This is a genomic window from Lysinibacillus parviboronicapiens (assembly GCF_003049575.1).
Lineage (GTDB): Bacteria > Bacillota > Bacilli > Bacillales_A > Planococcaceae > Lysinibacillus > Lysinibacillus parviboronicapiens.
In genome coordinates this window covers 57,672-115,342 of the sequence record NZ_PYWI01000013.1, presented here as the reverse complement: position 1 = coordinate 115,342, position 57,671 = coordinate 57,672, and the positions used below count along the sequence as shown (strand labels likewise).

General features: G+C 39.2%; 50 protein-coding genes, 1 other RNA gene, 1 pseudogene and 2 other annotated features (2 of these 54 cut by a window edge). Of the genes and pseudogenes, 43 read left to right on the top strand and 9 right to left on the bottom strand.

The features are described 5' to 3' along the window. The 5 genes from C9J35_RS12940 to C9J35_RS12920 form a co-directional block, all read left to right on the top strand. A protein-coding gene (locus tag C9J35_RS12940) for a sensor histidine kinase (protein WP_107924825.1) crosses the window boundary here: on the top strand, positions 1 to 407 show its end. It extends 961 nt beyond the left edge of the window; 407 of the gene's 1,368 nt are visible here — the last part of the coding sequence; the start codon falls outside the window, past its left edge; it ends in the stop codon at positions 405 to 407. A gap of 303 nt (positions 408 to 710) precedes the next feature. Further along, positions 711 to 1,652 (top strand): alpha/beta fold hydrolase, encoded by a 942-nt coding sequence (locus tag C9J35_RS12935; protein ID WP_107924824.1) that lies wholly within the window; start codon positions 711 to 713, stop codon positions 1,650 to 1,652. Positions 1,653 to 1,965: 313 nt separating this feature from the next. After that, positions 1,966 to 2,904, top strand: coding sequence for an alpha/beta hydrolase (locus tag C9J35_RS12930; RefSeq protein ID WP_107924823.1), 939 nt, complete (start codon positions 1,966 to 1,968; stop codon positions 2,902 to 2,904). Positions 2,905 to 3,109: 205 nt separating this feature from the next. Continuing rightward, positions 3,110 to 4,111: an alpha/beta fold hydrolase gene (locus C9J35_RS12925; RefSeq protein ID WP_107924834.1), complete on the top strand. Its 1,002-nt coding sequence runs from the start codon at positions 3,110 to 3,112 to the stop codon at positions 4,109 to 4,111. Between the two features lie 255 nt (positions 4,112 to 4,366). Beyond that, positions 4,367 to 6,526 (top strand): serine hydrolase domain-containing protein, encoded by a 2,160-nt coding sequence (locus C9J35_RS12920; protein ID WP_107924822.1) that lies wholly within the window; start codon positions 4,367 to 4,369, stop codon positions 6,524 to 6,526. A gap of 239 nt (positions 6,527 to 6,765) precedes the next feature. Here the strand turns inward: C9J35_RS12920 and C9J35_RS24735 are convergent. Together C9J35_RS24735 and C9J35_RS24180 are read right to left on the bottom strand one after the other, a co-directional pair. After that, positions 6,766 to 7,859, bottom strand: a pseudogene (locus C9J35_RS24735) (methyl-accepting chemotaxis protein). Positions 7,860 to 8,129: 270 nt separating this feature from the next. Continuing rightward, on the bottom strand, positions 8,130 to 8,453 hold the full coding sequence (locus C9J35_RS24180) for an MCP four helix bundle domain-containing protein (RefSeq protein ID WP_235616295.1): 324 nt from the start codon (positions 8,451 to 8,453) through the stop codon (positions 8,130 to 8,132). 319 nt (positions 8,454 to 8,772) lie between these two features. After that, positions 8,773 to 9,132: a binding site (T-box leader), on the top strand. A 236-nt stretch (positions 9,133 to 9,368) separates the two neighbouring features. Here C9J35_RS24180 and C9J35_RS12910 point away from each other — a divergent pair. The 8 genes from C9J35_RS12910 to C9J35_RS12875 all read left to right on the top strand — a co-directional run bounded on the left by C9J35_RS12910 (position 9,369) and on the right by C9J35_RS12875 (position 18,139). Then, positions 9,369 to 10,742, top strand: a complete 1,374-nt coding sequence (locus C9J35_RS12910) for a chorismate-binding protein (RefSeq protein ID WP_107924821.1) — start codon at positions 9,369 to 9,371, stop codon at positions 10,740 to 10,742. Then, complete coding sequence (trpD, locus tag C9J35_RS12905; protein ID WP_054767794.1) at positions 10,742 to 11,773, top strand: anthranilate phosphoribosyltransferase; 1,032 nt, start codon at positions 10,742 to 10,744, stop codon at positions 11,771 to 11,773. Before C9J35_RS12910 ends, trpD begins: the two co-directional genes overlap by 1 nt. Continuing rightward, the gene (gene trpC, locus C9J35_RS12900) at positions 11,770 to 12,561 is read left to right on the top strand and encodes an indole-3-glycerol phosphate synthase TrpC (RefSeq protein ID WP_107924820.1); all 792 of its coding nucleotides are present in this window, start codon (positions 11,770 to 11,772) and stop codon (positions 12,559 to 12,561) included. Before trpD ends, trpC begins: the two co-directional genes overlap by 4 nt. After that, complete coding sequence (locus C9J35_RS12895; protein WP_054767793.1) at positions 12,558 to 13,175, top strand: phosphoribosylanthranilate isomerase; 618 nt, start codon at positions 12,558 to 12,560, stop codon at positions 13,173 to 13,175. Before trpC ends, C9J35_RS12895 begins: the two co-directional genes overlap by 4 nt. Then, positions 13,172 to 14,383 (top strand): tryptophan synthase subunit beta, encoded by a 1,212-nt coding sequence (trpB, locus tag C9J35_RS12890; protein WP_107924819.1) that lies wholly within the window; start codon positions 13,172 to 13,174, stop codon positions 14,381 to 14,383. Before C9J35_RS12895 ends, trpB begins: the two co-directional genes overlap by 4 nt. Next, the gene (gene trpA / locus C9J35_RS12885; protein WP_054767792.1) at positions 14,380 to 15,171 is read left to right on the top strand and encodes a tryptophan synthase subunit alpha; all 792 of its coding nucleotides are present in this window, start codon (positions 14,380 to 14,382) and stop codon (positions 15,169 to 15,171) included. The genes trpB and trpA overlap by 4 nt, the downstream gene beginning before the upstream one ends. Positions 15,172 to 15,274: 103 nt before the next feature. Continuing rightward, entirely contained in the window at positions 15,275 to 17,593 is a 2,319-nt protein-coding gene (gene recJ / locus C9J35_RS12880) for a single-stranded-DNA-specific exonuclease RecJ (protein ID WP_107924818.1), read from the top strand. 33 nt (positions 17,594 to 17,626) lie between these two features. Beyond that, entirely contained in the window at positions 17,627 to 18,139 is a 513-nt protein-coding gene (locus tag C9J35_RS12875) for an adenine phosphoribosyltransferase (RefSeq protein ID WP_054767791.1), read from the top strand. 67 nt (positions 18,140 to 18,206) lie between these two features. Here the strand turns inward: C9J35_RS12875 and C9J35_RS12870 are convergent, their stop codons facing one another. After that, complete coding sequence (locus tag C9J35_RS12870; RefSeq protein WP_107924817.1) at positions 18,207 to 18,665, bottom strand: MarR family winged helix-turn-helix transcriptional regulator; 459 nt, start codon at positions 18,663 to 18,665, stop codon at positions 18,207 to 18,209. A 294-nt stretch (positions 18,666 to 18,959) separates the two neighbouring features. On the opposite strand from C9J35_RS12870, the gene C9J35_RS12865 reads away from it, so the two are divergent. From C9J35_RS12865 to C9J35_RS12835, 7 genes are all read left to right on the top strand, one after another. Beyond that, a complete protein-coding gene (locus C9J35_RS12865) occupies positions 18,960 to 20,216 on the top strand; it encodes an MFS transporter (protein WP_107924833.1) in 1,257 nt (418 codons plus the stop codon). A 217-nt stretch (positions 20,217 to 20,433) separates the two neighbouring features. Next, positions 20,434 to 21,525 carry a carbohydrate kinase gene (locus C9J35_RS12860; protein ID WP_107924816.1) on the top strand — a complete coding sequence of 364 codons (1,092 nt, stop codon included), beginning with the start codon at positions 20,434 to 20,436 and terminating at the stop codon, positions 21,523 to 21,525. 4 nt (positions 21,526 to 21,529) lie between these two features. Then, positions 21,530 to 22,444 carry a pseudouridine-5'-phosphate glycosidase gene (locus tag C9J35_RS12855; RefSeq protein ID WP_107924815.1) on the top strand — a complete coding sequence of 305 codons (915 nt, stop codon included), beginning with the start codon at positions 21,530 to 21,532 and terminating at the stop codon, positions 22,442 to 22,444. Between the two features lie 207 nt (positions 22,445 to 22,651). Then, positions 22,652 to 24,847: a RelA/SpoT family protein gene (locus C9J35_RS12850; protein WP_107924814.1), complete on the top strand. Its 2,196-nt coding sequence runs from the start codon at positions 22,652 to 22,654 to the stop codon at positions 24,845 to 24,847. A 157-nt stretch (positions 24,848 to 25,004) separates the two neighbouring features. Further along, a complete protein-coding gene (gene dtd, locus C9J35_RS12845) occupies positions 25,005 to 25,445 on the top strand; it encodes a D-aminoacyl-tRNA deacylase (protein WP_107924813.1) in 441 nt (146 codons plus the stop codon). Between the two features lie 71 nt (positions 25,446 to 25,516). Further along, complete coding sequence (locus tag C9J35_RS12840; RefSeq protein ID WP_054767790.1) at positions 25,517 to 25,732, top strand: DUF2642 domain-containing protein; 216 nt, start codon at positions 25,517 to 25,519, stop codon at positions 25,730 to 25,732. 48 nt (positions 25,733 to 25,780) lie between these two features. Continuing rightward, on the top strand, positions 25,781 to 26,674 hold the full coding sequence (locus tag C9J35_RS12835; protein ID WP_107924812.1) for a manganese catalase family protein: 894 nt from the start codon (positions 25,781 to 25,783) through the stop codon (positions 26,672 to 26,674). A gap of 38 nt (positions 26,675 to 26,712) precedes the next feature. Here C9J35_RS12835 and C9J35_RS12830 read toward each other — a convergent pair whose 3' ends face one another. After that, complete coding sequence (locus C9J35_RS12830; RefSeq protein WP_107924811.1) at positions 26,713 to 28,275, bottom strand: N-acetylmuramoyl-L-alanine amidase family protein; 1,563 nt, start codon at positions 28,273 to 28,275, stop codon at positions 26,713 to 26,715. A gap of 163 nt (positions 28,276 to 28,438) precedes the next feature. Continuing rightward, positions 28,439 to 28,680, top strand: a binding site (T-box leader). Between the two features lie 132 nt (positions 28,681 to 28,812). Here C9J35_RS12830 and hisS point away from each other — a divergent pair. From hisS to C9J35_RS12745, 17 genes are all read left to right on the top strand, one after another. Beyond that, entirely contained in the window at positions 28,813 to 30,078 is a 1,266-nt protein-coding gene (gene hisS / locus C9J35_RS12825) for a histidine--tRNA ligase (protein ID WP_107924810.1), read from the top strand. 18 nt (positions 30,079 to 30,096) lie between these two features. After that, positions 30,097 to 31,866, top strand: a complete 1,770-nt coding sequence (gene aspS / locus C9J35_RS12820) for an aspartate--tRNA ligase (protein WP_107924809.1) — start codon at positions 30,097 to 30,099, stop codon at positions 31,864 to 31,866. A 273-nt stretch (positions 31,867 to 32,139) separates the two neighbouring features. Continuing rightward, positions 32,140 to 32,339: non-coding RNA, 6S RNA (ssrS, locus tag C9J35_RS12815), on the top strand. Positions 32,340 to 33,226: 887 nt separating this feature from the next. Beyond that, positions 33,227 to 34,390: an N-acetylglucosamine-6-phosphate deacetylase gene (gene nagA / locus C9J35_RS12810; protein WP_107924808.1), complete on the top strand. Its 1,164-nt coding sequence runs from the start codon at positions 33,227 to 33,229 to the stop codon at positions 34,388 to 34,390. 27 nt (positions 34,391 to 34,417) lie between these two features. Further along, a complete protein-coding gene (locus C9J35_RS12805; protein WP_107924807.1) occupies positions 34,418 to 35,140 on the top strand; it encodes a GntR family transcriptional regulator in 723 nt (240 codons plus the stop codon). Positions 35,141 to 35,144: 4 nt separating this feature from the next. After that, positions 35,145 to 35,864: a sugar isomerase domain-containing protein gene (locus tag C9J35_RS12800; RefSeq protein WP_107924806.1), complete on the top strand. Its 720-nt coding sequence runs from the start codon at positions 35,145 to 35,147 to the stop codon at positions 35,862 to 35,864. A gap of 17 nt (positions 35,865 to 35,881) precedes the next feature. Continuing rightward, the gene (locus C9J35_RS12795) at positions 35,882 to 36,151 is read left to right on the top strand and encodes an HPr family phosphocarrier protein (RefSeq protein WP_107924805.1); all 270 of its coding nucleotides are present in this window, start codon (positions 35,882 to 35,884) and stop codon (positions 36,149 to 36,151) included. Next, positions 36,145 to 37,863, top strand: coding sequence for a phosphoenolpyruvate--protein phosphotransferase (ptsP, locus tag C9J35_RS12790; RefSeq protein ID WP_107924804.1), 1,719 nt, complete (start codon positions 36,145 to 36,147; stop codon positions 37,861 to 37,863). Before C9J35_RS12795 ends, ptsP begins: the two co-directional genes overlap by 7 nt. A 40-nt stretch (positions 37,864 to 37,903) precedes the next feature. Then, complete coding sequence (locus C9J35_RS12785) at positions 37,904 to 39,079, top strand: GNAT family N-acetyltransferase (RefSeq protein WP_107924803.1); 1,176 nt, start codon at positions 37,904 to 37,906, stop codon at positions 39,077 to 39,079. 250 nt (positions 39,080 to 39,329) lie between these two features. After that, positions 39,330 to 39,641 carry a PTS sugar transporter subunit IIB gene (locus C9J35_RS12780; RefSeq protein ID WP_054767789.1) on the top strand — a complete coding sequence of 104 codons (312 nt, stop codon included), beginning with the start codon at positions 39,330 to 39,332 and terminating at the stop codon, positions 39,639 to 39,641. Positions 39,642 to 39,654: 13 nt separating this feature from the next. Beyond that, positions 39,655 to 39,975, top strand: a complete 321-nt coding sequence (locus tag C9J35_RS12775) for a PTS sugar transporter subunit IIA (protein WP_107924802.1) — start codon at positions 39,655 to 39,657, stop codon at positions 39,973 to 39,975. Between the two features lie 37 nt (positions 39,976 to 40,012). Then, positions 40,013 to 41,317 (top strand): PTS sugar transporter subunit IIC, encoded by a 1,305-nt coding sequence (locus tag C9J35_RS12770; RefSeq protein ID WP_438941209.1) that lies wholly within the window; start codon positions 40,013 to 40,015, stop codon positions 41,315 to 41,317. A gap of 25 nt (positions 41,318 to 41,342) precedes the next feature. Next, the gene (locus tag C9J35_RS12765) at positions 41,343 to 42,425 is read left to right on the top strand and encodes a DUF871 domain-containing protein (protein ID WP_107924800.1); all 1,083 of its coding nucleotides are present in this window, start codon (positions 41,343 to 41,345) and stop codon (positions 42,423 to 42,425) included. A gap of 67 nt (positions 42,426 to 42,492) precedes the next feature. After that, positions 42,493 to 43,473, top strand: a complete 981-nt coding sequence (locus tag C9J35_RS12760; protein WP_054767788.1) for an N-acetylglucosamine kinase — start codon at positions 42,493 to 42,495, stop codon at positions 43,471 to 43,473. A gap of 155 nt (positions 43,474 to 43,628) precedes the next feature. Then, complete coding sequence (locus C9J35_RS12755; protein ID WP_107924799.1) at positions 43,629 to 44,390, top strand: tRNA threonylcarbamoyladenosine dehydratase; 762 nt, start codon at positions 43,629 to 43,631, stop codon at positions 44,388 to 44,390. Positions 44,391 to 44,601: 211 nt separating this feature from the next. Continuing rightward, positions 44,602 to 44,988: a hypothetical protein gene (locus C9J35_RS12750; RefSeq protein WP_107924798.1), complete on the top strand. Its 387-nt coding sequence runs from the start codon at positions 44,602 to 44,604 to the stop codon at positions 44,986 to 44,988. Positions 44,989 to 45,209: 221 nt separating this feature from the next. After that, positions 45,210 to 45,728, top strand: coding sequence for a hypothetical protein (locus C9J35_RS12745; protein ID WP_107924797.1), 519 nt, complete (start codon positions 45,210 to 45,212; stop codon positions 45,726 to 45,728). Positions 45,729 to 46,089: 361 nt separating this feature from the next. On the opposite strand, the gene C9J35_RS12740 is transcribed toward C9J35_RS12745, so the two are convergent. Continuing rightward, positions 46,090 to 47,379 (bottom strand): replication-associated recombination protein A, encoded by a 1,290-nt coding sequence (locus C9J35_RS12740; RefSeq protein WP_107924796.1) that lies wholly within the window; start codon positions 47,377 to 47,379, stop codon positions 46,090 to 46,092. A gap of 135 nt (positions 47,380 to 47,514) precedes the next feature. On the opposite strand from C9J35_RS12740, the gene cymR reads away from it, so the two are divergent. The 4 genes from cymR (at position 47,515) to C9J35_RS12720 (ending at position 51,302) form a co-directional block, all read left to right on the top strand. After that, on the top strand, positions 47,515 to 47,934 hold the full coding sequence (gene cymR / locus C9J35_RS12735) for a cysteine metabolism transcriptional regulator CymR (protein WP_107924795.1): 420 nt from the start codon (positions 47,515 to 47,517) through the stop codon (positions 47,932 to 47,934). 131 nt (positions 47,935 to 48,065) lie between these two features. Then, positions 48,066 to 49,211 carry a cysteine desulfurase family protein gene (locus tag C9J35_RS12730; protein WP_107924794.1) on the top strand — a complete coding sequence of 382 codons (1,146 nt, stop codon included), beginning with the start codon at positions 48,066 to 48,068 and terminating at the stop codon, positions 49,209 to 49,211. 150 nt (positions 49,212 to 49,361) lie between these two features. Beyond that, the gene (mnmA, locus tag C9J35_RS12725) at positions 49,362 to 50,486 is read left to right on the top strand and encodes a tRNA 2-thiouridine(34) synthase MnmA (protein WP_107924793.1); all 1,125 of its coding nucleotides are present in this window, start codon (positions 49,362 to 49,364) and stop codon (positions 50,484 to 50,486) included. 156 nt (positions 50,487 to 50,642) lie between these two features. Then, on the top strand, positions 50,643 to 51,302 hold the full coding sequence (locus C9J35_RS12720) for a tetratricopeptide repeat protein (protein ID WP_107924792.1): 660 nt from the start codon (positions 50,643 to 50,645) through the stop codon (positions 51,300 to 51,302). 20 nt (positions 51,303 to 51,322) lie between these two features. Here C9J35_RS12720 and C9J35_RS12715 read toward each other — a convergent pair whose 3' ends face one another. The 4 genes from C9J35_RS12715 to hisA form a co-directional block, all read right to left on the bottom strand. Next, on the bottom strand, positions 51,323 to 51,988 hold the full coding sequence (locus tag C9J35_RS12715) for a DedA family protein (protein WP_107924791.1): 666 nt from the start codon (positions 51,986 to 51,988) through the stop codon (positions 51,323 to 51,325). A gap of 21 nt (positions 51,989 to 52,009) precedes the next feature. Beyond that, entirely contained in the window at positions 52,010 to 52,744 is a 735-nt protein-coding gene (locus C9J35_RS12710) for a GTP pyrophosphokinase (protein WP_054767785.1), read from the bottom strand. Between the two features lie 213 nt (positions 52,745 to 52,957). Then, the gene (locus C9J35_RS12705; RefSeq protein ID WP_054767800.1) at positions 52,958 to 53,245 is read right to left on the bottom strand and encodes a hypothetical protein; all 288 of its coding nucleotides are present in this window, start codon (positions 53,243 to 53,245) and stop codon (positions 52,958 to 52,960) included. Next, the gene (gene hisA, locus C9J35_RS12700; RefSeq protein WP_107924832.1) at positions 53,242 to 54,009 is read right to left on the bottom strand and encodes a phosphoribosylformimino-5-aminoimidazole carboxamide ribotide isomerase; all 768 of its coding nucleotides are present in this window, start codon (positions 54,007 to 54,009) and stop codon (positions 53,242 to 53,244) included. Before hisA ends, C9J35_RS12705 begins: the two co-directional genes overlap by 4 nt. 193 nt (positions 54,010 to 54,202) lie before the next feature. On the opposite strand from hisA, the gene recD2 reads away from it, so the two are divergent. Together recD2 and C9J35_RS12690 are read left to right on the top strand one after the other, a co-directional pair. Further along, a complete protein-coding gene (recD2, locus tag C9J35_RS12695) occupies positions 54,203 to 56,647 on the top strand; it encodes an SF1B family DNA helicase RecD2 (protein WP_107924790.1) in 2,445 nt (814 codons plus the stop codon). A gap of 25 nt (positions 56,648 to 56,672) precedes the next feature. Next, a protein-coding gene (locus C9J35_RS12690; RefSeq protein ID WP_107924789.1) for a polysaccharide deacetylase family protein crosses the window boundary here: on the top strand, positions 56,673 to 57,671 show its 5' portion. Its footprint extends 693 nt past the window's final position; only the first 999 of its 1,692 coding nucleotides appear in the window; it begins with the start codon at positions 56,673 to 56,675; its stop codon lies off the right edge, out of view.

Sequence of the window (57,671 nt, the reverse complement as noted above, 5' to 3'; positions counted from 1 at the left end):
AATGGATGGCTCGCAACATCCGTTTTGAGCTTAATTTGGAAGCCGTTCGACTAGAATCTGATTATGATCAATTAAACCAGGTATGGACAAACATTCTTGTGAATAGTATCAAATTTTCCAAGGATGACAGCGTGATTAACGTCAGCATTAAACAAGATACCAAAAACGTGACAGTACGAATATCCGATAAAGGCATTGGAATTTCCTACGAGGACCAGAAGCGTATATTCGAGCGGTTTTTTAAGGCCGATCGTTCTCATAGTCGTAAGTATACTGGTAGCGGTATGGGGCTTGCCATTGTTAAACAGATCGTTTCGCTTCATCAAGGGAACATCCGCGTAGAAAGCGAACCCGGCAACGGAACGACTTTCATTGTCACCTTGCCCATTGCAACACCGAACAAGTAACTACAAATTGTACGTTCAAATTATGGTGACAACCTCGTATTCTCGCTGTTATGACGTCATGTGTAAACTTTGTTGCATATGACGCCGTAACATTTTTTTATTTGTTCATACTCCGTTCATATTGTGGTCATAGGGAGTACACCTTCATTGTATAAGCTGTCCTTAACGGTTTGTAAAAGTAACCGAAATATACGGATGTGGATAGAAGATACGAATAGAGAATGAAAGAGAGGAGAGGCACGAGACTAAAGGAGAAAACGGCCTTCCATTGCCGCGCTACACCCTCGTGCTCGTGCAAACATCATGCAAAAAACGATAACCATTATAGGTAAATTAATAGCGGCTCTAGCTATAGCCATAATACTTTTTCTAGCTATTGTTTTTCTCGTTAATATTGTCTGCAATAAAATGGAGCAAGGAAAAAAAGAATCTTATGGTCAGTTTGTAACCGTAGATGGGAAAAATATGAATGTCTTCATTCAAGGGCAAGGAGAAGAAACGGTTGTGCTCCTACCAGGTTATGGAACAGCAGCACCAGCACTCGATTTTAAGCCACTTATCGATGAGTTATCTCCATTTTACAAAGTCGTTGTAATTGAGCCTTTTGGTTATGGATTAAGTGAACTGACCGAAAAGGAACGAAGCACAGAGAATATTGTCAGTGAAATACATGAAGCGTTACAGCAGCTAAACATTGAGCGTTATATTCTAATGGGCCACTCCATTTCTGGCATTTACGGACTGGATTATGTGAACAAATATCCAAACGAAGTGAGTGCATTTGTCGGGCTCGATAGCAGTGTGCCAACGATAAGCGAGAAAAAGATTGGATCTCCAATAATAGGCACTTTAAAACTACTCAAAAAATCAGGTTTAGCCAGATTGCAAATCAAGCTAGGCGATGACCCATACGCTACACTACCATATGATGATAAAACAAAAGAACAATTGAGTATTCTTATACACAAAAACAGGTTTAATCCCAACCAATTAAATGAAGCTGAAAATATGTATGCTAATTTTAGAGCAGCTGAAAATTTATCATTCCCAAAAAATCTACCCGTTATTTTCTTTATACAAGCAGATCATAAAGTAACTGAAAGATGGATACCAGAGTATAAAAAACAAATAAAAGATTTAGTACACGGGAAAGTGATGACATTTGAAGGGGATCATTATTTATATCGTACCAAAGCAAAAGAAATTGTTGAAAATTTCAGGGCGTATATGGATGAAATAAAATAAGTGTAGTGAAAAAATTCCTGTCACAATTATTGTAATAGTTTTGTATCAATTACATTGTCTAAGCCACATTCTCCAAGCTACCATTAGAGTTTTCTAGCATGTGACGCTGTAACATTATTTTATGTGTCATACTCCGTACATATTGTTGTCATCGTGAGTACACTTTCGTTGTATAAACTGTATTTATCGGTTTGTAAAAGTAGCCGGAATATACGGGATGTGGATAGCATACGAATAGAGAATGAAAGGGAGGGTAGGCACGAGTACAAGGTAGAGAACGAGCATACCGCTCTACACCACTCGTGCAAACATCATGAAAAAAACGTTAACCATCATAGGTAAAATAATAGCAGTTTTAGCTATAGTCTTAGTGCTTTTTCTAGCTATTGTTTTTCTAGTTAATATTATCTGCAATAAGATGGAGCAAGGAAAAATAGAATCTTATGGTCAGTTTGTAACAGTAGACGGAAAAAATATGAATGTCTTCATTCAAGGTGAAGGAGAAGAAACCGTCGTGCTCCTACCTGGCTATGGAACAGCTACACCAGCGCTTGATTTTAAGCTGCTTATCGATGAGTTATCTCCATTTTACAAAGTCGTTGCGATTGAGCCTTTCGGATATGGATTAAGTGATGAGACCGATAAAGAACGAAGCACTGAGAATATTGTCAGTGAGATGCATGAAGCTTTACAACAGCTTGATATTGACAAATTTACGCTAATGGGCCACTCCATTGCAGGTATCTATGGACTTGATTATGTCAACAAATATCCAGACGAGGTGAGTGCATTTGTCGGAATCGATAGCAGTGTTCCAACACAACCGGGTATGGATGTCGAATTGCCAGTAAAAACGTTTGCATTTGTTGAAAAATCAGGTCTCTTAAGATTGATCATGAAAGTAAGTGGTGACCCTTATGCTGGACTAGCGTTTGATGCTCAAACCGTCGAGCAAATGAAAATGATTTCGAATAAAAACATGTATAATGCCACTACCTTGAATGAAATGGAACATATATCTTCTAATTTTAAAGGGGCTCAGGACTTGACATTTCCTAAAGACCTTCCTCTTCTTCTCTTTGTACAAGCGAATAATGCAGGCGTAGAAGGATGGATTCCACTACATGAAGAGCAAGTAAAAGATTCTGTATATGGAAAAATGATCCCAATGGAGGGATCACATTATTTACACCATACCCAATTCAAAGAAATCGCTGACAACTTTAGACAATTTATGAAAGAAGCAAAGTAAGTGTGCATAAGTGATATGAAAACCGTCCTTTGGGGCGGTTTTTCACTGTGTACATGATGATAGCATTTTTTTCACTTGTTCATACTCTGTTCATACTGCCGTCACTGTGAGTATATCTTCGTCGTTTAGGCTTTCCTTAGGGCTCTTAAAAGGTAGCCCAAAACGATAGGAGAAGATGTGAGTGAAAATACAAAAGGTGAAGAAAATGGACTTGGACACAACAACAGGCAAAAAACCAGCTAATAAGAGGAAAAAATTGCTTATCATTTTACTTAAAATATTAGCAGCATTAGTTATAGCACTCGTCGTTTTTATAGCCATTGTTTTTGTCGTTGATAAGATCAGTAGCAAAGTAGAGGAAGGAAAAATAAAACCTTATGGTCAGTCTGTAACAGTAGATGGGAAAAATATGAATGTTTTGATTCAAGGACAAGGCGAAGAAACCGTCGTGCTACTACCAGGTTTGGGAACAGGAACACCAGCACTTGATTTTAAGCCGCTAGTAGAAGAGTTATCGCCATTTTATAGAGTCGTAGTGATTGAGCCATTTGGTTATGGATTAAGTGATATAACCGAAAAAGAACGAAGCACAGAAAATATTGTCAGTGAAATTCATGAAGCTTTACAGATTCTTAAAATTGACCGCTATATTCTAATGGGTCACTCCATTGCGGGCATTTACGGACTAGATTATGTGAACAAATATGAACACGAAGTGAGTGCATTTGTCGGGATCGATAGCAGCGCTCCAAGGCAATATGGTGATAAGGTTGTTGAATCTCCAATACCTAATTCAGTAATTACACTACTCAAAGAATCAGGTTTAGGCAGATTGGTAATGAAACTAAGTGCTGACCCATATGCTGCACTACCAGTTGATGATGAAACAAAAGAACAAATGAGAATTCTTTCTTACAAAAACTTTAGAAATCCCACCATTGTGAATGAAATAGAAAATAGGTTTCCTAATTTTAAAGCAGCTGAAAACTTAACATTCCCAAAAAACTTGCCTGTTATTTTCTTTTTACAACCGAATAGTACTGGAATTGAAGGATGGTCAACACTACATGAAGAGCAAGTAAAAGATTCTGTATATGGAAAAGTGATGACATTTGAAGGAACACATTATTTACACCATACCAAATCAAAAGAAATCGCTGAAAACTTCAGGGCATTTATGGAAGAAGTAAAGCAAGACAGTAGATAATTTTAAAAATGAAAGTTTGTTTGTAACTAGTTGATGTAAACAACATGCGCTCATTCGCATTATCTAAACGAAACGGTCCTCGTACTACCCATGCTACGGCATCGTGTGCGAGCTTCTTGCATGTGCGCTGTAGCATTTTTTCATTTGTTCATACTCCGTTCATACTGACGTCACTGGGAGTATATATTCGTCGTATAGGTTTCCTTAGGGCCCGTTAGTTGCCCAATAAACAGATAATGAGAGGAGAAGATACGAATGAAAATAAGAGAGGTAATGAAAATGAAGATGGGCACGAAAACAGGTAGAAAACGAACTCCAATCGTCGCTTTAACCCTTATGCTAACAATGCTTGCTCCAATGTCTGCATCAATGTTAGTTCCAATGTCTGCAAAGGCCACAACAACCACCGATAGCAGTGTTGTAACATTTGATGCGACTAAGAAAATAGCTACTGAGAAAGCCAAGCTGATAACAGAAACTTACGGCATCTCAAGTGCGCAATATGCGATTATTGATGATGGAGAAATTGTCATCTCAGGGCATGCAGGCAAAAACGACATAAAGGACAATATTCCTCTTACTTCAAATACAATGTATGGTATAGGTTCTACAAGCAAAATGGTACTCACAACTGCCATTATGAAGCTTGTAGACGAAGGTAAGGTAGATTTGGATTTACCCGTTGTAAAATATATACCTGATTTTGAGATGAAAGACGATCGTTATAAACAGATTACAACACGTATGCTGCTGAATCATTCCTCTGGTCTTCTTGGAACCTCTTACCGTAATACAGGTTTGTATGGGGATAATGATACTTATGCACACGATAATTTGTTAGAGCAATTGGCGACTCAAAACTTAAAGGCAGAGCCAGGAGCGTACTCGGTATATTGCAACGATGGTTTTACATTAGCTGAGATTTTGGTAGAGAGAGTAAGTGGCATGTCTTTTACAGCTTTTATTCACAAGTATTTGACAGAGCCTCTGAAAATGAATCACACGAAAACACCGCTGGATCAAGTGGATTCAAAGACAATGGCCGGGATCTATTCCCCAGCTTTTAATGGCCAACTCCCAAGTGAGAATTACAATATCATTGCAACAGGTGGCATGTACTCCACAGCTGAAGATCTCGTTAAATTCTCACAAATTTTCACTGGACATGTAGATAATATTCTTTCTAAGAAGTCGGTGGAAGCTATGGCACAAGAAGAGTATAAAAGAGGCATGTGGCCAGAGCAAACTGATCCTTCCTCCATCGCGTACGGGCTAGGCTGGGATAGTGTGAATTTATTCCCATTCAATGAATACGGCATCAAGGCACTTACGAAAGGTGGAGATACGATGAATTATCACTCTTCGTTAGTCGTGCTTCCAGAACACAATATGGCTGCGGCTGTTATTTCTTCAGGTGGTTCCAGCGTAGTAAATCAATTGTTAGCGAATGAACTGCTGCTTAGTGCACTTCAGGAGAAGGGGGTTATTCATGAACGGATGCCAGCCAATTTGCATGGTTTGCCTATAAAGGCGAGTATGCCGCAGGAATTTTCTCAGTATGCAGGTATTTACGGGGGTGGTTCTGGTAATTTAATGAAGGTAGAAATTAATCCTGTGGGTGAATTGTCAATTTCCACGGTAACGGCTCCGGACAATCCAGTTAAACAGTATATGTATACAGCTGATGGTTCTTTTGTGAACGCTGAAGGCACAGAAAAATTAAAATTCGTTGTTGAGAAAAATGGGCGCACTTACTTATGGTCCAGCTTGTATATAACCTTCCCGGGGCTAGGACAAACAGCTGTCTCAGGGTATAATGCTGAAAAGCTCGAAGCCAATGTATTACCCAGCGGCGTAGCTGCCGCGTGGGAGAAACGTGAAGGTGAAAAATATTACTTGGTGAGTGAGAAATATACATCGATGCTTTACTTCAATTCTGGATCAATGATAACTATTGATACGGTTAAAGAAGTTCCAGGATATTTTTTAAGTAATAAGATTATTGGAGAAAACAATGCAGCGAACCAACTGCAAATCCCTAGCATGGCTGGGAGAGATACTTTGGAAATCAATTTCTTTAAGAAGAACGGATTAGAGTATGTTACAGCAGGAGGTAACTTATACGCAAGTGAGGAACTTGTAAAACCGCTCTACACTGGTAAAGAATTTATATCTTCGACAACGATTCAAGCGGACGGCTATGCGAACTGGTTTTCAGTGCCTGAGGCTGCAAAAGGAAAGGTTATGACGGTTAAGATGCCTACGAAGGGCTCTTTTGCTGTATATGATCAAGCGGGTGTTTGCATTAACTACACTGTGGTCAGCGGTAACAATGAAGTTCTGTTACCAGAGAACGGTAGAATTGTCTTTGCAGGAGAAGCTGGCTCCAAATTTGAGATTTCATTGAAAAAATAAATATAGGTTTGTCTATAAGACTGTCTTATAAGGTCATTGCTACTTTAAGACATACTATTTTATTTGGCCATAAAGGGGATGCAAAGTGCGTGAGCGTTAGGACTCGATTAATGCTTGAATAACAACATATACCTAAAAAGGTTGTTAATGTTCACAAGGACTAACAAAAATTTTCACCTTTCCACAAATTAAAACAAAAAGGCGACCACAGACAATACTTCGTATGTGGTCGGCTTTTGCTATATTTTAAATTGTTGCACAAGGGATTGTAAGTGCTGTGCATTGTTACTTAATTCCTCAGCCACTGCATTGACCTGTTGCATCGTTACTGCTTGTTCATCTACAGCCTCGACTATCACTTGTGAATTATTTGCAGAAATACCAGCGCCACTAGCAATCTCTGTGACAGAAGCTGCTACCTCTTGAGCACTTGCGGAAATTTGCTCGGAGGTGGCAGAAATATCTTCTATTTGCTCTGTAAATGACTGTACCGAACAGGCAATGGAGTGGAAGGCATCTCCAGCATTGTGAATCATTGTTACACCATCTTGTACAGATGATAAGCCTTCATTAACAGCAGCTGTTACATTGCGTGTATCTGCTTGTATTTCAGCCGTAAGGGCGACAATCTGACCAGCGGACTGATTGGATTCCTCGGCAAGCTTACGTACTTCATCTGCTACGACAGCAAGCCCTTACCATGCTCACCTGCACGTGCAGCTTCAATTGCTGCATTCAGTGCTAGTAAATTTGTTTGATCTGTAATCGCTGTTATGACCTTTGTTATTTGACCAATCTCCTCAGATTGTGTGCTTAACTTTTGTGTTAATTTGGCAATACGAATAGTTGAATCTGAAATGGTGTCCATTTGCTCTTTTGCTGTTGTAATCGTTTTGCCGCCATCATTGGCAATTTGCGTCATGTTCATTGCACTATGATGTAAATTTTGCGTAGCCTCAGCAATTCGTTGCACACCACCAGCTGTCTCTTCCATAGCCACAGCACTTTCTTGGGAAGCACTCGCAGAAGAAGTTAGGTGTGTCGTAGTGTCTTGCACACGCTGTGCAATATCAGTTGAAGTTGCTGTCACTTCTTCAGTACTTGCTGATAGTTCTTCAGAGGCGGCCGATAAATGGGCAGCGTTCACTTGCACATTTATAAGTAACTCAGATAAATTTTGCTTTAGCGTATTTACCTCGGATGCAAGGGTACCAATCTCGTCATCTGAACGATGCTCAAGCTGGGCAATTGTTAAATCACCTTGTGCTAATATTTGTGCTGCGTCAATCACTTTACGCAACGGTTGAACGATTGCATTTTTCACAAAATGCATAAAATAGTAACCAACAATGGCACTTAAAATCAGTAATGCAATAGAAATAATAATTGCACGTGTCACTGTTTGTTTAGCTGTATGTTTTACTTGTTGCAGCTGTTCATCATGATAGTTGAGTAAATCATTTGTCAGCGTGTAAATTTCTTTGTTAAATTTTGTGACGTCATTATTTATGTAAGATAAGGCTAATTCTGAATCACCATTGTTAAAGGCTTGTACAGCCTTAGAAGAACTTGTTAATAGCTTGTTGTTTAGCGTATTTATTTGCTACATGATATTTGTAGTGTAATCAGAACGTACAATGTCTGAGAGTTGCTGAATAGTCTCTGGTAAAAGCGTTTCATAGCGCTGTAAGTTTTTTTGAGTTGTAGCATCTTCACTATTCAATACATATGAACGTAAAAATAATCCGTGAGAGGCAAGTGCTTGTTGAATTTCTTCCGTTAATTGTATTTGTACAATACGATGGTCGAGTACCTCTACAAGATCATCCTCAACTGCTTTAAATTGAATAAATGAAACGATACTAGAGATTAATAATAATAATGTAAGAAAAATAAAACCTATATTTAACTTTTTGCGAACGGACATTTACGTTCCTACTTTCTCTGGTTATTAAAGAATCTATGTTCTGAAATTACTATAACTTGATATTTTTATAAGTTCAATACATGGAAATTATTCAAGAATAGGATATTTATCTGGCTTTCTTAGGGAATTTTAGAGGTAATTCTACCTTCTCCATATCATTTGCTACTTTTACATATAATCACTTATTTTAATCAGAATTAATTGACAATTATGATGGATTGGCATAGAATAAGTCTAACTTTTCGTTCGATACAGGTAGAAGGTTTCGGGAGCGAGATCAGCCTTAGAACAGATGAGCAGAGTATAGTCGAGAATAGCTGAGAAATTGTTGAATAAGAGTAGTAGCATAGGTGTGCAATGTAAGAGAGTCAGTGGGTGGTGTAAACTGATTTGTAGCTTATGTGAATGGACTTATGAGAGTCGCTATTTATAATAGCGAACGGATTCCCCACGTTATCGGGGGTGCTTCAACCTTATTTTAGCGATTTTTAAACACTCGTTGATAAGGTTATAGCCTCAAATGGAATTTTTGTTTTAGCAAGTAAACAGCAGGTATAGCTGAGCTGTTTTATGCTCCAAAGCAACGTGCCCATTTAGCTGAGGCCATATAGATGAAGCACACAAGTGAGAGCACATAGCTCTAATATGAGGTGGCAACGCGGTCATGATCGTCCTCTGCAATTAGGAAAATCCTTTTTGCAGAGGGCTTTTTTGTGTTTTCCTGCATTAACGGTCAGTAAGCCGCCCACCCCAATGTGAATAATGAGATAGGTGGTCGACCAACTGACCGTAATAGCCCGATTGGTTCAATTAAAGGAGGGGTGAAGAAAACCCCGCTGATTGAAGCTTCACTTATTGGGGATTTCCCAAGCCAGTTAGTATGAAATTATTTTTGAGTAAAGGAGACTAGTCTATATGCAAACAACGAGTTCAAGAACAAAGATGAAAACGATTAACGGTGATTCACTTACACCTCTATTAATTTTTAGACGTTTACAAGGTACGCACAAATTTTTGCTCGAAAGTTCCTCACAGCATGAGAGTACGGGACGTTTCTCGTTCATTGGAGCCAACCCGCGGAAGACGTATAGAGGCATAGGCAATGAAATCCAAGAATTTTCCTATAAAACACAGAAAACCTATACACATAAGGGTGACCTCTTCGTACTATTAAAGCGCTTAATGCCCCGCATTTCCAACACAACACAATTTCCATTTTCAGGTGGGGCAGTTGGTTATGTTGGCCAGGGTGCAACGGCAATATTATCAACCAATCAAGAAGAAATGCAGCTCCCGGATGTACATTTCCATGTCTATGAAACAATTATTGTCTTTGACCACGTTACAGACGAAGTGACATTGATTCATACAAATATTGATGCTGAGAATAAAGAGCCAAATTTAGAAGTATTAGCTGAGCAGCTGTTAAAAGGTAGAGAGAGTGAGGATTCGATTTGTAGTTATCAAACAAGCAATACAACAACTAATGACCACTTTGAAATGTCTTTAACAAAAATAAAAGATTCTTTAGATGATGAAAATGCACGTGTCGTACTATCGAAACAGTTTTTAGCCAATTTACAAGGGGACGCTTTCGCACTCTATCGTCAACTACGTAAAAAAAATCCAGCCCCTTATATGTACTATGTAACGTTTGATGACCATATTGTCTTGGGGACCTCACCAGAAAGCCTAATTCGAGTAAAGGGTGAACGTGTCATTGCGACCCCTACTGAAGGAATCTCTTCACGTGGACTCACAAAAGTAGAGGACTTAGCAAATGAACGAAAATTATATGAAAACGTGGAAGTGAGGAAATCACATGCTGTATTAGTTACTGCTATGCAACAAGAACTTCAAGCTGTATGCTTTCGCGATTCTATTCGAGTCATAGATGCCATGAGAATTGAGCGTTCAAAGCAAGCTCTGCATATGACTTCACGTGTAGAGGGGCAAATTTTACCGATGCTACATGCTTTGGATGTATTAGCTGCAACTTTACCACCATTCGCTGCTACAGGTATCCCGAAGGAACATGCAAAAAATCAGTTGAAGAAAATGTCTCAAAGTGCTGGTATTTTTGGTGGTGCTCTAGGATTTATCGGCTTTAATGGACATCTAGATTTTGCGCTAACAGGGAAATCTATCATCGTAGAAAACGAAACCATGCATATGCAAACAACTGTAACGATTACGAAATATAGTAATTTCCAAGAAATTCTCAAAAAAGTGGAAGAGGAAGAGCGCTTGTTTTTACAATTACTCGGAAAAGAAGGAGGTGCAAATTAATGGACGTGATACGAGGGAAAGTACGGCAACGTGAACATTTAATGTACGAAGAAATGTTAGAGGTTGCAAAATGGATGTTTCAGGACGACACTCCAAAGGGTGAAATAGCTAGTTTTTTAACGGACTTGTCTTTAAAAGGTGAAACAGCATATGAAGTGGCGGCATTAGCAACAGTTATGCGGTCGTTTGCACTGGATGTTCCCGCAAAATCGGATATTTATATGGATAATTGCGGTACCGGTGGAGATGGTTTAAATACATTTAATATTAGTACTGCATCCGCGTTTGTATTAGCAGGTGCAGGTGTCAAAATGGCAAAGCACGGGAATCGTAAAATTTCTTCTGCTTCGGGTAGCTCTGATGTTTTGGAGGCACTTGGCATTCACACAAATATTTCCATAGAACAGACGATTGAGCTTTTGGAAAAAGAGGGCATTGCCTTTTTATATGCGCCAAATGTTCATCCAAAATTAAAACGTATCGGTGAGGTGCGTCGTGCCCTTGGCAAGCCAACCATTTTTAATCTTGTTGGTCCGTTAACAAATCCAGTTTCTTTATCAACACAATTTACAGGCATTAATCGACCGAATTTTGTCATGGAGTATGCTTCTGTTTTACAAATGCTAGGCCGTGAGCGGGCAATGGTTGTTTCTGGTCCGCAAGGGTTAGATGAGGCATCATTGGCTGGGCAGAACACCTTCGTTTTTGTAGATAAAGGAGATTTAATTCCGTTTGCATTAACGGCGGAGGATGCGGGACTTAACTATGCGCCGTTAGAAGCAATTCGCGGTGGCAATGCACAAGAAAATGCGAGGATTATGCGTACATTACTAGCTGGTAAAGAAAGTGCTTACTTTGATACAGTTTTGCTAAACGTTGGTATCGGATTGTTTTGCTATGGTAGCGCCCAAACCGTTAAAGAAGGTGTCGACATGGCGAAGGATAGTATATTGAGCGGTCGAGCATTACAGAAATTAGAGGCAGTTGTTGCCTTTAGTGAGCAAATTAAAGAAGTGGAGGTAGGGCAATGAATATCTTAAACAAAATTATTGAACAAAAAAAATTAGAAGTTGGAGCTTTACTTGAACAGCCTGACCCATTAGCAAACTTCATAGAAAAAAAGCGGATGTCTTTGTTTGAAACATTACGAAAATCACAGACATTGCAAGTTATTGCTGAGATGAAGCGTGCATCGCCTTCGAAGGGCGTAATTGCCGAAGGGGTAGATCCGGTCAAACAGGCAAAAATTTATGCAGAGGCTGGGGCAGCAGCAATTTCTGTGTTAACAGATAAGGCGTTTTTCAAAGGCTCGTTTAATGATTTAGCAGCCGTAGCGCATGCAGTTAATACACCAATTCTTTGTAAAGACTTCATGATTGACCGTGTACAAATTCGATTTGCCAAAGCATCAGGTGCATCAATTATTTTACTGATTGTGGCAGCCTTAGAAGACGAGCTTTTCCGTGACTTATATAGCTATGCCACAAGTTTAGGGCTAGAAATATTAGTAGAGGTGCATGATATCCGGGAGCTTGAACGAGCTATTGCTGTCGGTGCTAGATTAATTGGTGTCAATAATCGCGATTTACGGTCATTTGAAGTGAGTCTAGAGCGTACACGTGAAATTGCCGAAGCCTTTCCATTTGATGAAGAGCGCGTGCTCATTAGTGAAAGTGGTATTTGGACAACAGACGATGCCCAGACAGTGGCGGCGATAGGGGCTAGTGGTGTTCTTGTAGGTGAGTCGTTAATGCGTAGTGGCGATGCAGGAGCAGCCTTAAGGAGCTTACAAGTAAGTAAAGCCGGTGCATCTGTATGACAAAGGTGAAAATTTGTGGTTTGAAGGAAGTGCAACATGTGCAAGCGGCGGTGCAGGCCGGCGCGGATGCAATAGGTTTTGTTTTTGCACCGAGCAAGCGTCTAGTGTCGATTGAACAGGCTCGTGAATTAGCAAAGTATGTGCCTGAAGGGGTCTTGAAAATTGGTGTTTTTGTCAATCCCACATCTGAAGAACTTCAGGCCGCAGTGAATGAAGTGCCATTAGATTATGTGCAATATCATGGGGAGGAAACACCTGATTTTATTCGAGAACAAGGGTATCCCGCTATTAAAGTCCTATCAGTTCATTGTGCGGAGGATGTACAAAAAGCTGCATGTTATGATGTCGATTATTATTTATTTGATGCACCTGGCACGGATTATAAAGGAGGTAGTGGCCATACATTTGACTGGACGCTCCTTAAAGCAGCGGGCATTCCTCATGAAAAACTAATTCTTGCAGGTGGCTTGAAGGTAGAAAATATCGAGGAAGCACTGTCACTTGTGTCGCCGTCTATGGTAGATGTTTCAAGTGGTGTCGAGACAGAAGGTGTCAAAGATATAGCAAAAATAGTCGCATTTTTGCAGCTAGTAAAAAAGGAGAGAGTAACATGACGAAAACGATTGCAAATAGCGTGCCGACAAAGGAAGGGCGCTACGGAAAATTTGGTGGACAGTTTGTTCCAGAAACGTTAATGACAGCACTGTTGGAATTAGAATTGGCTTATGACGAAGCGATGGCCGACAAAGTGTTTTCAGATGAGCTGGCCTATTATTTAAAAGAATATGTAGGTCGTGAAACACCACTTTATTTTGCAGAAAACTTAACGAAAGTACTTGGCGGTGCAAAAATATACTTAAAGCGCGAAGATTTAAACCATACAGGTGCTCATAAAATTAACAATGCCATCGGGCAAGCGTTACTCGCAAAACGAATGGGGAAAAAGAAAATTGTAGCTGAAACAGGAGCGGGTCAGCATGGTGTAGCGACTGCGACGGCTTGTGCGTTATTAAATCTTGAGTGTGTGGTCTTTATGGGGGCCGAGGATATTAAACGTCAGCAGTTAAATGTTTTCCGGATGGAGTTACTCGGCACAAAAGTCGAATCTGTTGAAACTGGTTCAAAAACTTTGAAAGACGCAGTTAATGCAGCCTTACGCTATTGGGTGACAAATGTCGAGGATACCCATTATATTTTGGGCTCGGCTTTAGGGCCACATCCGTTTCCGAAAATTGTGCGAGATTTCCAGCGCGTTATTGGTAATGAAACACGCGCACAAATTTTAGATAAAGAAGGGCGTTTACCTGATGCTGTTGTTGCTTGTATTGGGGGAGGGAGTAACGCCATTGGGATGTTCCATCCATTTGTAGATGATGACAAGGTTGCCTTGTATGGTGTCGAGGCAGCAGGTAATGGCATTGAAACAGGCGAGCATGCAGCCGCCATTGCAGGGGGACAGCTAGGTGTCTTACATGGTGCTTACATGTATTTATTGCAGGATGAAGATGGCTTTATTCAGGAAGCGCATTCAATTTCAGCGGGCCTTGATTATCCAGGAAAGGGACCAGAACATTGTTATTTACACGATATTGGTCGTGCGAAATTCGATTCAATTACAGATAGTGAAGCACTGGAGGGTTTGCAATTGCTATGCCGGACTGAAGGCATTTTACCAGCTCTGGAAAGTTCTCATGCGATTGCTTATACAACAAAGCTTGCAAAAACGATGCGTGTGGACGACATCATTGTTGTTTGCTTATCGGGTCGTGGTGATAAGGATGTTCATACAGTCAACGCAGTACTTGGAGGTGGGGTATCATGACAACATTACAGCAGGCAATTGAGCAAGTAAAAATAGCAGGTAATAAAGCCTTTGTGCCGTATATCATGGCAGGCGATGGAGGACTTTCAACAATAAAACCAACTATCTTGAAGCTACAAAAATTGGGAGTCACTGCGATTGAAGTGGGTATTCCATTTACTGATCCTGTAGCAGATGGACCGACAATTGAACAGGCAGGTGAGCGTGCTTTAGCGGAAGGGGTGACATTGCGCAAAGTGTTAGAAACACTTGCTGTATTCCGTGAAGAAATAACAGTCCCGTTAGTGGTGATGACGTATTTTAATCCTGTATTGGCCTATGGATTAGTATCCTTTGCGGAGGCTTGTCTGGCAGCTGGTGTTAAAGGCTTGATTGTACCTGACGTACCACTAGAGGAAAGTGCTATTTTACGCGAAAAGTTAAATCCACACGGCGTGGATATTGTACAGCTTGTATCATTAACTAGTCCACCCGAGCGAATTGCGCGTATCGCCACAGCAAGCCAAGGTTTTGTCTATGCTGTAACAGTAAACGGTATTACAGGGACACGTGCAAGTTTTGCGGATGATTTAGCAGGACATTTTGCGCGATTACGTGAATCGAGCCACATTCCAGTGTTGGTAGGTTTTGGGATATCGACACCAGAACAAGTGGTGAGCATGGGCGAACTAGGTGACGGGGTGATTGTTGGCAGTGCCATTGTTACGGCATTACATGAAGGCGATTTTGGTAAGGTGGAAGCACTGGTGGCTGCCTCTAAAAATATGCGAGAGAAGTCTACTCTTTAACAGAGTAGGCTTTTTTAGGTTGTAGACGGATAGAACTGTCAAACTGACGGATAGCGTCCCTGCTTGATTTTCGGTATAATAGCCTTCGTGAGGAAGTGAAAAAATGATTCTATCAAAAAAGAGATGGCAAGTGGAGCGTCCAGATGCACAACTTGTACAAGCATTACAAAATGACTTACAAATTTCTGCGATTGCGGCAAAAATTTTAGCTGCACGTGGCTGTGAAACTTCTGCAGCAGCAGAAAGTTTACTAAATATGACTGAAGTAAATATTCATGACCCGTTTTTAATGCATGGTATGGCAGAAGCAGTGGCACGTATCAAACAAGCACTTGAAAACGGCGAAAAGATATTAATATATGGTGATTATGATGCAGATGGTGTCACAAGTACGACCGTGATGTTCAATGTGTTACTAGACCTTGGTGCAGATGTATCGTTTAAAATTCCAAACCGTTTCTTGCACGGCTATGGCCCGAATGAAGCATTATTCCGTGAGGCACATACAGAAGGCGTGCAATTAATTATTACTGTCGATAATGGTATTTCAGGCATTGAGCCCATTCGTGTGGCGAAGGAGCTTGGTATGGATGTCATTGTCACAGATCACCATGAGCCTGGTGAGGAACTACCGCCAGCGGATATTATTTTACATCCTCGTGTGCCAGAGGGGCATTATCCATTTGGCGAACTAGCAGGGGTGGGAGTAGCTTTTAAGTTAGCACATGCTTTGTACGGGGAACTGCCAACGCATTTATTTGAGTTTGTGGCGATTGGTACGGTGGCTGATTTAGTGCCGTTAGTCGATGAAAATCGTTATCTTGTCAAACGTGGAATTGAAGAAATGCGTCGTTCACTAAGTCCATGGGTACAGGCAATGTGTGAGGTAGCAAGTGCAGAGCAATCAAAGATTAATGAAGAAACAATTGGTTTTTACTTTGGTCCGCGTTTAAATGCAATTGGCCGTTTAGGCGAAGCAGCGCCTGGTGTAGAACTACTAATGGCCGAGGATGGTAGCAAAGCATCGGCATTAGCGAAAAAGCTAAATGCCAGTAATACGGAGCGCAAAGATATTGTGAAGAGTATTACAGATGAAGCGATTGCATTAATTGAAGCAGACGAAAAAATTAGCGAATCACTGGTCTTAGTTGTTGCTGGAGAAGGCTGGAATGCCGGTGTTGTCGGGATTGTAGCTTCTCGTCTTGTTGAGCTTTATTATCGTCCGACTATTGTACTATCACTAGACTCTGAGAAAGGTACTGCGAAAGGATCGGCACGTAGTATCGATGGTTTCCATCTGTTTAATGAACTGGCGAAAAATCGAGATATTTTACCTCATTTTGGGGGACATCCGATGGCCGCAGGTATGACTTTACCCATTGAGCATGTAGATGAACTGCGAGCAAGATTAGATGCACAGGCAAAAGCTTGTTTAACTGAAGATCAATTGACACCTGTACTCAATATTGATATTCCGCTTAAAATTGATGAAATTTCAGCGGACGCTATTGAAGAAATTGCCAAGCTTGGCCCGTTTGGTACCGAATTCCCGAAACCTGTTTATGTACTTGAAGATGTCGAAATAGCCGCAATGCGTAAAATTGGCGCAGCTGAAAATCATATTAAAATGGAATTAACTGATGGCTATGAAAAATTGGATAGCGTTGGCTTTCATAAAGGGCATCTGCATGACGAACTGACATATGGCATTAAAGTATCCTTTATTGGTGATCTTCAAATTAATGAGTGGCAAGGGCGTAAAAAGCCTCAGTTTATGATTGAGGACGTGCAAACAACAGAGTGGCAATTATTTGATATTCGTGGCATTCGTCAAACTTCACGTTGGTTAAATACTGTACCAAAAGAGGAGGCAACTTTTATAGCATTCCGTCCCGAGACGGTGACATATTATCAGTCGCTTCTTGGCGTGCCAATTTTGTTTGTGGAGGCAACACTTGCAAACGTGTCGCAAACAAGTTATATAGTGTTATTAGATTTGCCACAAAATGTTCAATTGTTAGAAAATGTGTTGCAAAAAACAGCGCCTTCTCGTATTTATGCGCATTTCTATATGCCTGATTCACAGTATTTCAATGGGATGCCTACACGTGAGCAATTTGCTTGGTATTACAAATTTTTGAAAAACCGTCCAGCATTCCCATTAAATATGCACTTACCAGACTTAGCAAAGCATACAGGCTGGCCGTTAGAGGCATTAAAATTTATGACACAGGTGTTTTTTGAGCTTGATTTTGTTAAAATGGAGAGTGGACTGACGACTGTCAACGTGAATGCACCAAAAACAGCGCTTACGGAAGCACCGTCTTACAAACAACGTTCAGAACAGATTGATATAGAGCAAAAGCTTGTCTATGCACCTTATATAGAGTTAAAGCAATGGTTTGATGAACGAATACATTAATATACGAAAAAGTTTCGTAGGAGGAACATCGAAATGGATTTAAAGCAATACGTAACAACAGTTGAGAACTGGCCAAAAGAAGGCATCAGCTTCAAGGATATTACAACAATTATGGATAACGGACAAGCATACAAATATGCTACTGACCAAATCGTCGCTTACGCAAAAGAAGTGGGCGCGGAAATTATCGTAGGTCCTGAAGCGCGTGGCTTCATCATCGGTTGTCCAGTCGCTTATGCACTTGAAATTGGCTTTGCCCCTGTTCGTAAACCAGGAAAATTACCTCGTGAAGTGGTAAGTGCTGACTATGGTCTTGAATATGGTAAAGATACGCTTACTATGCACAAAGATGCTATTAAGCCAGGCCAAAAAGTCTTAATCTGTGATGATTTACTTGCAACTGGCGGTACTGTGGAAGCGACTGTTCGTTTAATAGAAGAATTGGGCGGTGAGGTTGTCGGCTGTGCATTCCTAATCGAGCTAACTGAACTAAATGGTCGTGCAAAACTTGGCGATTTAAGTATCAAGACATTAATTCAATATTAAATTATGAAAAATGGCTGTCATATAAGTGAAAAAACTTATAGACAGCCATTTATTTAATTAATATTAACTAGTAGTTATCATAGGATTTGATTATTTTTTGTATGTGTCTTAGTGTTTCGTAGAAATCCTTATATTTTTCAGGGCCAATGTCATTAATAATTTTTTCCTGTATTTCGTGCCAAATAGGAGTTGCTTCCTTTAATTTTGCAATACCTACATCAGTTAGTGATAAAATTTTGGTTCGAGCATCTTGCTTATCTCGCGTAATAGCAACATAGCCACTTTGTTTCAATAAATTGACATTACGTGTAATTGTAGTTTGGTCAAGTAACAGAATCTCCCCTAATTTGCTTATAGAAACCGCCTGCTGATGATCAATATTTGCCAACATGGAATATTGGGTGATTTTTAAATTGGTAGGTTGGAGCAATTTGTCATACATTTGCGTAACAACTCTTGTTTTTTTTCTAAGGTTGGCACACACACAAATCTGTGTATAGTCTATGTTCATGTATTCTTTATCCATAAAAAAACTCCTTTTAAGTTATTTCAAGTTAAGGTAAGCTTGATTTTAGTTTATCATGATAATTGAAATAATTAATAAAAGTGAAATTAGCTTCTTGACAGTTGAAAACGCTATTACTATCATTATATATGTAGATACATATATTTTAAAGAAATGGATTTTCTTTATTTTTTTACACATATACATGTATATACATGTATATCGATGTTAGCTGGAAGGAGGTTATTTTTACAGTACGAAATGAAGCTAGGACAGCAAGTTAATTTTATACTCTGGAGAAATGTAGGTGGTGTTATGAAGCGTATACATTATAGTTGGTTTGTCCTTGTTATTACATTTTTCTCAATTATTGTAGCGGGCATCACATTGTCATCATCAGGCGTATTTATAGGCCCATTCGAAAATGAATTTGGTTGGGATCGCTCAATGATTGCCATGGCTTTTGCAATCAGTCTTTTTTTATATGGGATATCAGGTCCGTTTATGGCGGCATTACTTGAAGTAATTGGCTTAAAGAAAATGATGTTAGCAGCGATGGCGACATTAATATTAGGTATTGCGCTAACTCTTATCATGAATCAGGCTTGGCAGTTAACCATCATTTGGGGCTTTATTATCGGTCTCGGTGCAAGTCTTTTTTTAACGGTCTTGAGTCCTTATGTAGCAAACAATTGGTTTGAAAAAAGAAGAGGTCTTGCCGTAGGTATATTAACTGCAAGTACAGCAACAGGTCAATTAATTCTACTACCTATATTGGCGATGATTATAGATAATTACTCATGGCGATGGGCGATTGGGTTAATCATGGTTCTAAGTTCCGTCATGTTTATCATTATATTATTATTTATGAAAAACAAACCAAAGGATGTTGGCATTCTTCCTTATGGGCGTGATAAAGAATTAGAAGTTAACGATGTAGAGCCAAAGAATAATCCGATTATTATTGCGTTCAAGGGTCTTTTTCACGCTGTGAAAGTGAAAGAATTTTGGTTATTGGCCGGTAGCTTCTTTATTTGCGGGCTTTCAACTAGTGGTTTAATTGGTACTCATTTTGTTTCCTACTGTATTAGTTTCGGAGTTCCTTTAGTGACAGCTGCTTCGTTTCTTTTATTTATGGGAATCTTTAATCTTGTTGGGACTACATTATCTGGGTGGCTGTCTGATCGTTTTGATAATCGTTGGTTACTATTTTGGTATTATCTATTAAGAGGAGCTTCCCTCGTTATATTACCGTATGCATTAGTCCAAGGTTCATTTACCTTGCTCGTTATTTTTACAGTTTTTTATGGATTAGATTGGATTGCAACTGTGCCACCAACAATCAGTATTTCAAGGCAAATTTTTGGTACTACTAAAAGTGGAATAATTTACGGCTGGATTTTTGCATCTCATCAGGCTGGTGCGGCGGTGGCTGCATACGGTGGCGGTCTCATCTATAAATATTTCGATTCTTACACATGGGCATTTTTCTTAGCTGGCGTTTTCTGTGTCTTAGCGAGCCTATTTGTAATAATAGTTAAGAAGCAACAACCAAATACAGTAACTCTTTAATAATGAAGTTATAATGTTGAACACTGCAAGTTATATCCGTGATTATAGAGTTAGCAAATTTTTTTCCGAATGAAATCAGCTCATACTAAAACAGCCTTAATCTCGAAAACGAGCATTGTGGCTGTTTTTTTCGATGAATCACTATATTTTCGGAAATCTTTTGACTTAATTCGAACAAAAGTTTATAATATAAACAAATATAATAAAAGGTGATGCTATGAACGAAAGAGAACAGGCGGTACTTGCATTAATACGCCAAAATCCGTTTATGTCTCAGCAAGAGATGGCAGATAAAATGAACTTGTCTCGACCAGTGCTTGCAAATTTAGTGTCGAGCTTAACAAAGCAAGGCAAAATTGTAGGTCGTGCCTATATTTTACCTGAGGAAAATGAAATTATTTGTATTGGTGGCGCAAATCTCGACCGTAAATTTCATGTCAAGGGAACTGTGCAGCTCGGAACATCAAATCCTGCCAGCTCTTCATTTAGTGTAGGTGGTGTGGGTCGAAATATTGCTGAAAACTTAGGCCGTCTAAACCATGAGGTTACATTACTGACAACAGCAGGAAAGGATGCCGACTGGCTGGTGATTCAGGAAGCTTCAGAACCATTTATGAATTTACGCTATGTTGAACAGCTACCTGATGCTGCCACGGGTTCGTATACCGCCATTATGGACGAACAGGGCGAACTTGCTTTAGCCGTTGCCAATATGGAAGTCTATGACTTATTGTTGCCAAGTTTGTTAAAGCAATACGAGGCAATGCTAATGAATGCGGGCTGCTTTATACTGGACTTAAACTGTCCGAAAGAAACAGTTGCCTACATTCAACAAGTAGCGATTGCTCGTGAAATTCCACTAGTAATTGTGCCAGTATCTTCACCAAAAATGAACCGACTTCCGGATACTTTGCAAGGAGTCACATGGTTTATTTGTAACACAGACGAGGCAGAAACGATTGTCGGTCATACGATTGACAATGCGGCACATTATGAAAAAGCGTTACAGAAGCTTCTGTTACTAGGAGCTGAACATGTGATTATTACAGCAGGCGGAAAAGGCGTTTATGCAGCATCAACTACAATTACAGCAAGTCATTTTATGGCTAAAGCGATAGAAAAAATTGAAGATGTTACTGGCGCTGGAGATGCCTTTGTTAGTGCGGTTATTCATAGTTGGTTACGGGGACAACCCTTTGCAACATGTATAGATGCGGGCTTAACAAACGCCAAAAAAACATTGGCGTCTCCGTACACAGTAAGACCTGAATTATCAGAAGAATCGTTGAAAAATGAAATGGAGGAATAACATCATGAAAGAATTCATCGTATTATCAGAAGAAGTAAAAGCGGGTCAAGAGAAAGGTCTACCAATTATTGCTTTAGAATCAACAATTATTTCGCATGGTATGCCATATCCACAAAACGTACAAACAGCGCGTGAAGTGGAACAAATTATTCGCGACAACGGTGCAGTACCAGCTACTATTGCATTAATTGATGGTAAAATTAAAATTGGATTATCAGAAGAAGAACTTGAAATGTTTGGCAATGCACAAGGTGTGGCAAAAGCTTCACGCCGTGACTTAGCCTATTTATTAGCAACTAAAAAATTAGGCGCGACAACGGTTGCCGCAACGATGATTTGTGCAGAGCTTGCAGGCATTGAAATCTTTGTTACAGGTGGTATTGGCGGTGTACACCGTGGTGCAGAAACAACGATGGACGTTTCAGCAGACTTAGAAGAATTATCACAAACAAATGTAGCGGTAATTTGTGCCGGTGCGAAGTCCATTTTAGATATTGGCTTAACGCTTGAATATCTTGAAACAAAAGGTGTACCAGTAGTTGGATATGGTACGGATGAACTTCCAGCATTCTATACACGACAAAGTGGTTTTGATGTAAACTTCAAAGCCGATACACCTGAAGAAGTTGCAGCGATGCTTCGTGCAAAATGGCAATTAGGATTACGAGGCGGAGCGGTTATTGCAAATCCGATACCAGAAGCTGAAGCACTAGAGCACGAATTCATCACTAATATCATTGAAAAAGCGCTACATGAAGCTGAGGAAAATGGTATTCAAGGTAAAAACGTAACACCATTCTTACTTGGTAAAGTGAAAGAACTGACAGAAGGTAAGAGCCTTGATGCGAACATTGCATTAGTGAAAAACAATGCAGTAATCGGTTCGAAAATTGCTGTAGCCTATAATAAAGCAAAATAATCATCTTTTTTTAAGACTCTCTGTGAAGCTTACCAGCGAAACGGAGGGTCTTTTTGGTTATATTAATGGATAAATATTACAATGTTGTAAGCTGTTCACGAGATTAACTAAACTAAATGACACAGTCCCTTTACAATCGACCTCTATTTTTTATACAATTAAATTTATATCTAATCTGAAAAATTTGACGGGCAAGGTGGACATATTATGGCGAAAGAGCAAATTTTGACTCCTGTAGACGTTTTTGATTTAGTCAAATCCTACATGAATGACGAAAATGTCGCATTCGTGAAAAAAGCATATGAATTGGCACGAGATGCACATATTGAGCAATTCCGTAGCTCTGGTGAACCGTATATTATTCACCCAGTGCAAGTGGCCGGTATTTTAGCAGAATTACAAATGGATCCTGAAACAGTAGCAGCTGGTTTTTTACACGATGTTGTCGAAGATACAGAAGTTACGCGAGATGATTTGGTCCGTGAATTTGGTGAAGAAGTGGCTATGCTCGTTGATGGTGTGACGAAGCTAGGGAAAATCAAATATTTATCGAAAGAAGCACAACAGGCAGAAAATCATCGAAAAATGTTTGTTGCGATGGCACAGGATATTCGCGTCATCTTAATTAAGCTCGCAGATCGTCTGCATAATATGCGCACGTTAAAACATTTGCCTGCTGAAAAGCAACGCCGAATTTCCAAAGAGACGCTCGAAATATTTGCACCTCTTGCGCACCGTCTGGGTATATCAACTGTAAAATGGGAGCTTGAAGATACAGCACTTCGCTATTTAAACCCGCAGCAATATTATCGTATCGTGAGTCTAATGAAGAAGAAAAGAGATGAACGTGAGGCGTATTTAGACAATGTCATGAGTGAAATGAAGTCTCAGCTGACAGATGTTGAAATTGATGCTGATGTTTATGGTCGTCCCAAACATATTTACAGCATTTATCGTAAAATGGTGTTGCAAAAAAAGCAATTTAACGAGATTTATGATTTATTAGCTATACGCGTACTCGTTGATAGCATTAAAGATTGCTATGCCGTGCTAGGGATTGTCCATACGCTTTGGAAGCCGATGCCTGGACGCTTTAAAGACTATATAGCGATGCCAAAGCAAAACTTATATCAATCTCTGCATACGACGGTCATTGGTCCTTATGGTGACCCGCTAGAAGTACAAATTCGTACTAAGGAAATGCATAAAATTGCGGAGTATGGGATTGCAGCGCATTGGGCGTACAAAGAAGGTAAAAATATTGATAACGAAAAACAAAATGTCGATCAAAAATTAACATGGTTCCGAGAAATTTTAGAATTCCAAAATGAGTCTTCCAATGCAGAGGAATTTATGGAATCTTTAAAATTCGATTTATTCTCAGATATGGTGTATGTTTTTACGCCTGAAGGGGATGTCATTGAATTACCGGCCGGTTCAGTACCTATCGACTTCGCATACCGTGTGCATTCAGAGGTCGGAAATCGTACAATTGGTGCGAAAATTAATGGTAAAATGGTCCCGCTCGATACACCACTAAAAACAGGTGACATTATCGAAATTTTAACATCGAAACAATCGTTTGGTCCAAGCCGTGATTGGCTAAAAATTGCGCAATCCTCACAAGCAAAGAATAAAATTAAGCAATTTTTCAAGCGCCATCTTCGTGAAGAAAACATCATCAAAGGTAAAGAGATGATTGAAAAGGAAATTCGTGCACAAGACTTTGACATAAAAGAAACAATGTCAGCAGAAAACTTTAAACGTGTTTTCGATAAATTTAACTACACAAATGAAGATGATTTATTCGCAGCTGTTGGTGTAAATGGTATTACTGCACAACAAGTGGTCAATCGTTTGGCAGAAAAACGCCGTAAAGAGCGTGAACAGGAAGAAGCTCTAGAAAAAATTGAGCAAAAAATGAAAAATCCAATTCCACAAAAACGTACGGAGTCAGGCGTTATCGTAAAAGGTATCGATAATATGCTTATTCGCTTATCCCGCTGCTGTACGCCAGTTCCAGGGGATGATATTGTCGGCTTTATTACCAAAGGTAGAGGTGTCTCTGTACACCGTGCAGACTGTCCGAATATCCAAGTGGAAGATGAGCAAGAGCGTTTAATCGAGGTTGAATGGGAGCATGGTCTTACGCCCGAGAAAAAAGAGTATCCTGTCGATATAGAGGTATCTGCATTTGATCGTCCGGGCATTCTAAACGAAGTTATGCATATTGTCAGTGAAACAAAAACAAATATTTTAGCAGTGAGTGGTCGTGCAGATCGCGATAAAATTGCGACGATTCATTTAACAATTTCAATATCAAATATTTCACATTTGCATAAAGTTGTAGAACGTATTAAACAAACGCCTGATATTTATTCTGTGCAACGTGTCATCAATTAATAGTATTCGAAAAAACTATGCGCTATGGGCTAGTAAGTCTTGCATAAAAGCTACCACAGGTGTTGATGGGCGAAAGTTTCGTGCTAGAACACTGTGCTGTTATATACAGACAAAATAGTGGCGGGTACGGATTTTGATAGAATAGAGGTTTTAAAAAATGAAAGTGGTATTACAACGTAGTAAAGCGGCATCTGTTACTGTTGACGGAAAAGTAACAGGCGCTATCGATAGTGGTTATGTTCTTCTTGTAGGTATTACACATGAGGACACAACAGAGGATGTAGCCTATTTAGCCAAAAAAATCGCTAATCTGCGCTTATGGGAAGATGCTGAAGGAAAAATGAATCATTCCATTTTAGAGCATGGAGGGGCAATACTATCCGTCTCACAATTTACATTGTATGGAGATACAAAAAAAGGAAATCGACCGAGCTTTACAGGTGCAGCGAGACCAGAAATAGCACAACCATTATGGGTGGCCTTTAACGATACTTTGCGCGAACATGGGTTACAGGTTGAAACAGGTATTTTTGGGGCCATGATGGATGTTGCTTTTACGAATGATGGGCCTGTAACAATACTGTTAGAGTCAAAATAAAGGTACATTTCCTGTCATTCCTTCATACACTATAAAGAATGGTTAGTTTGTTGGAAGGAAGTGCATATAAAATGTCGCAGATAGGTAGCATATCGAATCCATATTTATATGAAACAATAAGAATGATGATTGGCCAAGCAATTGTTGTTCAAACGGTGAAAAATATTCAGCAAGGTATTTTAACCTCTGTTTTACCTGATCATATCGTTGTTGAGGTTTGTCGTACACCTTTCTTTATTCGTATGGAAGAGATTGTGTGGGTGACATTGGCAACGAGAAGAAAATAATTTCATAAGGGCCTTCATGTTCACATAATGTGAAATGGAGGTGCTTTTTTGTTTCAACGTGTAAATAAATTGCTAATTGATTTACCTGAGGTCGAATATGGTGATGCGAATGCAGCGAGTGCAGTACAAGAGCTGCTGGGTGGGAAATTTGGAGAAATGTCGACATTAAATAACTATATGTATCAATCTTTTAATTTTCGTGGGAAAAAGAAATTAAAACCTTTTTACGATTTGGTGGCAAGTATTACCGCTGAGGAATTTGGCCATGTCGAGCTGGTGGCGAATACGATAAACTTGTTGAACAAAGGTTCTTCATTTACCGCACTACCTGATCTAACACCATTGCAAAACGGCAAGGATATGCGCTCAACCGCAGCATTTATTGCCTCTGCACAAACATCACTTGCTGTTGATTCTATGGGGATGCCATGGACAGGGTTGAATGTTTTTACAAGTGGTAATTTAGTGTTAGATTTATTGCATAATTTCTTTTTGGAATGTGGTGCGAGAACCCATAAAATGCGTGTGTATGAAATGACCAATCATCCCACAGCAAGAGAAATGATTGGTTATTTACTTGTTCGTGGTGGTACACATGTCCTCGCTTATGCGAGGGCGCTTGAAATGGCTACAGGTGTGGATGTCTCGAAGTTGATTCCAATTCCTAATCTTGATAATCGTGTTTTCGATCACGCGCGTAAATACGAGGATATGGGCTATGGCAATGTTCTGTTTACCTGGAATAATGTCGGGGATTATAAAGATATTGATCGAATATGGAAAGGAACAAATCCTACATCTGGTCAACGTTTATATGTACAGGAAGGCTCACCAAAGGGCTATGATATTCCAAATTTAGACGAGATGCCAGAAGAATTTGCACCAGGCATTGGGCCGGAGGAGTTTCAAAAAATTGCTAAGCGTTTAATGGAGAATATATAAAAAATAAGCACGCCACTGCAACATGGCTGTGCTTATTTTTATTCGTTTACCTCAAAGTAATCAAGAATGCCTTGATAGATGCCGAGTGTTGCTTGTTCACGGAATTTTTCTGTTGTAATAACACGTTCCTCACTGACATTACTTAAAAATCCAAGCTCAATTAATACTGCTTTTTGACGGTTTTCTCGTAGCACTAAGTAATTGCCTTGCTGTGTACCACGATCTTTTAAATCAATTTTACTTGCAAGTCCACTATGTATAGATTCTGCAAGTCCTTTCTGATTGCCGTTCAAATAATAAGTAGTAAAGCCGGAAATTGAACTATTATCAGTGGCATCATAGTGCAGGCTAATAAATGCATCTGCCTCATATTGATGGCCAATTGACACTCGTTTACGCAACGCAACATATTCGTCTGATTCTCGTGTCATGACGACGTTTGCTCCGGCGGCACTTAACTTTGATTCTAATAAAGATGCTGTTTTTAAGGTGATGTTTTTTTCATCGGTCCCGCGTTGTCCTGTCGTACCATGATCATTACCACCATGGCCAGCATCGACGACGATAGTAAGGCCATTTAGTGTTCCTTTCTTTCGTGGTTCCGCTTTTTCTTCGTTCGCTAACGATTTATTTTTGGAAGTTGAAACGACCCAATTTGCGACAAAGGCGGTTTTGTCGTCTAATTGAATTTCATAAAAATCATCTTTAGTGCCGACAATTTGAAAAGATTCACCCGCATCTACACGTTCAACCACCTCTGCTGCCGTTGTTGCGTCTGTTCGTAGGTTTGTCCCGTTATAAATAATTGTGACAGCTTCTAGTTCTTTTACAGACGAAGTTTTAGAGGTTGCCTTCACTGCATTTGAAAACGTACCGTAGAAGCTATATACCCACCCTGTCTTTTTGTCATTGTATTGAATCTGTACCCAGTTATGTTCTTGCGTAAGTACTTTAAAGGTTTGTCCTTTGCTCACAGTTCCTATTTTTTTAGCTGTTAAATCTGGCTTTTTACGGATGTTTAGTGAATCAACTAGAACGGTAAAGGTCGTACCTTTGCTGTCCTTTGAAGTAGATACTTCGACTACTTTTTCATCGGATGTTTTTTCTGTTGTTTCGTTAATCGTAACATAGCTTGAAGAAACCCAACCGACTAGTCCATTCCAATTAATTTTTGCCCACTCACCGCTTTCTTTTATGAGAATTGCCTGATTACCCGTGGAAAGTTGACCAAGAACTGCTGAAGAAATATCTGGCTCTGTACGTATATTCAGACGATCAACCTGTGAGATAACTGTTTTTGCAATGGCTTGTTCGGCGTTTGTGGAAGCCGTCAGCCATGAGGCAACCCAACCTTCATATTCACCAGTTTTTACTTGAATCCAATCACCCTCACGACCAATAGAGGTTAGCGAGTCGCCTTCTTCTAATGTCGTAATGATCGGATAAGAAAGTCCTGGTCCCTCGCGCATATGTAGGATTGTTCCCGTTACTTTTAAATCACTAGTGTCGGCAAGAGCATTTTGATCATCGTGTATACTTGGAATCGTAATCGTTAATAATAGTACGAAGATGATGGTTAAATGTAAAAGTTTTGTCGTCATCAGATTCCTCCTATTCTTGTGCTATTTTATCATGATTTTATTGATTTGTTCGTGGGAAAAAGGTAATGGAATTCGATAATTTGACAACTGTTGCATGAAAAATACGAAAATAGTTGACATTAGCTGTTGTTGTGACTAACATAAAGGGTAATCAAAAAATGATTAACCGCTTATGACCAAGCGAGTAGCGTATACCTCTATTGGAGAAGAGAGGGAAAGACCTAGGCTGCAATCTTTCCTACAAAAATGTATAGCGTGAACAACACTTGAGAGGCTTTTTTCTGAAAAGGGATACTTAGTAGGGAAAAACGGAATCGGCCGTTATCCGATTATGAGGAGGGCGCATGTAGTTATTGCGTCAACTAGGGTGGAACCGCGGAAGCTTATACAGCTCTCGTCCCTTGCAATTTTGCAAGGAGGCGAGGGCTTTTTTTATTGGCTTGAAAAGTTGCGCTCAATCCGATGTGGCGTCATTCAAGTTCCCTCCATCCAGCAAGGTACACTCGCTCATAAGCAATCAATAGAGGAGGTATTTCCATGAGTTTTAAAGTGCCACGTGGTACCCAAGATATCTTGCCAGGCCAATCAGAAAAATGGCAAAAGGTTGAAACGATTATTCGTGATTTATGTAGGGTTTATCGTTATAACGAGATTCGTACACCGACTTTTGAGCAAACAGATTTATTTGCTCGTGGCGTTGGTGAAACAACGGATGTCGTACAAAAGGAAATGTATACATTTGAAGATCGTGGTGGTCGTTCGTTAACGCTTCGTCCAGAAAATACAGCTGGTGTTGTCCGTGCGTACGTAGAACATAAGATGTTTGGTGCGCCAGATCAACCCGTAAAACTCTCCTATTTAGGACCAATGTTCCGATATGAGCGTCAACAAGCAGGTCGTTATCGTCAATTTGTGCAATTCGGTGTTGAGGCTATTGGGTCAGCAGATCCAGCAATCGATGCAGAAGTCATTGCACTGGCAATGGATGTTTACGAATCAGTGGGTTTAAAGGACTTAAAATTAGTGATTAACTCACTGGGTGACAAAGAAACGCGAGATGCACATCGTACAGCATTGATCAATCACTTTGAGCCGCATATAGAAGAGTTTTGCTCGGACTGTCAAAACCGACTACAAAAAAATCCATTACGCATTTTAGACTGTAAAGTAGATCGTGAGCATCCGTTAATGGTTACTGCACCTGCTTTAACAGACTTTTTAACAGAGGATTCAGCGGCGTATTTTGCACAGGTGAAAACGTATTTAGATACGCTTGGCATTACGTATGAGGTAGATCCAAACCTAGTACGTGGTCTTGATTATTACAATCACACAACATTTGAAATAATGTCAACAGCTGCAGGTTTCGGTTCTATAACAACGCTTTGTGGTGGTGGTCGTTATAACGGCTTAGTAGAGGAAATCGGTGGACCAGACGTACCGGGAATCGGTTTTGCATTGAGTATCGAGCGCTTGTTGTTAGCACTCGAAGCAGAAAATGTGGAGCTGGATACAGCTTCGGCACTTGACGTCTACATGATAGCTATGGGCGATGAAGCGAAATTAAAAGCCGTAGAGTTAACAAGTTCGTTCCGTGCAAAAGGTATTTCAACGGAAATGGATTATTTAGACCGTAAAATGAAAGCACAAATGAAATCTGCTGACCGTTTAGGCGCTAAATTTACAATTGTCCTAGGTGAAACAGAGCTAGAAGAGCAAGTAGCAGCTGTGAAACATATGGAATCAGGCGAACAACAAAAGGTCGCTTTCTCAGAATTAGTTAACTACCTATTAAATAAATAATCTTTGGAGGAATTACAAATGGCAACAAGAACACATGCTAGTAACGAGCTATCAGAAGCGTTACAAGGCGAAAAAGTCGTATTAAAAGGTTGGGTGCAACGTCGCCGTGACTTGGGCGGATTAATCTTTATTGATTTACGCGATCGTACAGGTATTACACAAGTTGTCTTTAGTCCAGATGTAGCAGAGGCTCATGCTTTAGCTGATAAAGTACGTAGTGAATACGTAATTGAAATCGAAGGGACAATAATTCTTCGTTCAGAAGATCAAATTAACCCAAATGTACCAAACGGAAAAATTGAAGTGGAGGCGACTAGCTTAGTCGTTATTAATACAGCGAAAACAACACCATTCCAAATTGAAGATCGTACAGATGTCTCAGAAGATTTACGTTTAAAATACCGTTACCTTGACCTACGTCGTCCGGTCATGTTTGATACATTCAAAATGCGTTCAGACGTTACACGTACAATTCGTAACTTTTTACAAAACGAAGGATTCTTAGAGGTAGAAACACCAATTTTAACGAAATCCTCTCCTGAAGGAGCACGTGACTATTTAGTGCCATCACGTGTGCATGAAGGTGAATTTTATGCATTACCACAATCACCACAATTATTTAAACAATTATTAATGGTTGCTGGGTTTGAGAAATACTTCCAAATTGCACGTTGTTTCCGTGATGAAGATTTACGCGCTGACCGTCAGCCTGAATTCACACAAGTCGACATTGAAACAAGCTTTTTAACACAGGAAGAAATTTTAGAAATGAACGAGCGCCTCATCCAAGCCGTTATGAAAGATGTAAAGGGCATCGACATTCCTGCGCCATTCCAACGTATGAAATATCAAGAAGCAATGGATCGTTATGGTTCAGATAAACCGGATGTACGTTTTGGCTTAGAATTAGTAGCACTTAACGATATTTTTGATGGCTGTGATTTCAAAGTATTTGCTGATACTGTGGCTCAGGGCAAACAAGTGAAAAGTATCAACATAAAGGGTGCAGCAGACAAATACTCTCGTAAAGACATGGATGAATTAACAAAATTCGTTGGTATCTATGGTGCTAAAGGTCTTGCATGGCTAAAAGTAACAGAGGAAGGCTTAAATGGACCAATCGCAAAATTCTTTGATGAAGCATTAGCCGCAGCATTAATCGAACGTATGGGTGCTGAAGTTGGCGATATTTTAGTATTTGTTGCCGATAAAGCTTCTGTTGTTGCAGCTTCTCTTGGCGCACTTCGTACAAAATTAGGTCAAGATTTAGAGCTAATTGATGAATCACAATTCGCATTCTTATGGATTACAGACTGGCCTTTATTGGAGTACTCTGAAGAAGATGGTCGTTACAAAGCAGCGCATCATCCATTCACACGTCCATTTGACGAAGATATTGCCTTAATGGATACAGATCCAGCAGCAGTACGTGCACAAGCATATGATATCGTGTTAAACGGTTATGAGCTTGGTGGTGGATCATTACGTATTTACGAACGTGAACTACAAGAAAAAATGTTTGAACTACTTGGTTTCACAGTAGAGGAAGCACAAGCACAATTCGGTTACTTATTAGAAGCATTTGAATACGGTGTGCCCCCACATGCCGGTCTTGCATTTGGCCTTGACCGCTTTGTAATGCTACTTGCAGGCCGTACGAACTTACGTGACACAATTGCATTCCCGAAAACAGCAAGTGCAAGCTGCTTACTGACAAATGCACCAAGTACAGTGTCTCCTGACCAATTGAGTGAGCTAAGTTTAGCAATCAAACCATTTAAAAAATAAGCTGTTTCCATTGTAATTGTTTTGGTGCTGTTTACGCTCGCCGTCCTGGAGGCCTCAGCTAAGCCTCTAGGAGCCGAGTATAGGCACTGCCATAACCATTTGAAAAAACAACTAAGTATAGGAAAACTAGAAGTACTGTAATGCTAAATACCTTGATTCTCTAGCAAATTTTGTTGGAAATCTAGGTATTTTTTGCGTTTTTGCGAGGTTTTTAAAATTTTAATAGAAAATCGTTTGAATTATCTGAAATATGGTGTTATTATAACTGTAATACGAATCCTGATGTGTTTGTCTAACTGCTAACTATCTTTAACAGTTTTGACCAACACTATATCGTCGGGAGCCTTCTATTTTATAGTTGCAAACATGCCCCAATGGAGAGGGAAGTTTAACGCTATGAAGCGGGCACCCACCTGCAAATCGCGGGTTCAAAACGAATGTTTCATTGGCATTACGGCACTATCGGGATTCGTCGATACATAGAAAATCAGTAGGCATGCATGGCTATTTCAGATTGACGACAAAAGGTATTCGAAATGATGACAGTCCATTTCGAATACCTTTTGGAATTTTATGAGGAATAGTCGTTACAAATAGCCCTTATTAACGAGAGTAGCTTCATGGCATTCAGCATCGCCTGGATGAACAATATTTTAATCCCTCGTAAGGCTGATCCAAAGCATACCATGCTTTTCTTTCATATCCGCACATACACGTTCAATCATTGCTTTTCGATGTACATTAATTTGTTTCATGTCACTTTGATGACGTCAACAATTGGCTTCTTTCATATGCTGCACCCAATAGGAAGTTCAATTGATTCTTAAAATTAAATCCATAGCAGCTTCTAATTTGCATACTAAATGATCAAATGGCAGCACATTGCTAATTCCGTTCATTATTACTGATTGGTCGTCATCCTATTCATCTTCTCAATCATTTATGGACGTAAACAAGCTGATTGGAGCGCATACGGCATTTGCCTTTCGCTACAAAGCAAAGCTTCCTGTGGGAATAGCATGAGCTGAAGGCCCCGCACGAGCATAACGACAAGGAGACTGAAGCCATACCTGCGAAAAGCTTCCGCCGTAGTGGAAATCAGTCGGCTCATGTTAGATGTTTCTTTTTTAAAAAGAAGAAAGACAGTAGTCATTCCTGTAATGGCTACTTTTTTTACGACTAAAATAGCTTTTCAAGATACATAGAATTTAAATTTTATATAAAAATTTAGAAAAATAGAAAAATTATCTTTTTATTTTCTAGTGAACATTATATAATTGGTATAGACAACTATACCAAATTAGGAAATAGCTTGTCTTTTCCTTAAAGTCTTCCCAAAAATAGAGGCCAAGGGGGTGGAATGTTGGGAAATACGCTGTTAATTTCCAATGTCACAATAGTCAATTATGATGAGACGCCATTTAAGGGTGATTTATTTATAGAGAATGGTCAGATTAGTAAGATAAGTCACGAAATATCTGACAAGGCGGAGCAATATATTGATGGCAAGGATAAAAATTGGTTGCTACTTCCTGGATATATTGATATGCACATTCACGGATCTGCTGGGAATGATACGATGGATGCTACTCAGAAAGCCCTCCATCAAATGGCTCGTTCATTAGTACAAGAGGGTGTGACAGGTTTCCTTGCTACGACAATGACCCAATCTATAACAACTATTGAGCATGTATTAGAAAACTTAGCTCAATTCGAACATGGGGATGACGAAGCGAGGTTGTTAGGTATACATGTTGAAGGACCATTTTTATCAAAGAAACGTGCAGGCGCACAGCCTGTGGAGTATATGATTTTACCCTCTATTGAACAATTTGAGCACTGGCAGCAATTAAGTAAAAGACGTATTAAACAAATTACAGTAGCACCTGAGTTAGAGGGTGGATTGGCATTTATTGAAGAACTAAGTAAACAAGGGGTGCTCGTTTCGATTGGACATTCGGATGCAACAATAGAAGAGGTGCATAAGGCGATAACAGTGGGCGTAAAACAGGCGACTCATTTATACAATCAAATGCGCCCTTTCCATCATCGTAGTCCAGGCGTTGTCGGAGGAGTTTTTTTAGAAGATAAGGTGAAGGTAGAGTTAATTACTGATTTTGTGCACAGTCATCCGCAGTCGGTGCAACTAGCCTACCGAATAAAGGGTGCTTCAGGAATTATTTTGATTACTGATGCAATGCGTGCAAAGGGATTACAATACGGCGACTATGATTTAGGTGGTCAAACGGTTCATGTGACTGAAAGTGGCGCACATTTATCGAATGGAGCCTTAGCAGGTAGTGTTTTGACAATGGAACAAGCAGTGAAAAATATGAAAGCGGTAACAAATTGTTCTTTACAGGAACTTGTCGCCATGTCATCTGCAAATGCGGCTGAACAGCTACAACTAGAAACAACAGGGCGTATTGCTGAAGGTTATGATGCAGATTTTGTATTACTAGATCAAAAATTAAATGTACAAAAAACTATTTGTCGAGGTAAAGTTGTATTTGAGAAATCATAGTAAAGTGTTGATAAGGAAGGTGCAGGCTTGTTAGATAAAAATTCTCATATACCTATCTATATACAAATAGAAGAAATATTAAAGCAACGTATTTATTTAGAGGAATATAAAATTGGCGAAAATATACCTTCTGAGCGGGAGTTATCAGTGCAATTTGATGTCAGCCGCATGACAGTGCGTCAATCTATTACTAATTTAGTGAATAGTGGGCTTCTGTACCGCGAAAAAGGAAGAGGTACCTATGTTGCCAATCCGAAATTAGAGCAACCACTGATGGGCTTGACGAGTTTTACAGAGGATATGCGAGCACGTGGAATGGAGCCAAGTAGTAAGGTCTTACGCTTTGAAAAAATTATTCCACCAGTAGATGTTGCAGGTGATTTATTGTTAGAGCCAGGTGAAGAGGTATTCTTTGTTGTGCGAATACGCAACGCTGATGCTAAGCCAATGGCGATTGAAAAAACGTATATTCCTGTGAAAGTTTATCCGGAATTAGATGAAAAGAAAATTATGGGCTCTCTCTATGCGTTGATTGAAGCGAAATTTCATCAGAAAATTGGAAATGCCATTCAACAAATGGAGGCAGCTATTGTTGCCAAGGAAGATAGTAAATATTTACAAATCAAGGGTACGGCACCAGTGTTAATTATTAAACGAACAAGTTACTTAGCGGATGGCGTTCCATTCGAGCTAGTGCGTAGTACTTATCGGGCAGATCGATACAAATTCATTAGTGAAATTAAAAGGTGATTATATGCATGCTTATTTTCTGGAAATACAGAGACTTTTACAAGTAGTAATTGTGCAGGAGCAAGAAAATATTGCAGAAGCTGCACAAATGATCGTTCAACAAATTCAACGTGGTGGTATTGTGCAATTATTTGGTTGTGGTCATTCTCACCTGTTAGCACAAGATGCATTTTTCCGTGCGGGTGGGCTTGTGCCTGTACGTCCAATTACGATTGAGCCGTTAACATTACAAGCCGGGGCATTGACGTCTTCAAAAAATGAAAAAGATCCCACGATAATCGAGCGACATAAACATTATTTTGAATTTCAAAAAAATGATGTATTTATAGTGATATCGACTTCAGGAAGAAATTACGCACCAATTGACGCCGCTTTGCTTGCAAAGGAGGCAGGTGTGCTTGTCATATCGCTTCAATCACTTACTTATCGTGAGCAGCAGACTCGCCACCGAAGTGGGAAGCGTTTAGAAGAGGTAGTGGATGTCATCATAAATACGCATATACCAGTTGGGGATGGTTTATTACGCCGTCAAAATATGCAGTATGCACCAGCTTCTACGGTTATTGGCTCGGCTATCCTGAATGCTATTTTTAGTCAAGTGATTGAGCAAATGGCAGATTTCCAAGGGATTGTGCCTGTTTTTGAAAGTAATAATGTAGAATCCAATCTGCATCATAATGATGACATGATTGCGAACTATCAAAATCGCATTAACTTTACATGAAAATTGGAGGGGTATAGATGAAGAAAACATTTAAAATAACAACACCTGAAGGCCTACATGCGCGACCATCCGCTTTACTAGTTACCGCTGTTACACCATTCGAATGTGACGTTCTGTTAACATATAATGATAAGTCAGTCAATTTAAAATCCATTATGGGTGTTATGGCATTAGGCATATTGCCGGGAAGCATTGTGGCTATTTCAGCCGAGGGGGCAGATGCTGACAAGCTTATACAGACAGTATCAGATATTATGATCACTAAAGGAATTGGTGAAGAATGCTAGAAATACGCGGGATTGCCGTTTCTGAGGGCATTGCCTTGGCAAACGCCTATTGTTTAATGGAACCAGATTTAACATTTGAAAGAGTAACAATCGCGGATATAAACACTGAACTTACTCGATTTAAGGCAGCAGTAGTTCAAACAAAAGCAGAACTCCAAGAAATCTATACAATAGCGCAGGGGAAATTTGGTGATGAGGAAGCGGCCATTTTTGCTGCTCATCAATTATTGTTAGAAGATCCAGAGATGTTAGCGGCCATTGAAGGGAAAATAAACATAGGCATAAGTGCTGAGTATGCATTGGATGAAGTATCTAAGATGTTTATTGCAATGTTTGAGGGAATAGACAATGAATATATGCAGGAGCGAGCAGCTGATATACGTGATGTGTCGAAGCGATTATTAGCACATTTATTAGGTGTGGAATTACCGGATATCAGTCGCTTGTCTTCTGATGTAATTATTGTAGCTGAAGATTTAACACCATCCATGACTGCACAGCTAGATACAAAATATGTAAAGGGCTTTATTACGGATATTGGCGGGAGGACCTCCCATTCGGCTATTCTCGCACGTACATTGGGAATTCCAGCGATAGTAGGAACTAAAACGGCCACCCAAGTTATAAAGCAGGGAGCACCTATTATAATGGATGGCATAAACGGCAAAATTCTACTAGATGCTACCGCGGAAATATCACAATTTTATGTGCGTCAACAACAGATACAACAACAGCTGCAAGGCGAGCTCAATCAATTTCGTTCATTACCAAGTATAAGTGCTGACGGCTTACGTGTAGAAATTGCTGGTAATATCGGAAAACCAGAGGATGTAGAAATGGTTAACAATGCTGGTGGGGATGGTATCGGTTTGTTTCGAACAGAGTTTTTATATATGGAGCGTCAGGAGTCACCAAATGAGGAGGAGCAGTTCACTGCGTACCGAACAGTACTCGAAAAAATGCAGGGCAAACCAACAATTGTTCGTACACTAGATATTGGTGGAGATAAGAATCTTCCCTATTTTAAACTCCCTGTAGAAATGAATCCATTTTTAGGCTATCGAGCAATTCGTATTTGTTTATCCCATCAAGAAATGTTTCGTACGCAGCTGCGAGCATTACTACGGGCAAGTGCCTTTGGCAATTTAAAAATTATGTTCCCAATGATTGCTACATTAGATGAATTTAGACTGGCAAAAGCATTATTACTTGAAGAAAAGGACCATCTGAAAAGCGAAGGTATTTTAGTATCTGAAACAATTGAAGTTGGTATCATGATTGAAATTCCATCGGCAGCAATGATTGCAGATATATTTGCGAAGGAAGTGGATTTTTTTTCGATAGGCACAAATGATTTAATCCAATATACATTGGCGACAGATCGTATGAACGAGAATGTGTCATACCTATACCAGCCCTATCACCCAGCCATTCTTCGGCTGATTAAGACTGTTATTGATGCTGCCCATCAGCATGATAAATGGGTGGGGATGTGTGGCGAAATGGCAGGAGATGAAGTAGCAATACCGATATTACTGGCACTAGGATTAGATGAGTTTTCCATGACAGCATCTTCCATTCTAAAAACAAGAGCGCAAATTGCCAAGTATTCACAGAAGCAGTTACTACAACATATTGAACCTATATTAAAGTTATCAACTGCGTCAGAGGTAGAAGAATACGTAAAGAAATATTTAATCATCCACCGCTAATAGTTCGAATATTCTATAAATAGATGGAGGTGAATTGGCTATGGAAATAAAATTAATTCCACCAAAAGATTATCTGCAAGTACACCGACTAAGGGATTATTGTTTTCCGAATAAATATGTTGGAGCAAAGCGTGATGATTTCCAATATTGGATTGAGCAAAGTACAACGATAGGAGCTTATGATGGAGATAAAGTTGTTGGACAGCTATTAATTCTTCCGCTAAATATGACGGTACATGGGAAGAACTTCGACATGGGAGGTATAGGATTTGTAGCGACGTATCCTGAGTATCGTCAGCAAGGAATTATTAAAAAACTTATGCTGGAGGCCCTCCGGGAAATGCGCCAAAATGGGCAGTACATTTCTGTTTTAGCACCATTTTCTGTGTCTTTTTATCGGTATTTTGGCTGGGAATTATTTTCTGAAAAGCTTCACTATTCAATTCCACATGCGATGTTTCCTAATGTAGGCAAACAATTAGACGTCGTGAAACGTATGAGTTTTGAATGGCCAGATGAGCTTCTCTTTCAAACCATACAAGATTTTCATAACTGTCAAGCACTCGTTACCAATGGTAGTATGCTACGTGATGAAGCATGGTGGAAAAGAATCGAAAGAAGAGCACCTGATAGCCTCTTTGCTGCGTATTTTCATGCAGATAAAATAGCAGGCTATATTCGTTATATCATTCATGATGGTACGTTTATAATTCATGATTTTATAGCAGAGGATATACTAGCAGAACAAGCAATTTGGCGTTTTATAACATCACATGCCACGAGTGTACACACAATTGAGGGATTCACTGCAAATGATCATCATTTTGGTTTTCAATTTCAGGAGCCACAATTTAAACGAGAGATCCACATGGATGCTATGGTAAGAATAGTGGATGCTTTTGCCTTCATGCAGCGTTATCCGTGGGGAGAGATTCATGAACCATTGTATGTCTGTTTAGAAGATGCTTTTTGTACGTGGAATGAATGTGTCTACAGAATAAATAAAGATGGGCATGTCTCGGTAATCGAGGCAAATTCTATCATGGATAAGCATATGTTAGCATTACCAATCAATCTATTTTCAGCAATGATGGTCGGTTATCTGTCGGTTAAAGATGCACTAATTTATGCAAAAAAAGATGCTATAAAAGAAGTAGTGGAGTTATGGCAAAAAGCAATCCCCAATAATCGACCTGTATTCTATGAATATTTTTAAAATATGAAATTTTTTTAAAGTTTTTTCTGGACTATACCAGTTTGCTTAATTCATTTATTTGCAAGTTATGGAGCGTTAGCCCAATTATTAATTTCCATTTCATGCAAGGGAATTAGTGTAAAAAGTGTGTTGTGGTCTATACCAATTGGTGCTATTCTCAACATAAGAAAGCGATTACAGGATATTTGGCAATTGTAAATTTGGCATTAAATTGAACGGACAATTCGAGATAAGAAAAGGAGTGCAGACAATGAAAAATATTATGTTAGTTTGCGTAGCAGGGATGAGTACGAGTTTATTAGTGTCAAAAATGCAAAAGGCAGCACAAGAACAAAATATTGAGGCTGATATTTATGCTATTGCTGAAAGTGAGGTTGAAAAAGTACTGGCAAATAAAGGAGCCGATGTACTGTTACTGGGCCCGCAAGTACGTTATTTAAAAGGGTCATTTGAGACAAAGTATAAGGAAATGAATTTACCAATTGATGTCATTAATATGGCGGATTACGGCATGATGAACGGTGAAAATGTTTTAAAACAGGCACTTAAGCTGATTGGGTGAGGGGGGCTAACTAATGGAAGAAACAGTTATGATGCAAGCCATTATGGGCCTGATTGTGCATAGTGGTAATACGAAAAGTGAGTGTATGGAAGCCATTCAATTAGCGAAAAAGGGACGTATCACTGAAGCAAAGAAAAAAATAAACATGGCGAATGAAGCGCTTACTGAAGCCCATCATTCTCAGACAGCTTTGTTAACACAAGAAGCAAGGGGAGAAAAAGTGGAAGTATCGATGCTCTTAATTCACGCACAGGATCACTTAATGAATGCTATTACATTTCGTGATTTAGCGCAAGAAATGATAGAGCTATATGAACGTATCAAAGGGGAGTAGCATCAAGTTTTGATGTCACAATAAAAAGCAAAAGGGAGTGTGGGGAATGTTCCGTTTTTTAGAAGAAAAATTTGTTCCGGTAGCTGCAAGAGTTGGGAATCAGCGTCATTTAGTTGCTATACGTGACGGTTTTATCACGATAATGCCATTGACAATTGTTGGATCACTAGCGGTATTAATTAATAACTTACCTATCGACTTTTATCAAAATGCACTTGACTCCATTTGGAAACATGAAACTTGGACACAATGGGGCGGCAATATGTGGGGGGCAACTTTTGGAATAATCTCTCTATTATTAGCCTTCACGATTGCTTACAATCTTGCGAAAAGCTATGACAAGGATGGACTGTCAGCAGGGGTCATCAGTCTTTCAAGTTATATGACCTTCGGTACCTTTGGTGAAGGTGGTTTAACAGGCTTAACAACAGGTACAGGTGGAATATTTATAGCCATTATCATCGCTTTACTTTCTACTGAAGTATTTTGTAGATTGTCAGGCAACCGTAGACTGCTGATTAAAATGCCAGATGGTGTACCACCGGCTGTTTCGAAATCGTTTGCAGCATTACTACCTGCTATTATAACAATTGGTATATTTGCTTTAGTGCGCACAATCATTTCGGCTGGCTTTGATATTCCTGATATTGTGGGTTCGTTTTACGCAGCAATTCAAGAGCCATTTATGGGCTTAACGAATACATGGGTCGCTGCACTACTTTTAGCATTTATTCCTACGTTTTTATGGACTTTGGGTGTACATGGTGCAAATATTATCGAACCATTTATGCAAACTATTAATCTACCAGCAATTGATGCGAACGTTGCAGCTATTTCAGCTGGTGAAGCAGCGCCGTATATCGTAAATAAACCATTCTTTGACGCTTTTATCAATATGGGTGGATCGGGTACGACAATAGCACTCATTATCGCTATTTTCATTATTGCAAGAAAAAATAAACAATATAATACGGTTGGGAAATTATCAACTGCACCAGGGATTTTCAATATTAATGAGCCATTGCTATTTGGTTTACCGATCGTATTAAATCCAATTTTATTTATCCCATTTATTTTGACACCGATGATTAATGTAACAATTGCTTTCTTTGCAACAAAATGGGGGTGGGTTCCGGCGGCAACAGTTCCAGTACCGTGGACGACACCACCAATTATCAATGGTTTTTTAGTGACGCAATCTTGGCGTGGTGCTATGCTTAGTATCTTATTAATCGTTGTCGCAGTGTGTATTTACTTACCATTTTTAGCGATGGCAAACCGCGTAGCAAAGCAAGAAGAAAAGCGTAATGCTGAATTGGAAACTCAAAATGTAGAAGTGTAAAAGCTTAGCAATGGAGGTATTTGAATTGAGACGATTAGGTATTTCACTTTATCCTCAGCATAGTACATTAGAAGAAATGAAGCAGTATGTTCAGCTAGCACATGATAATGGCTTTGATCGCATTTTTACCTGTCTGATGTCCTTGAACAATGAGGATGAACGTATAAAATTACAGCAAATTAATGCTTTTGCCAAGCAACTGGGCTTTGATATATCTGCTGATATCGCACCTACCGTTTTTGAGGAGCTTGGCTTAACGTATAAAGACATAGCTGTTTTCAAAGAGCAATATCATCTAGCGGCTTTGCGTTTAGACATGGGGTTCTCTGGTCAAGAGGAAGCGTTTATGTCACAAGATGCTAGTCATTTGAAAATTGAATTAAATATTAGTAATGGCACAAAATATCTAGAAAATATATTATCCTACCAACCAAATAAAGATAATATTATTGGTTGCCATAATTTCTATCCGAGACAGTTCACGGGTCTTTCACGTCAGCATTTTTTGGAGACCACCAAACTATTTAAAGCAAATCATGTTCGTACAGCTGCTATGATTTCCTCCCAGCAGGCTATGTTTGGCCCATGGGAAAAAACACAGCATGGTTTACCGACATTAGAAGAGCATCGTCATCTGCCAATTACTGTGCAGGCAAAGGATTTATGGCACACTGGTTTAATTGATGATTGTATTATCGGCAATATGTATGCTTCTGAAGAAGAGATACGAGCGTTAGGGCAATTAAATCGCCACAAGCTAGAGCTGAAGGTTGTGCAGGCGCCAGAAACAAGTATTTTAGAAGAAGCAATCCTATTTAAAGAGCCTCATTTTAATCGTGGGGATATATCGGAATATGTTATTCGTAGTACACAGTCTCGTGTTAAATATAAAAATGGAGATTTTCAAGTCCATGACACTCATCCACTGAAACCAGGGGATATCACAATTGACAATAATTTAGATGTTCGTTATAAAGGAGAGCTACAAATAGTCTTAAAGGAAATACCGAATACGGGCTCGACAAATGTAGTAGCGAGAGTTGTAGAAGAAGAGCAGTTTTTAATAAAGCACATACAACCGTGGGCTTCATTTGGCTTTACGAAATGATTGATATTTGGATGAAGGATTGAGCCAACAGCCGTTTGCGCTCAATCCTTTTTAAGGGGAGAAGAGGATGTATGTACTGGCAATTGATGGTGGTGGCACAAAAACATCTGCAGTTATTTGTGATGAACATGGCTGCATTTATGCCAAAGTCATAACGTCACGAAGTAACCCAACTGCGATGGATGCCAAAAGCTTTGAGTTAACGATTCATAACTTATTACAAAAATTACAGGCACAAAATCCACAAATATTTGCTGCGCTACATAGTTGTTTTGCAGGTATGGCAGGGGTCAAGGAGCGTCAAGCTGAGGAGAAAGTTAACGCGATTATTCGGCAGTATGTTGACAAGACGACGGCAGTTGTGATTGAAAATGATGCTTTAATAGCCTTATATGCAGGTACGCTTGGACAGGAAGGCATTGTACAAATTGCCGGGACAGGTGCTATTACGATGGGTTACGATAATCAGCGGAATTATCATCGTGTGGGTGGTTGGGGTTACCTTTTTGATGATGAGGGAAGTGGCTATGATTTAGGCATTCAGGCACTAAAGGCTGTATTTCAAAGCTATGATCAGCGGGCAAAGCCAACAGCCTTAACAGACGTCCTCTTGCAACACTTTTCTATGGAACATGTACCCCAACTAATAGAGAGTATTTATGGCAAAGGTCATCCGAGGTCTGTCATTGCACCGTTAAGTAGGTATGTTTTTCAGGTTGCAGATCAAGGGGATGCTGTTGCGAATAGCCTCATTCAAGAAGCCTGTGTAAAGTACTATACTGCGATAAAGGCATGCTATGATTACATGACTTGGGAGCAAACGAATATACCAGTAGTATTAGCGGGAGGAGTATTTTCCAATAGAGCTTATTTTGTGCCGAAGCTTGAGCAATTAGCAGCACAAGAGCGTCTGCCATTGCATTTTATTTCGCCTATTTTAGAGCCAATCGGTGGAGCCGCAGTCGGTGCGTTTAATATGGAAAATATTCAACTTGATGACCAGTTTGTGCAAGCATTTCAGGAAAACTATGCACGGTGGCATAATTGATTTGTTAATAAAGTATTCCTACAAGGGAATACTTTATTTTTTTGATTATAATTTTCACTTGAAGGATATCGTGATAAAATGTAATATAGGTTTGATTTTATCTTAGTATGTAACTAGGTTTACTAATAAAAATTTCAATAGATGGAGAGTGTAAGATGTTACATCAATTTTCACGTAACGAGCTCGCAATAGGTACAGAGGGACTCGATAAATTAAAAAATACAACAGTAGCTATTTTAGGTGTTGGCGGTGTCGGATCATTTGCTGCAGAGGCATGTGCACGAAGTGGTATTGGTCGAATTATTTTAGTGGACAAGGATAATGTCGATATTACGAACGTCAATCGTCAATTAGTAGCGTATCTATCAACTGTCGGAAAATCAAAATCTGGTGTCATGAAAGAACGCATTGCAGATATTAATCCTGCCTGTGAAGTGATTGATATGCATATGTTTTATACGGAAGAAACGTTTGAAGAATTTTTTGCACAGGGCATTGATTATGTTATCGATGCGAGTGATACTGTGATGTATAAAATTCATATTATGAAGGAATGTCTAAAGCGTAATATCCCAATAATTTCAAGTATGGGAGCGGCCAATAAAATGGATCCAACTCGCTTTAAAATTGCGGATATTTCTAAAACGCATACGGACCCATTAGCGAAAGTGATTCGCACAAAATTACGAAAAGAAGGCATTCATAAAGGTATAACGGTCGTTTTCTCTGATGAAAGTCCGATTGTCGTACGACCAGATGTCGTAGAGCATGTAGGGAAACCAGATGCGGCTATCCGCAAGGCGAAAATGCCACCATCCTCTAATGCATTTGTTCCCTCAGTTGCAGGTTTGATTGCTGCAAGTTGGGTGGTAAATACCATTTTAGTAGATGTGAAAATTACACGTGTGCAAGGCTAATTCCATATTAATTATTAAATAATAGTATTCCATCTGGCCATAGCCTCTGAAAAATGATTAATCTTGTCGTTTTGACGATACGCTTTGTTTTTGCCAATGTAAGGGATTCATGTCTATATAAAAAAACAGCTAGTAGCCGTCTCAATTGCCTTTTGAGACGGCTACTTTTTCTATGGTACAATAGTACAGTTAAAAAGAGGAGGCAATGACAATGGAGCAAATTTATCAAATGGAATACAGAGGCTTGAATCTATTCGATGAAATTAGCACAGTGGAGTTAGCAATCGATGAGGCGAGACGGACAATACATATTTTTGATATTGGACAGGTTGTTACGCCCATTTTCAATTTTGATGTATCTGCTTATGAATTATCAGAGGGTTTTTATAAAATGGCTGATATACTTCGTCATAAACATATTTTAACAGTGCAGCAACCTGCCAGTGAATTGACGTTAAGTGAATGGCTCATAACAAATAATGCGTATTTTTATAGTCCAAAACAGAGAATTAAAAAATATGCAAATGGATGTATTGTAGAAATAGTTGATCGAGAAAAGGAACAATTCCTGTTTGACGTCTACGTACAAAGAGTATAATTCTACCAAAATAATAAATCTCACGTTCACAAAATGCTAATAATTCACGAAATTGCCTTATTTTCTTCATGCACCCACTTCTTCTTTTGGTTTATTGCTATAATTTGAATAATTCCAATATACGATAGACAACAGGTCAATTTGTTTGGAATGTACAGGACTGCTTAGGGGAGTAGGAATGGCGTTTGATAAAACAAATGAGAACATGGGAGAGTGGGACAATGGAAATACAAGTAATTCGTGATCATTTAGATATTGTAAAGCTCCAAGATAAAATGAATAATATTGTATTTGACTATCTGGACACATCTAATAATTACACAAAGGCTATGCGAGAATTAAAACCTTTATATACACAAGTAACAACTTTTTATAAAGAGCATGTTGATGGCCTTGCAGGTGAATTACCGACTGCGAATACGTATTGGCACTTGTTTATAGACTGTAGTGCAAAGCTGAGCTATTTTTTAGCAGCAGCCACCTACTATTCAACAAATGAACTACAAAAAATACCTGATAAGGTGGAGCGATTATTAGCGATTGCCGCCTATGCATTACCAAGTATTGATCAAGAAGAAAATGAAGAATTTTTGACAGCTATTTTTGCACTTTATGGTGAAGTGGTTGGCGATGATGAAAAGACTACTGCACTGCGCCAAGGCGTTTTAGCACAAAAAGGTGTAGTCAAACAATGCTTACAGCAATTTAAACTATTTGTTGATAAGGAAATAATGGATTAATATTGAGTTTTTACCATTGTCGTTCTTAAAGAGACAATGGTTTTTTTAGATTAGATTATGTTTTTTATTGCAATGCAAAGAATTTTGATGAGATGTAAGATACATATAATAGAGGTCATTATAGTTTTCGTGTTGAAATAAAGATAAAAAAGCAGGAAGATACCATCCTACAAGGTTAATATAGGATAAATGCATGAAGTGTAGCGAAATATATTTGCAAAATGTTCGTGTGGTCAATCTGGTCACAAAGTCAACAGAAGGTATGATGGCGCACATTCAACGCGCGGCCCTCACTTGTTAAAGGTACACTAGTATCAAAATTCAAGGAAATAACAAAAAAGTGATGCGTCTTCTGGCGACATCACTTTTTGCTATTTTGGAAGGTTTTCAACTTTTCGTAAATGCCAGCCATTCGTTTCTCTTCCCCAGCAATAACAGGCTTATAAAATTCTGTTCCAACGAGTGCATCAGGTAAATACTGCTGATTGACCCAGCCACCGAATGTACCGAGGGGGCTATTGTGGGGGTATTGATAGCCAACATGTCCTAAATCTTGTGCCCCCGTGTAATGAGCATCGCGTAAATGAAGGGGGATATCACCGGTTTTACCTGCATGGATACTAGCGATAGCCGCATCTATTGCTATGATAGCAGAATTCGATTTCGAGGCCAGACACATTTCAATGACAGCACTTGCTAGTGGTATGCGCGCCTCAGGTAAGCCGAGACGTTCTGCTGCTTGCACTGCCGCGAGCATATGAGCACCAACATCTGGATTGGCAAGACCGATATCCTCATAGGCCATAACGAGTAAGCGACGACTAACAGCAACTAAATCGCCATTTTCAAGTAAATGTGCTAAATAATATAATGCTGCATTTGTATCACTGCCGCGTACAGATTTTTGCAATGCGGACAGTAAATTATAAAAATGAGAACCATTTTTATCACCATAAACCCCTATTCGACCAATAAGGTGTTCAATGATATGGTCAGAGGCAATTGTTTGTCCATTTACTTCATCACTCGCATAGTAAATCGATTCAAGTAAAGTAAGTGCTTTGCGAGCATCTCCATTAGCCGCTACGGCAATTTGTTCAATTTGTTCGGCTGTTAGCGTAAATTCATATTTACCAAGTCCTTGCTTTTCATCAGTTAGGGCCTTGTTAAGAAGTTCAACTAAATTTTCTGGGGTTAAGCGTTTTAACTGATGGATTTCTCCGCAACGCGAGCGAATAGCCGGATTTACATCATGATATGGATTCTCTGTAGTAGCACCTATCAAAACAATGGAGCCGTTTTCAACATGTGGTAACAACGTATCCTGCTGTAATTTATTGAAGCGATGGATTTCATCCAAAAAAAGTAGAACCTTTCCGGATATTCTTGCTTCCTGGACAATATCCTCCACATCTTTTTTTCCCGCGCGTGTGGCATTTAGCGAAAAGTACGGTAACTTTGAGCTACCTGCAATCGCATTAGCAATGGATGTTTTACCAATGCCTGGTTCCCCGTAAAGTAACATGGACGGGACATGGCCGTGTTGAATCATTTTATAAAGTGCAGTATCAGGACCGACGAAATCTTGCTGACCAACGATTTCATCAAGGGTATGTGGTCTCATGCGATAAGCAAGTGGTTCATTATGCAAAAGTCATCCTCCGTTCGTTCGTCTGTTCTAATTTATAGTATATCATATCCTTATAGGAGTATTTCCGAGTTCTACGAGAGGATATTATGGTATACTGTCTTTAGTATTTTGACTAGACTAATTGAGGGTGATAAAATGAAAATTTCAACAAAGGGCCGTTACGGGCTAACAATTATGATTGAATTGGCAAAACACTACGGTGAAGGCCCAATACCACTACGTAAGATTGCCGCAGAAAAGGAACTTTCTGAAGCCTATTTAGAGCAACTAGTATCGCCATTACGTAACTCAGGCTTAGTGAAAAGTGTGCGTGGTGCATACGGTGGATATATGCTTGCAAATCCACCAAGTGAAATTTCGGCTGCAAATGTTATTAGTGTATTAGAAGGCCCAATCCAGCCTGTAGAAGGAATTGAAAATGAGGAAGCACCTCAACGTGAATTGTGGCTACGTATTCGTGACGCTGTAAAAAATGTTTTAGATACAACAACAATTGAAGATTTAGCACAACATACAGAGGAAAATGTAGTGGATGGCTACATGTTCTATATTTAAAAAAGTTTAGGCTAAAGCGCCACCCTTCGTAAAATCACAGTTGCAACATAGCCACGCGCGACTTTTGCGAACGAATGATAATCGAGGGTAAAAGGGCGCTTTAGCGCTTTTCATATAAAGGAGTTTTCAACATGAATTCATACATCTATCTTGATCATGCAGCGACATCGCCAATGAATGACAAGGTAATTGACGCCATGACTTTAGCGATGCGTGAGGTCTATGGGAATGCATCAAGCATTCACGGCGCAGGACGAGAAGCACGCAAATATTTAGATGATGCACGGGAGATACTTGCTCATTCTATCGGTGCGAAGCCCGGTGAAATCATTTTCACGAGTGGTGGGACAGAAGCGGATAATACAGCGATTCTAGGTACTGCTTATGCACGCGCTACTGAAGGAAAGCATATTATTACTACACAAATTGAACATCACGCAGTGTTACATACATGCGAAAAGCTTGAGCAAGATGGCTTTGATGTGACGTATTTGCCAGTAGATACAATGGGGCGAGTTTCAGTACAAGCTGTGCAAAGTGCATTACGTGAGGATACGATATTAGTAACGATTATGTACGGCAATAATGAGGTAGGTACCATTCAACCAATTGCTGAGATTGGTGAGTTGTTACGCGACCATCAAGCAACGTTCCATACAGATGCTGTACAAGCTTATGGATTAGAAACAATCAATGTAACGGATTTACAAGTTGATTTATTAAGTGTATCTGCACATAAGATTAATGGACCAAAAGGAATCGGCTTCCTTTATCAGAAGGCAGGTACGCCACTTGCTAGTTACGCTCTTGGTGGCGCACAGGAAAAAAAACGTCGTGCAGGTACTGAAAATATACCGGCTGTTCTTGCTTTTGCTACTGCCGTACAAAATGCAAGTGAGTTGCGCCTAGACAAGCGTTCACTGTACAATCACTTTAAGCAAATTATGCTTGAGGTTTTTACACATGAAAAGCTGTCATTCCATGTAAATGGAGATTTACAAAATGGACTACCACATGTCTTAAATGTAAGTTTTGCAGGCATGGAAGTTGAATCATTTTTAGTAAATCTAGATATGGCCGGCGTTTGTGTATCAAGTGGTTCAGCATGCACAGCGGGCTCAATTGATCCTTCACACGTGTTAGTTGCGATGTTTGGGCAAGGAACTGAAGAATTACGTAATTCTATTCGTTTTAGCTTTGGTGAAGGTTTAACAGCAGATGATGTCCGACAAGCCGCAGAAAAAACAGCCGTAATTGTGAAAAGACTCGCAAATTAATATTATTTAATGAACAAGTACTTTGCTTTTAAAATAACAGATAACTTGAAACCTCTGACGGAAACCATGTATGTTTAGAAATGTGCATGTCTAAAGCATCAGTGATTCCATACGTGGTCATAAAGTTGATTGAAAGAAAAGGTGACAACAATGAAAGAAACACGTGACCCTTCACAAATTCGTGTCGTTGTCGGCATGTCGGGTGGGGTAGATTCCTCGGTTGCAGCATACTTGTTAAAACAGCAAGGTTATGAAGTAATCGGAATTTTTATGAAGAACTGGGATGATACAGACGAAAACGGCGTTTGTACAGCTACAGAAGACTATGATGATGTTATTAAAGTATGTAATCAAATAGGTATTCCATATTATGCAGTGAATTTTGAAAAACAATACTGGGATAAAGTTTTTACTTACTTTTTAGAAGAATATAAAGCAGGGCGTACACCTAATCCTGATGTGATGTGCAATAAGGAAATTAAGTTTAAAGCTTTTCTTGAACATGCGATAAATTTAGGTGCAGATTATTTGGCAACTGGTCACTATGCACGCATCGACCGTAATGGTGACGGCGAAGTTTTAATGCTTCGTGGTGTGGATGACAATAAAGATCAAACTTATTTCCTTAACCAATTATCTCAGGAGCAGCTATCCCATGTTATGTTCCCGATTGGTGATATCGAGAAAAAAGAAGTACGAAAAATCGCGGAAGAAGCTGGGCTTGCTACAGCAAAGAAAAAAGATTCGACAGGGATTTGCTTCATCGGTGAGCGTAATTTCAAAGAATTTTTAAGTCAATATTTACCTGCTCAACCTGGCACAATGGAAACGATGGATGGAGTTGTAATTGGGCAGCATGACGGCTTAATGTATTATACACTAGGTCAACGCCATGGTCTTGGTATTGGTGGAGACGGTGAACCGTGGTTCGTGCTCGGCAAAGATTTAGAACGAAATGTGCTACTTGTTGGACAAGGATTCCACCATGATGCAGTGTACTCTACATCATTAACAGCTGTAAAAATGAGCTATACTTCGACAAAAAAATTGCCCGGGAAATTTTCATGTACGGCGAAATTCCGTTATCGACAAACAGATACACCAGTTGAAGTAGAAATATTAGAAGATGGTCGTACACATATTACATTTGCAGAACCTGTACGTGCAATTACGCCTGGACAAGCTGTTGTTTTATACGATGGTGAAGTGTGCTTAGGTGGCGGCACAATCGACGAAGTTTTTAAAAATAGCGAGAAATTAACATACGTTGGATAAATTGTGAAAAGACTGCTGCTAACATGATGCAGTATGCGTTTCCTTTCCTACCTCTTTTACAGTTAAGTACTATGTTGTAGGGAATTGGCACAGCTCAAAATACGGAGGCTATTACGCATATGTAACAGCAGTCGTTCACTACATAGAGGTGAAAAAATGGATTTTAATGAACAGGGCATTCTAGCATTTCAAGAAAAACGTTATGAAGATGCGGCACAGTTTTTTACCCAAGCTATAGAAGCTGAGCCTGACAATGCCATTGGTTATGTGAATTTCGGTAATCTATTAGCAGTACTTGAGGATACAGAGCGCGCAGAGCGTTTTTTCCAAAAGGCTATTACGGTGGATGATTCGGCTGCAACGGCTTACTACGGTTTAGCCAATTTATATTTTAATGCAGAGCGTTTTGCAGAAGCGTTAAAGCTTTATGAACAAGCGGTGACACATAAGATTGAGGGTGCCGATGTTTATTATATGATGGGCAAATGCTTCGAACGAATGGAAAATCCGAAGCTAGCTTTACCGTATTTACAACGTGCGGCGGAGCTTGCTCCAGAAGATACACAAATTCGATTAGCTTATGCGATTGTACTTTGTGCTTTAGAAATGTTTGACGAAGGTAAAAAAGAATTAGACTTTTTAATCGAACAAGATTGGAATAATGCCGATGCGCATTATAATTTAGGTGTTCTTTATGCTGTATCGACAGAGCAAACAGAAGATGCGATGTATCACTTAAAACAAGCCTTTACATTACAACCTGAATATGAACAAGCACGTTATATTTATGACATGATTGCACAGCGATTTAATTAAATGAAAAAAACTCGTCTCTACTACAGTAGATGACGAGCTTTTTTTGAATGCTTTTTAATATATTCAAAGATAAAGGCGACGGTTGCAGGGATAAAGGCGGTTAATGATATAAACAGTAAAGATAAAAATAAATTATCTGCAATCCATGGGATATTGCCGAGTGCAAAACCTGAAAACAGCCAAACGATTGTCCAAATCAGTGCTCCTAGACAATTGTACATTAAAAAACATTGAAAATTATAGGAAGTAAAACCACTTACAAACGGTACAGTCGTGCGCATTAATGGCACAAAACGGGAAAATGTAATCGCAATTTTACCATAGCGTTCTAAAAAATTTGTAGCCTTTAAAATTGTCTTATCCGGAATAAAGCGAAGTGGAGAAAATCGCCATGATTTTAATTTTGCCTTATTTAAAAACTTTCCGATAGTATAGTTTTGTGCATCACCTAGAATAGTTGCAATGAAAAATAACAAAAATAACAACCAAACATTTAAATGACCAATTGCAGCAATTGTACCACTGGCAAAGACGGTTGAATCACCTGGGAGAAAAGTTAATAAGATAAATGCTGTTTTGGCATAAATGATGAGAAATAACACTATATACATAACGATACCGTATTCAACAATATAGCGATATAATTCCGTGTCAATTGTTTTTAAAAAGGTCAGGGTTTTTTGCATAATAGGAATGTCCTTTCTGCATTATTCTTCTACTTGTCGATCAGATGTTATAAGAGACAAATATTTTGCTAAATGAGCAATAGGTGTCTCGTCGATAAATGATGTCTCCGTTTCATTAGCTTTTAAAATATTTATTTCCTTATTTAGACGTTCCATTTTACGATCAAGTTCAGCTGCTTGAAGTGCTGCATCTTTTAGTTCTGTACGAATATGTGTAGGAACCTCTTTATTATACTTATAGTAGATTTTATGCTCTAAGCTGGCCCAAAAATCCATCGCAATCGTGCGGATTTGAATTTCACTATAGACTTTTTCCATCCGATCAGACATGAATATAGGAATCTTTATGATGAGATGCAAACTTTGATAGCCATTTTCTTTTGGCTGGGCAATATAATCTTTTACATCAACGACTTCAATATCACTTTGCGCCTGAAGCATAGCACTCACTTTATAGATATCTTCCACAAATGAGCAAGTAATACGTACGCCAGCTATGTCACGAATATTTTCACGAATAGCGTCTATTGAAGGTTGTAATTCCTTTTTCTTCACTTTTAACAAAATACTTTTTGGTGATTTTATGCGAGTTGAAACATGTTCAATTGGATTGTACTCGTGAATGAGTTTAAATTCTTCTTTTAAAATATTTATCTTCGTCTCAATTTCATTCAGGGCAAATTTATAGCCTAAAAAGAAGCGCGTTAGTTCTGTTTGGAAGCTTTTTAAGGTAGTTGTTTCAAGTTCGTTTTTCATATAGTGTTAAATCCTTTCATGATAAAGTGAAACAATTAGTAGTGGGAGTCCCACCTGTAGTGAATTAGTGACTCGAGCTTTATGAGTTAGCATATGTTTGAGGGATATACAGGCTTTCTCACTAGTAAGCTTAACAAAACTTAGATGAAATGAGAAATAAGCGCTCCAATCAGGAAAACCTATCTTCAACAGAGAAGATAGGTTTTTCTAGTATTATACGATAATTTTGGCATTTAAGTTGTAACGTTTATTAAACTCTTCGACAAAAATTTGTAAATCAATATATGTGCCGATATAAGGTTCGTTTTCTTGATTACGTAAAAAACCACATGTCGCTTTTAATGATTTGGAAAATTCTAACAGCATTTGTTCGTTATCAAGTTGTACTTGTAATGAAAGAGAGTCATCAAAAGTATTTACTTTAAAATACTTGCCATCAATAATTCGCTCTAAATTGGTTTCTGTGAATGGAAAAACATACTCTTTATATATTAATTTCATAATACCCCGCCTTTTTTACAATAGTTTACAACATCTGAATAAAGTAAATCTCCACCAAAGATAGATAAGGCACTGCCAATTGTCACATGGAGCTTACCATTCGCAATGTCCTGAAATTTTTTCAAATCGTCTAAAGAATGAACCCCTCCTGCGTAGGTGGTTGGTATCGTAGTCCAGGCGGCTAAATCACGTACTAAGCTTTCTTGCATTCCGTCTTTTTTTCCTTCTACATCTACAGCGTGAATAAGTAGTTCATCACAAAAACTTTCAATATATGCAATTGAATCAGCATTCACTTCAAAATCGCTAAACTTCGTCCATTTATCTGTTACAACAAACCATTTGCCATCACGCATACGGCAGCTTAAATCGATGACAAGATGTTCTTTCCCCACAGCTGTTACTAATTGCTCTAGGCGGACAAGATCGAGCATTCCATTATGGAAGATGAACGAAGTGACAATCACATGTGAAGCACCTGCATCAATATATTGTTGTGCATTTTTAGCGTTTATGCCACCACCAACCTGTAAACCACCAGGATAAGTGCTTAAAGCTGCAAACGCGGCTTCTTCGTTTCCACTACCAAGCATAATGACATGACCACCTGTTAACTGGTCTTTCGCAAACATCTTGGCATAATAACTAGAACTATGAATAGAAATGAAATTTTCAACAACTTCTTGATCTTCATGTCCTAAAGTACTGCCAACAATTTGCTTCACTTTGCCATCGTGTAAATCGATGCAAGGTCTAAATTCCAATTGTTCCACAATCCTTCCCGTACTACACATTCATTCTTTATATCATAGCATGGAAATTGTTAAAATAGCGGTCAATTGTCATTTGTCAAAATAATGTTAAAAGATTTTACGGATTTGCAAGTTAAATCGATATTTTTAGGCATGCTGTGGTAAAATAAAAAGATTGAAATGAACGAGAAAGGACGAACGAAAAATGGCAGAAAATCTTGATTTATTTGAGCTAAATAAGTTTTTTATTCTCGGACGTCCTATCGTCTCAATTTTTCATAATGCGCAAAATATGTATTCCATTGTCCGTGTAAAAATTCAAGAAACAAATTTACAATATGACGATAAAGAAATTATTGTAGTTGGCTATTTTCCTCCGCTTCAAATGGATGAACAGTATCGATTTACTGGAATTTTGAGACAACATCCAAAATATGGTGTACAATTTCAAATTGAGACGTTTGCAAAAGAAGTGCCTGCGACTGAACAGGGGATTGTCCATTACTTATCGAGTGACTTATTTGTTGGAATTGGCAAAAAAACAGCCGAAACAATCGTTGAAAAACTTGGTGCAAATGCATTACGCCTTATTTTAGAGGACCCAAATGCACTCGATGTCGTACCTCGTTTATCTGCTGATAAAAAAGAGGTTATTCATCGCACGATTGAACAAAATCTTGGCTTAGAACGTGTCATGATTCAACTTAATGAATGGGGCTTTGGACCACAGCTCGGAATGAAAATTTACCAAACATATCGTACGGAAGCAATAGCGTTATTAACAGAAAATCCGTATCGTCTTATTGAAGACATCGAAGGTGTTGGATTTTTACGTGCCGATGAACTGGGTGCAAAATTAGGTATTACCGGCAGTCACCCTGACCGTATTAAGGCAGCAATTTTACACAACTTAAATACAGCTGCACTTTCAGATGGTCATGTGTATTTAGATGCCGAACATGTATTACCACAGGTAAAGGACATGCTCGAACAAAGTCAACGCGAGGAAATTCCTTATGAGACGATTTCTAAGGCGTGTATTGAAATGCGTGAGGACAGTAAAATTTATGGCGAAGAGACTAGGCTTTATTTGCCATCCTTATATTTTTCAGAGGTCGGCATCGCCTCTAAAATTTTAGCGTTAACCGAACGGAACAGTAAGGCTGAGCATTTTAGTAAGGATGAGATTCGCAAGGCAATTGGCGAAACAGAAGAGTTTCTAAACGTCACATATGCAGAAACGCAAGCATACGCGATTGAACAAGCCCTCAATTCCGCAGTGATGATTTTAACTGGTGGACCAGGGACAGGGAAAACGACCGTTGTACGAGGTGTCGTTGAAGTCTACGCAAAGCTACATGGGCTATCACTGAACCCAAAAGAGTATGCACAAAAAGAGGAACCGTTTCCCATTATTTTATGTGCGCCGACCGGACGTGCAGCAAAACGTCTTTCAGAGTCGACAGAGCTCCCTGCTATGACAATTCATCGTTTATTAGGGTTTACAGGACAGGAAAAAGAAGAAGAAACCGAGCGTGAAGTGACAGGCAAGCTTATTATTGTAGATGAAATGTCAATGGTGGATACATGGCTTGCACATCAATTATTGAAGTCGTTACATGAGGATGTACAGGTAGTATTTGTAGGGGATCAAGATCAGTTGCCTCCAGTAGGTCCGGGACAAGTGTTAAAGGATTTACTAGCCTCTCAGCAAATTCCTACTGTAGAATTAACAGATGTATATCGTCAGGCTGAAGGGTCTACAATTATCGAACTTGCCCATCAAATAAAGCGCGGAACGATTCCCAACGATTTAACAGTGAAAACATCAGATCGTTCGTTTATTAAAGCCTCCTCAGAACAGGTGGCAAATGTTGTTACACAGATTGTCAAAAGTGCTGTAGCAAAAGGCCAAGAAATTCGCAATATTCAAGTACTTGCGCCAATGTATAAAGGACCAGCAGGAATTGATAATTTAAATAAAATGATTCAAGAGTTGATCAATCCCAATGATACGGGTTCAAGGAAAGAACTTGTCTTTGGCGATGTAACGTACCGCATAAAAGATAAAGTACTTCAGCTCGTCAATCAACCAGAGAGCAATGTCTTTAATGGCGATATGGGCGAAGTAATTAGTATCATTAAGGCAAAGGAAACAATCGAGAAGCAAGACTTACTCGTTGTGTCTTTCGAAGGAATTGAAGTTACCTATCAACGCAGTGATCTAAATCAATTGACGCTTGCCTATTGTTGCTCTATTCACAAATCACAGGGCTCTGAGTTTCAAACTGTTATTATGCCCGTCGTGCGAGGCTATTCAAAAATGCTACGTCGTAATTTGTTATATACGGGCATTACACGCGCGAAAAATTTCCTGATTTTATGTGGGGAGCCTGATGTACTAGCAGGTGGCTTACAACGTACAGACGATTTACAACGTTTTACCTCGTTGCGTGCTCGACTTAATCCGATGGAAGCAACTGAGGCAATAGTTGAGGTAGTGGAAGCCTCGCTAACTGAAGAAGAAACATTGCAGGAAGAGAAACAAACAATCCCTGCGAAACTCACGGTAGACACGATGCCACATATTCATCCAATGATTGGAATGGATGGTGTTTCACCGTATGAATTTATGGATGACATTACTTAAATAAAAGATTTATGAGGTGAAGAAAGTGAAACGCATCGTTTTATTGCTCCTATTTATGCTGTTTTTACCATTTGCGCAACAGGTACATGCGAATAATACGGTTATTCAGCTAAATGAGGAAGCAACTGTCTTTGATAATCGTTCAGGCTCACTTGTACAAGTGGGAACATTATCAGCTGGACAAACCTTTGTTGTAACAAAAGATTACGGAGCCAATTGGTGGCAAATTCGTTGGGGCGGTAATTATGGCTATGTTGATAAACGCTATACAACTGTTGTACCAACAACTACGTATAAAAATACCGTGCCATCAGTTGTAAAGATTAAAGATTATATAGTGGCAACAAGTGTCACACCGATTTATGATAATACTGGCAATAAGCTAGTACAGTTTGCAACCTTGTCTGAAGGTGCTAGTTTCCCTATCTATAGTAGGATGGGCAGTTGGTACGGCATTGCTGTGAACGGACGACTAGGGTATGTACATAGTAAGTTAGTTGAAGAAGAAAAAGGCGAAGAGACAACGGATACATCGTCGAAACCGACTGAAAAGCCTACACCAACATTACCAAGTAAACAAAATGGCTATATTGAAGCGTTAGAAAACACAATACTTTATGATTTACGCCGTGAAAATCATGTGATGGCCATAGCTACTTTATTAAAAGGTCAACAGTTAGAAGTGACAAATGCGGAAGACGCGACATATGTACAAGTACGTTGGGGCAAAACATTTGTCTATGCTGAAAAATCGAAAGTGAAATTCGTTCATACACCTGCCTATAAAAATTTAGGAAATGATAAAGCAGTACAAAATAAATATTTCATTCCTATTTCTGAAAATAACGATATTTATGATCGTTCTTCAGGCAGTTTAAAACCATTTGCGAAACTTGATAGCAATCGCCGTTATCCAATTTTGCGAAAAGAAGCAAGCTGGTACGTGACGACACTTGGAGGACGTGAAGGCTATATTCACAGCTCAAAGGTAGCATTAGATCGAGGCGTACCTGTGATGATGTAT

What these genes read in the sequence shown, in the direction of transcription:
- C9J35_RS12800 (WP_107924806.1), top strand. Translation starts at nt 35,145, where the DNA reads ATGCATGCTTATTTTCTGGAAATACAGAGACTTTTACAAGTAGTAATT.
- recJ (WP_107924818.1), top strand. Translation starts at nt 15,275, where the DNA reads ATGATTCTATCAAAAAAGAGATGGCAAGTGGAGCGTCCAGATGCACAA.
- C9J35_RS12715 (WP_107924791.1), bottom strand. Translation starts at nt 51,988, where the DNA reads ATGCAAAAAACCCTGACCTTTTTAAAAACAATTGACACGGAATTATAT.
- mnmA (WP_107924793.1), top strand. Translation starts at nt 49,362, where the DNA reads ATGAAAGAAACACGTGACCCTTCACAAATTCGTGTCGTTGTCGGCATG.
- hisS (WP_107924810.1), top strand. Translation starts at nt 28,813, where the DNA reads ATGAGTTTTAAAGTGCCACGTGGTACCCAAGATATCTTGCCAGGCCAA.
- C9J35_RS12730 (WP_107924794.1), top strand. Translation starts at nt 48,066, where the DNA reads ATGAATTCATACATCTATCTTGATCATGCAGCGACATCGCCAATGAAT.
- C9J35_RS12710 (WP_054767785.1), bottom strand. Translation starts at nt 52,744, where the DNA reads ATGAAAAACGAACTTGAAACAACTACCTTAAAAAGCTTCCAAACAGAA.
- recD2 (WP_107924790.1), top strand. Translation starts at nt 54,203, where the DNA reads ATGGCAGAAAATCTTGATTTATTTGAGCTAAATAAGTTTTTTATTCTC.
- C9J35_RS12745 (WP_107924797.1), top strand. Translation starts at nt 45,210, where the DNA reads ATGGAAATACAAGTAATTCGTGATCATTTAGATATTGTAAAGCTCCAA.
- trpA (WP_054767792.1), top strand. Translation starts at nt 14,380, where the DNA reads ATGACAACATTACAGCAGGCAATTGAGCAAGTAAAAATAGCAGGTAAT.
- nagA (WP_107924808.1), top strand. Translation starts at nt 33,227, where the DNA reads ATGTTGGGAAATACGCTGTTAATTTCCAATGTCACAATAGTCAATTAT.
- C9J35_RS12910 (WP_107924821.1), top strand. Translation starts at nt 9,369, where the DNA reads ATGCAAACAACGAGTTCAAGAACAAAGATGAAAACGATTAACGGTGAT.
- C9J35_RS12775 (WP_107924802.1), top strand. Translation starts at nt 39,655, where the DNA reads ATGGAAGAAACAGTTATGATGCAAGCCATTATGGGCCTGATTGTGCAT.
- C9J35_RS12705 (WP_054767800.1), bottom strand. Translation starts at nt 53,245, where the DNA reads ATGAAATTAATATATAAAGAGTATGTTTTTCCATTCACAGAAACCAAT.
- C9J35_RS12925 (WP_107924834.1), top strand. Translation starts at nt 3,110, where the DNA reads ATGGACTTGGACACAACAACAGGCAAAAAACCAGCTAATAAGAGGAAA.
- C9J35_RS12930 (WP_107924823.1), top strand. Translation starts at nt 1,966, where the DNA reads ATGAAAAAAACGTTAACCATCATAGGTAAAATAATAGCAGTTTTAGCT.
- trpC (WP_107924820.1), top strand. Translation starts at nt 11,770, where the DNA reads ATGAATATCTTAAACAAAATTATTGAACAAAAAAAATTAGAAGTTGGA.
- C9J35_RS12855 (WP_107924815.1), top strand. Translation starts at nt 21,530, where the DNA reads ATGAAAGAATTCATCGTATTATCAGAAGAAGTAAAAGCGGGTCAAGAG.
- C9J35_RS12795 (WP_107924805.1), top strand. Translation starts at nt 35,882, where the DNA reads ATGAAGAAAACATTTAAAATAACAACACCTGAAGGCCTACATGCGCGA.
- C9J35_RS12895 (WP_054767793.1), top strand. Translation starts at nt 12,558, where the DNA reads ATGACAAAGGTGAAAATTTGTGGTTTGAAGGAAGTGCAACATGTGCAA.
- cymR (WP_107924795.1), top strand. Translation starts at nt 47,515, where the DNA reads ATGAAAATTTCAACAAAGGGCCGTTACGGGCTAACAATTATGATTGAA.
- C9J35_RS12780 (WP_054767789.1), top strand. Translation starts at nt 39,330, where the DNA reads ATGAAAAATATTATGTTAGTTTGCGTAGCAGGGATGAGTACGAGTTTA.
- C9J35_RS12755 (WP_107924799.1), top strand. Translation starts at nt 43,629, where the DNA reads ATGTTACATCAATTTTCACGTAACGAGCTCGCAATAGGTACAGAGGGA.
- C9J35_RS12830 (WP_107924811.1), bottom strand. Translation starts at nt 28,275, where the DNA reads ATGACGACAAAACTTTTACATTTAACCATCATCTTCGTACTATTATTA.
- C9J35_RS12720 (WP_107924792.1), top strand. Translation starts at nt 50,643, where the DNA reads ATGGATTTTAATGAACAGGGCATTCTAGCATTTCAAGAAAAACGTTAT.
- C9J35_RS12935 (WP_107924824.1), top strand. Translation starts at nt 711, where the DNA reads ATGCAAAAAACGATAACCATTATAGGTAAATTAATAGCGGCTCTAGCT.
- C9J35_RS24180 (WP_235616295.1), bottom strand. Translation starts at nt 8,453, where the DNA reads ATGTCCGTTCGCAAAAAGTTAAATATAGGTTTTATTTTTCTTACATTA.
- dtd (WP_107924813.1), top strand. Translation starts at nt 25,005, where the DNA reads ATGAAAGTGGTATTACAACGTAGTAAAGCGGCATCTGTTACTGTTGAC.
- C9J35_RS12875 (WP_054767791.1), top strand. Translation starts at nt 17,627, where the DNA reads ATGGATTTAAAGCAATACGTAACAACAGTTGAGAACTGGCCAAAAGAA.
- C9J35_RS12785 (WP_107924803.1), top strand. Translation starts at nt 37,904, where the DNA reads ATGGAAATAAAATTAATTCCACCAAAAGATTATCTGCAAGTACACCGA.
- C9J35_RS12850 (WP_107924814.1), top strand. Translation starts at nt 22,652, where the DNA reads ATGGCGAAAGAGCAAATTTTGACTCCTGTAGACGTTTTTGATTTAGTC.
- trpD (WP_054767794.1), top strand. Translation starts at nt 10,742, where the DNA reads ATGGACGTGATACGAGGGAAAGTACGGCAACGTGAACATTTAATGTAC.
- ptsP (WP_107924804.1), top strand. Translation starts at nt 36,145, where the DNA reads ATGCTAGAAATACGCGGGATTGCCGTTTCTGAGGGCATTGCCTTGGCA.
- aspS (WP_107924809.1), top strand. Translation starts at nt 30,097, where the DNA reads ATGGCAACAAGAACACATGCTAGTAACGAGCTATCAGAAGCGTTACAA.
- trpB (WP_107924819.1), top strand. Translation starts at nt 13,172, where the DNA reads ATGACGAAAACGATTGCAAATAGCGTGCCGACAAAGGAAGGGCGCTAC.
- C9J35_RS12870 (WP_107924817.1), bottom strand. Translation starts at nt 18,665, where the DNA reads ATGGATAAAGAATACATGAACATAGACTATACACAGATTTGTGTGTGT.
- C9J35_RS12865 (WP_107924833.1), top strand. Translation starts at nt 18,960, where the DNA reads ATGAAGCGTATACATTATAGTTGGTTTGTCCTTGTTATTACATTTTTC.
- C9J35_RS12750 (WP_107924798.1), top strand. Translation starts at nt 44,602, where the DNA reads ATGGAGCAAATTTATCAAATGGAATACAGAGGCTTGAATCTATTCGAT.
- C9J35_RS12860 (WP_107924816.1), top strand. Translation starts at nt 20,434, where the DNA reads ATGAACGAAAGAGAACAGGCGGTACTTGCATTAATACGCCAAAATCCG.
- C9J35_RS12840 (WP_054767790.1), top strand. Translation starts at nt 25,517, where the DNA reads ATGTCGCAGATAGGTAGCATATCGAATCCATATTTATATGAAACAATA.
- C9J35_RS12920 (WP_107924822.1), top strand. Translation starts at nt 4,367, where the DNA reads ATGAAAATAAGAGAGGTAATGAAAATGAAGATGGGCACGAAAACAGGT.
- C9J35_RS12760 (WP_054767788.1), top strand. Translation starts at nt 42,493, where the DNA reads ATGTATGTACTGGCAATTGATGGTGGTGGCACAAAAACATCTGCAGTT.